Genomic DNA, 55161 nt, shown 5'->3' with positions numbered 1-55161 from the left:
GATGATCTCCGGCCGCGGCCTCGGCCATACGGGCGGCACGCTCGACAAGCTGCAGTCAATTCCCGGCTATGACGTCATGCCGGATGCCGCGACCTTCCGCAGGGTCGTCGACGAGGTCGGCTGCGCGATCATCGGCCAGACCGGCGATCTCGCACCCGCCGACAAGCGGCTCTATGCGATCCGCGACGTGACCGCGACGGTCGAGTCCATTCCGCTCATCACCGCTTCGATCCTGTCGAAGAAACTCGCTGCCGGCCTCGAAAGCCTCGTGCTCGACGTCAAGGTCGGCAACGGCGCCTTCATGGCGAAGGCCGAGAATGCCGAAGCGCTCGCCCGTTCCCTCGTTGCCGTCGCCAACGGGGCAGGGGTGCGCACCACGGCGCTCCTGACCGACATGAACCAGCCGCTCGCCGATGCTGCGGGCAATGCGCTTGAGGTGCAGAACGCCGTCGACTTCCTGGCGGGTGCCAAATCGGGCACGCGGTTGGAAGACGTCACGCTTGCGCTGGGTGCGGAGATGCTGGTGAATGCCGGCACGGTTGACGGTCTCGACAAGGCCCTCGCCATGTGCCGCAAGGTGCTCGCCTCCGGTGAGGCAGCCGACCTCTTCGGCCGCATGGTCCACACGCTCGGTGGTCCCGCCGATTTCGTCGAGTATCCCGCGCGCTACCTGCAGAAGGCGGCGGTGGAAATTCCGGTGCTCGCGACGGCCGATGGTTTTCTCGCCTCCGCCGATACCCGTGGCCTGGGACTATGCGTCGTCGCGCTCGGCGGTGGTCGCCAGCGGCCGACCGATGCGATCGATCATCGCGTCGGCCTGTCCGGCCTGCTGCCGCTCGGCACCGCCGTCTCCAAGGGCGATACCATCGCGATCGTTCATGCCAACGACCGGGACAGCGCGGAACACGCGGCGGGCCTCGTGAGGTCAAGCTATGGGATTGGCGGAGAGAAGCCGACGCTTCCGCCGGCAATCGGCAAGCGCATCTCGGCCTGACAGGCCGCGTCCAGAGCAATTCCTCGAAAAGTGTGGAGCTGTCTTCTCCGGAAGCGGTTTATCGCACCAGGCGCAGCCTGTTGCCTTCGGCCGAATAGGCATTAAGGCGCTTGAGGAAGCTCATGCCGATCAGCGTGGTCGAAAGCGCCTTGTCCTTGAGGACGAAGGCGTCGACCCCCTCGACCCTGACCGACCCGATCTCAACGCGCTGCAGTCGCACATGGGCGGCCTCGGTCTGCCCGTTGGCGGTACCGATCGGATACTTATAGTCCAGGGAGGCGACACTGATGCCAATGCGCCGCGCCGTACTCTCGTTGATCGCCACCAGGGAGGCACCGGTATCGACCATCGCTTCGGTCGGCTTGCCGTTGAGCTTGAAGGTTCCACGATAATGCCCGCTTGCATCGCCCTCCAGCACAGTCGTTCCGGTCGGCGACGCCGCAACCGGCATCGTGTTGGCAACGGATGCGTCGCCCTCTTCCTTCGCCGTCTGTTTCGAGAGCTCGACGAAATTTGGAACCTGGGTTGCGGCAACCGCAGCCACGAACACCAGGCCGATCGTGCGCATGAGCATGGACGGATTTCCCTCGATTGACGACGTTGAGGCTTCTCTAGTCCATCAGGGTTGAAATCTGTCTAAGGCGCAAACGAAAGCGGCCCGGAACAGGCATTCCGGGCCGCTCTCGTCAAAATCTGGTTAAGCTTTCACTTCGTGCCGTACATGCGGTCACCCGCATCGCCGAGGCCGGGCATGATGTAGCCCTTCTCGTTGAGGTGGCTGTCGATCGCGGCGGTGAAGACCGGCACGTCCGGATGTGCCTCGCGGAAGTTCTTGATGCCTTCGGGGGCGGCGAGCAGGCAAAGGAAGCGGATGTTCTTGGCGCCGCGCTCCTTGAGCTTGTCGACTGCCGCGATCGACGAATTGCCGGTGGCGAGCATCGGATCGACGACGATGATCAGGCGTTCGTCCAGCGCATCGGGCGCCTTGAAGTAGTATTCGACCGGCTGCAGCGTCTCGTGGTCGCGATAGACGCCGATATGCGAGACGCGGGCCGCCGGAACCAGCTCCAGCATGCCTTCAAGAAGGCCGTTGCCAGCGCGCAGGATGGATGCGAAGACCAGCTTCTTGCCCTCGAGCACAGGCGACTGCATGGTCGTCAGCGGTGTCTCGATGGTCTCCATGGTGAGCTCGAGGTCGCGCGTCACCTCATAGCAGAGGAGCGTGGAGATTTCCCGCAGCAGCCGCCGGAAACTCGAGGTCGAGGTTTCCTTTCGGCGCATGATGGTCAGCTTGTGCTGGACGAGCGGGTGATCGATGACTGTGACGCCGTTCATGGCCGGGCCCTTCTATTCTTTTTCTCTGATAGGGAATGTTTTCCACATTCCTTGAGACGCCTGCAAGGGCATAGCCGAATTTTGCCCGATCATCCCCAGTTCGCGCGGCCTAGAGCCGCGCAAGCAGGACCTGTCGGGTCGCTTCGTCGACGAAAGCTGCCTCGATCGCCGTCCGGGTCATCGTGTTGATTTCGGCATCTGAAAAGCCGAGGACACGCGACGCCGTCTCGTATTCGGCGGCAAGCGAGGTGTGGAAGAATGGCGGGTCGTCCGAATTGAGCGTCACGCGCACGCCCGCATCGACGAAACGCCTGAGCGGATGGCTGGCATAGTCCGGAAAAACCTTCAGCGCGATGTTCGAGCCCGGGCAGACCTCGAGCACGGTCCCGAGGTCGGCGAGCCGCTTGACGAGTTCGCCATCCTCGATCGCGCGGACCCCGTGGCCGATCCGGCTCGGACGGACGAGATCCAGTGCGTCGGCGACCGAAAAGGCGCCGCAGAGTTCGCCGGCGTGGATGGTGATGCCGAGCCCCGCTTCGCGAACGACGTCGAAGGCCGGTGCATAGTCGGCCACGCGGTTCATCCGCTCCTCGCCCGCCATGTTGAAACCGGTGACCAGCGGATGCTGGAACTCGGCTGCCCAGCGGGCACGCCGCAATACGTTTTCGGGCCCGAGATGGCGTTCGCCGATGATGACCATCCGGCACTCGATTCCGGTCTTTTCCCGCGCGGCGTAGATGCCGGCCGCAAGTCCGGCGACATAGTCGTCCGGCGAAAGACCCACGGCCTCGCCATGGTCGGGAGAAATGAACAGCTCGCTATAGATCGTGTTCGCGGCTGCGAGTTCCGCAAGGTAGGCCTCGGTCAGAAGGGCGTAGTCCTCCGCCGTGCGGAACACCGACGCGACAAAATCATAGCAGGCTATGAAGCTCGTGAAGTCATGCCAAACATAGGCGCCGTTCTCCACGAAACCGGTGGGGTTGAGCCCGTATTTTTCGGCCTGGGCAAGCGTCAGAGCTGGTGGCGCTGCACCCTCCACATGGCAATGCAGCTCCGCCTTCTTCAGATGTGCAGTCAAAGGAAACTCCGTCCGTGCGGCCCGGCAGGGATCCCGAGATGGGCCGCGATTGTCTCGCCGATATCGGCATAGGTGTTGCGGATGCCGACCATGCGCGACTTGATGCCGGGGCCGAAGGCCATGATCGGCACGCGTTCGCGCGTGTGGTCGGTGCCGCGCCAGGTGGGGTCGCAGCCGTGGTCGGCCGTCATCAGCACCATGTCGCCGGGTCGGAGCTTGCGATGAACCTCCGGCAGGCGCTGGTCGAAGGCTTCGAGCGCCGCGGCATAGCCCGGCACGTCGCGGCGATGGCCATAGAGCATGTCGAAATCGACGAAGTTGCTGAACACCAGGTCGCCGTCCTGGGCTTCGTCCATCACCTGGAGCGTCGCGTCCATCAGCGCCATGTTGCCGTTCGCCTTGATGACGCGCGATACGCCCTGATGAGCGAAGATGTCGCCGATCTTGCCGACGGCATGGACTGTGCGTCCGGCCTCGACAAGCCGGTCGAGAAGCGTCGGCTCCGGCGGCAGGACCGAATAGTCGCGCCTGTTGCCGGTCCGCTCGAAGGTGGCGGTCGTCTCGCCGACGAAGGGACGGGCAATCACCCGGCCGATGTTCAGCGGGTCGACGAGCCGGCGGACGATCTGGCAGAGGGACAGCAGCCGCTCGATCCCGAAATGCGTTTCGTGTGCGGCGATCTGGAAGACGGAGTCCGACGAGGTGTAGCAGATTGGTTTGCCGGTCCGGATATGCTCCTCGCCGAAGCGCGCGATGACTTCGGTTCCCGAGGCATGGCAGTTGCCGAGAATGCCGGGAAGCTCCGCCTCGCGACAGATCGCTTCGACGAGTTCCGGCGAGAACGCTTCCTCTCCGGCCGGAAAGTAGCCCCAGTCGAACATCACCGGCGTGCCGGCGATCTCCCAGTGTCCGGAGGGGGTGTCCTTGCCGTGCGAGACTTCGCTCGCCGCCCCGTGGAGTCCGAACACGCGCTGCGGGACTGGCATGCCCGCCGGCGAACGTCCCGAGGCGAGCCGCGCGATGCTGAGCAGTCCGAGTGCCGACATGTTGGGAAGGGAAAGAGGCCCCGACCGCAATCCCTTGCGGTCCCCGGCGCCGGCCGCGCAGAATTCGGCGATATGGCCAAGCGTGTTAGAGCCGTCGTCGCCATAGGCCAGCGCGTCAGGGGCGCCGCCGATGCCGAAGGAATCGAGTACGAAAAGAAATGCGCGTGCCATGGTCCACCTGCGCCGCGGGAAGGGCCGTCATGGCCTTCGTTGTTCAAGCGGTCAACGCGGCATCAATACCGCCTGACTCTTGCCTTGGCAAATTCGAGCCGACGGAGGGTAGCTCCTATCGGTTCAGCAGTCGCCGCACTTGACCTCGTCGTTGATGCGCTGGCGGAAGAAGAACTCGCGGCTGATGGTCAGGCTCTTGAGCTCCTGGCCGGACATGCTCGGTAGGAACATCAGCAGTTCGTGGGAGACGCTGAGTTCCGTGCGAATGAGGAAGATGTCCGCCGCAAGCATGTCGCTCGGTATGCTGACGGCGGTACCGACGGCATAGGGCGCCGTTCCGGAATTCGACCACGACCAGGCGACTTTTGCCGCCTTGGCGCTGTCGACCTTCACCCCCGTGATCTTGAGCGAGAGATTGTTCGGACTGTAGGGCGCGAAGATCGCGTCGGCGACGTCGACCATGTCGGTGAGATCGGCCTTCACCACCGAATCGGTGCGTGACACGATATCGGCGACCGTGCTCGCCGCCATCGTCGCCCGCTTCGATGTGTTGAAGGCAAGCGTCAGTTCGAAAGCCATCAGGTAGATGACGATGAGCATCGGCGCCAGAAGCGCGAATTCCACGCCGCCGATCCCGCTGCGGTCGTCGCGCAAACGCCGCAGCATGGCGGCCAGTCGCCGCGCATATCCGCCTGCCCGCCCGCTGTGGGGATCCTGTGCCTTGGGCGTCTTCGAAGGGCTCACGGATAGGCCTCATTCTGGAAGGCGGTCGTCGCGACGATCAGGAAGTCGGTCGGCATCGAGCCGTCGGCGGGCCGGATGGTGGTGATGTAGGGGCGCACGAGGTCGGTCATCACCTTCCAGCGATAGAGCGCCCGCACCATGTTGATCGACTTTGCCCCGCCGGGTGTGAACGCGAAGCTCGACGGATCGATGTCGGCGAATTGTGCGCTCGAGACCCGCGGAATGCTCGTCGGGATGTCGCCGAAGGTCGGGAAGGTGCGTACGTCGAGATAGAGCTGGCTTGGCGTGGCGATCTCTTCATCGGAGCAGGTGATCAGGATCGACACCTCGTCGCAGAAGGCCGTACGGAACTGCACCTTCGTCATGTCGGTGCTGCGACCGAGATTGTAGGTGATGTTGCCGGTTCTGAGCTCGCGCGCCAGGTTATTGACTGCCGTCGAAACGAGCTGCTCGGCCGTAAAGGCCACGAACGTCTCGATCGTTGCGAAGATGATAAGGAAATAGGGGATGGCAAGGATGGCGAATTCGATCGCCGCCGCTCCGTCGCGGGACTTCAGCATCCGCCGCCACAGCGGGCGCCTGCGTCGTCCTGGTTTCGCCCCTGCGGTGTCCTGTTCTTGCTGCGCGCTCATCGCCCATGTCCGATAGTCGGAATACACCCGGACATTAGGCGCCAAGTATTGATTTTCCGTTCCGTCGATATTTACAATTCGAACGACGTTCAGGCTCGGAACGGTTCTGGTTTCGAAAAGGGAACAGTTGACCTAGTTCGAACTGCTGCCGGTCGCCGCGTGTTCTTCGCAGTTCGGTGAGCATGAGAGCACGGTCCGTGACGTTGCCTTGAAGACGCGAACCGTATTGCCTTCGTCGATGGAGACCAGGATCCGTTCGTCGACGATCGCGTTGCCGTCTGCATCGAGAAGCACGATGTTGGTGGTGCCGAAGGCGCGGCCGGTCAGGACGATGGTCTGCGCATCGGCAACCGTTGCGTCGGCAACGTCGGAGTTGCCGACGATGACCTTGCTGACGGGCCGGTCGAGCTTCAGCACGCGCGCGCTGTTCATATAGACACGCAGGAGATTGTCTTCCGCGCGGGCTGAAACGGCCGATAGCGCGCTGCTCAGCGCCAGGGCGCCGGAAAGCGATATGATAGCGCTGCGAGACAACATACGTGCCAGCCCTTTGAAGACGCTCGTGACCAATGACTGGGCTGAGAGCATGGGCCTGAATGGTGAATGATCCGTTAAGCCTGTCGCCCAAACCGCCGTGTTTTCGACCCTCTGGGCATCTTCGGGTCGTGCGGTCGCTTTGAGGAGTTTTCAATTCCGTGCCGAGACTGAAGGCGAACGTGCTGACGGGGAGACGTGCTTGACTGTCAAATGCGTCTCGTGTGTTCCGGTTCGACACATTTGAGCCGGTTCCGCGGCCGTTTCCCTGCGGTCGCCAGGGGTGATCGATGGTCACGGACAGAACGCCGCGGTCGTCTGGTCCCCTGCGGCCAAGCTTAGCTCCCTGATTTGCATGAAGTATTTCCAGGCTTCCCGGGACGTGTCGGGTTATTCTCTAAAATGCACGGAATTGCTTCAGGCAATTGTTTACCACACCTCGGGCAAATCCCCCTTTACGGTCCGTTAATCCTCTTTCTTAAGCCGATGGCAATACGCTCCTGTGTAGGTTGCTGGCATCCGAGCAGCGGCAAACAGTTGCCGGAAGTGCTGAACAACTTTTGTGGAGTAGGAGAGTAACATGACCAAGATTTTCGCACGTTTCCTGAAGGATGAGTCCGGCGCAACCGCAATCGAGTACGGCCTGATCGCTGCCCTCATCTCTGTTGCCCTGATCACCGGCGCTTCGACGCTCGGCAACTCGCTCGACAACAAGTTCTCGGGCCTCGCAACGACGCTCGACAACGCCAGCAACTAATCGGATCCGGTGGCTTTCGCCACCGTTCCGGCTGCCATGGAAAATGCCGCTTCCAAGCTGGAGGCGGCTTTTCTTTTTTGTGGCGCGCGGATCGTCGGTGGACCGACCCGTCATCCGCAGTCCGGGTTTGCGATTTCGTAAGGCCTCCCGACTATCCTGCGTTGATCCTTGGAAGGGAATGTCAGTCATGCTTGAAGCCGCGATTTTCGTGATTTTCCCGATGTGCCTCGTTCTTGCGTCCTGGACGGACTTCTTCGAGATGACGATTCCCAATCGCATTCCTCTTATCCTTCTGGCCGCCTTCCTCGTTGTCGCGCCCTTTGTTGGCATGACCTGGACGACCTTTGGCCTCCATTTTGCCGCCGGCCTCGTCGTCTTCTCCGTCGGCTTTGCTCTCTTTGCCTTGAACGTCATGGGTGGTGGCGATGCCAAGCTGCTGACCGCCGCCGCCGTCTGGTACGGCCTGACGCCGGCGCTCTTCACCTTTCTTGTCTATGTCGCCTATGCCGGAGGCGCGCTGACCCTGCTGATCCTCATCCTGCGGGCACGCTCGAATTCGGTGCTTGCCATGGGGCTGCCGCTGCCCGATTCGATCATCTCGGCCAAGAAGATCCCCTATGCGATCGCCATCGGCGTCGCTGGGCTCGCCACCTACCCGCAATCGCCTCTCGTCCTGGCCGCGCTGGAGGGACTGCGCGGCTAGCCGGTCTGCGAGCCCATAAAGCGATCGTTAACCAAGATCGTAAGGCGCTTATTAACCATAATTACACCAATTCCTGATCATTCTGCCGGACACAGACCTTTGTGTCCCTCAAGGAACGATCATGAAACCCGCGCGCATCATCATTCTCGCAGTGGCTATCGTCGCAGCCGGCCTGGCCGGATTGCTGGCCATGCGCCTCGGCGGCCCGAGATCGGTTGTGCAGCAGCAGGCCGAAACCGTGGTACAGAAGGAACCGACCGTCAACGTGCTGGTTTCTGCGGCAAATCTGCCGGTGGGCTCGCGCCTTGACGACAAGTCGATGCGTTGGATGGCCTGGCCCGAGGGCAGTATCGTCGAGGGCTTCATTACCGAAACCAACCGTCCCCAGGCCCTGACCGAACTTGCCGGCACGGTCGTACGACTGCCCATGTTCGAAGGCGAGCCGGTGCGGCGCGAGAAGATCGCCGATTCGTCGTCGCGAATCATGTCGTCGCTTCTGCCGTCCGGAAAGCGCGCGGTCGCCACCGAGATTTCGGTCGTCACCGGTGCCGGCGGCTTCATCCTTCCGAACGACCGTGTCGACGTCATCATGGTTCGCCGGGGCGAGGCCGATGCCTTCCTGACTGAAACGGTTCTCTCCAATGTGCGCGTTCTCGCGATCGACCAGCAGATCCAGGAAAAGGATGACGGCTCGAAGTCGGTCGTCGGTACTACTGCGACCCTCGAGCTGACCCCGGATCAGGCAAAGGTCATCACGGTCGCCCAGCAGATGGCGGAGCGGCTCTCGCTTGCCCTGCGTTCGGTTGCCGACGCGCAGGAAGAAGACACGTCCGCCGCCGACTACCTGCTGAGCGGCGGTTCCGGCCGACCATCGATCCAGGTCATCAAGTCGGGCGAGGTGGTCAAGTCGACCACCGATGCGAAGTCCGAATGAGTGGGGATGTCATGAACAGCTTGAAACAGAAATTCCGTTCCTCGCTCGCCGGAGGCCTCGCGTTCTCGCTGGCCTTCTCCGGCATGCCGGGCAGTTTCGCGCCGCATCTCTTCGATATGCCCGTCGCCGAAGCCGCGAGCCAGAGCGTGATCCGCATCGCCGAGGCCGGTCCCGGTGCTCGCCGCACCATCAAGCTCGGCCTGAACAAGGCGCTCGTCATCGACCTGCCGCAGGATGCCCACGATATCCTCGTCGCCGATCCGGAAATGGCGGACGCGGTGACGCGCACTTCGCGCCGCATCTATCTGTTCGGCAAATCCGTCGGCCAGACCAACATCTTCATCTTCGGTGAGAACGGCGAGGAAGTTGTCAGTCTCGACATCGAGATCGAACGCGATATCGCCGGCCTCGAGACCAACCTGCGCCGTTTCATTCCCGAATCCGACATCACCGTCGAGATCGTTTCCGACAACATCGTGCTGACCGGCACGGTGCGCACGCCCCAGGATGCGTCACGCGCCGAAAGCCTGGCCAATGCCTTCCTCAAGGGCGGCGAGGCGACGACCCGCAACGAGACCGCGTCGAGCAGCAAGGACGGCGGCGACGTCGCGATTTTCGCCGAAGAACGCCAAGTCTCGCAGATCGTCAATTTGCTGACCATCGAGGGCGAGGACCAGGTTTCGCTGAAGGTGACCGTCGCCGAAGTCAGCCGCCAGGTTCTCAAGCAGCTCGGCTTCAACGGCCGCGTTTCCGACGGTTCGAGCGGCATCACCTTCCAGAACCCGGCCAACCTCGGCAATGCCGTGAGTGTCACCAATGCGCTCGGCGGATCGCTGCCGACGGCTGCCGCCACGATCGGCCGTTACACCATCGGCAGCTACATCAATGCGATGGAGCAGGCGGGCGTGATGCGCACGCTCGCCGAGCCGAGCCTGACCGCCATTTCCGGCGAGGACGCCAAGTTCTATGTCGGTGGCGAGTTCCGCATGGCAGCTGAACAGGAAATCGGTGTCGACAGCGATACCGGCCAGCCGTCGGTCAGCCGCACGACGGAATCGGTCGACTACGGTATCGAGCTGAATTTCCGCCCGGTCGTCCTGGCGCCCGGCCGCATCAGCCTGAAGATCGAGACCAATGTCTCCGAACCGACCTGGGAAGGTTCGGCAGTCACGGGCAATACGTCCACCGGCATCCCCGGCTCCACCTATATGTCGATCCGCAAGCGCGAAGCCTCGACCACCGTGGAACTCCCCTCCGGCGGCTCAATCGTGATCGCAGGTCTCGTTCAGGACAACATCCGTCAGGCCATGTCCGGAGTGCCCGGCCTCGCCAAGGTTCCGATCCTCGGTACCCTTTTCCGCAGCAAGGATTTCCAGCGCAACGAGACGGAGCTGGTGATCATCGCCACGCCGTATCTGGTGCGTCCGGTTGCCCGCAACCAGCTGCAGCGCCCGGATGACAACTTCAACCCCGAGAACGACGCCGCGACCTTCTTCCTGAACAAGGTGAACAAGGTCTACGGCCGACGCGAGGCGGATGCCTCCGGCCGCTACCACGGCGCCGTCGGGTTTATCTACAAGTGAACGGGGCCCTCGCCATGAAGACGAACGAGACCATCCCCGGCAAGAGCGAAGGCGCCCATGTCATGCCTGTGAAGAGATCGACCTACGCCGCACCGCGTTTCGCGCGCACCGCCCTCGCCGCAGCCATCCTCGGCGCGACCGCCATCCTGGCCGGATGTGCCAACCGGGACAACATGTCCACGGGCGCCATTCCGGACGACTACCGCACCCGCCACCCGATCACGCTCACCGAGGTCGAGCACACTCTCGACGTTCCGGTGGCGTCCGGAGATCGCGCGCTGACCGCCGGCATGCGCGATTCCATCGGCGGCTTTGCCTCCGAATACATGACGTCCTCCACGGGCACCATCCAGATCATGTTGCCGCAGGGTTCGCCCAACTCGGCTGCCGCGGCCAATATTCGCAAGGATATCCGTGCCGCCCTGACCAGCCGTGGCGTACCGGCGCCGCGCATCATCGAGACCACCTACCAGGCCGGCGCGACGGGTGACGTCGCTCCCGTGCGCCTGAGCTATGTCGCGACGACCGCGATCACCGACCAGTGCGGCCAGTGGCCCGAAGATCTGCAGAACAACACCATGGCCAACAAGAACTGGCACAATTTCGGTTGCGCCAGCCAGGCCAACCTCGCAGCCCAGATTGCCAACCCGATGGACCTCGTCACCCCGCGCGCCATGGCACCGATTGATGCCACGCGGCGCTCGACGGTGATCGGCCTTTATCGGGAAGGCTCCGACACCTCGACGAACTAGGATGGCCGAACCGTCTGAAGGCAGGATGAAAGCATGAGTGCGATCGACTACGAATTCGAGAAGAGGGCCGGGGACGAACTCTACCCCGAGGAACGGGTTGCCACGGGCGACCTCGAAAGCCTGCGGCCTCTGCCGCGTATCTCGATGCACGCCTTCTGCATTTCCGAGGGCGTGCAGCGGGTGATGGAGCAATGCGCCCAGGATCGGCGCATGGCCAAGGTGAGCCTCCGGATCACCAGCGGAAACATCGCCGCTGCGGCCGCGATGTTCGGCTCCACGCCGACCCCGAACCTGATCATCCTGGAAACCGATGCGACGCCGCAGGCGCTTCTCGGCGAGCTCGCGCCATTGGCCGAGGTCTGTGACCCGAGCTCGCGCGTCATCATCATCGGTCGCCACAACGACATTGCGCTCTATCGCGAGCTGATCCGCAACGGCATCTCGGAATACATCGTCGCGCCGGTCAGCATGGCCGAGATCATGGCCGCGGTGTCCGCGATCTTCGTCGATCCCGAAGCAGAGCCGCTCGGCCGCAACATCGCCTTCATCGGCGCCAAGGGCGGCGTGGGCTCCTCGACGATCGCCCACAACTGTGCCTTCGGCATTTCGAGCCTCTTTTCGACCGAAACCATTCTGGCCGACCTCGATCTCGCCTACGGCACCGCCAACATCGACTTCGACCAGGACCCGGCACAGGGCATCGCGGAGGCCGTCTTCTCTCCGGACCGGCTCGACGAGGTCTTCCTTGATCGCCTGCTGACGACCTGCTCGCAGAACCTTTCGCTGCTTGCTGCCCCTTCGCTTCTCGACCGGGCCTATGATTTCGACCGTTCGGCCTTCCAGCCGCTGCTCGAGCTCCTGCAGCGCTCGGCACCGGTCACGGTGCTCGACGTGCCGCATGCCTGGTCCGACTGGACGCGCACGGTGCTCGGCGAGGCCGACGAGGTGGTCATCACCTGCGCCCCGGATCTCGCGAACCTGCGCAATGCCAAGAACATGCTCGACGCCCTGAAGAAGCTGCGTCCCAACGACAAGCCGCCGCACCTGATCCTCAACCAGGTGGGCATGCCGAAGCGTCCCGAGATTGCGCCGCAGGACTTCTTCGAACCACTTGAGATCGAGCCGATCGCCATCATTCCCTTCGATGCGGCACTGTTCGGCAATGCCGCGAACAGCGGCCGGATGATCTCGGAAATCGATGCGAAATCGCCGACTTCGGAAACCTTCGCCCAGATCGCTCATCTGGTGACCGGGCGCGCGACGGTGAAGAAGCCGAAGAAGCCCGGGCTCGGCAAGGTGCTCGAGCTTCTGAAGCGCAAGTGATGTCTTCGACAGGAACAGGTAGTCAGTGATGTTTGGCAAGCGCGGAAGCGACGGATTTGGCAAGGGCGGAGCAGGAGCCGGAACGGTTTCGCCGGCGCCGTCGCCGGCTGCCGTGGCTCCGCAGCGCCCCGCGCCGACCCTTGAGCCGGCCGACGAGCCAATCTCCCGCCAGCAGGTGGCTCCGCCGTCGATGCAGGCTCCGGCGTCCCCGGCGGCGCGTCGGCGCCCTGCGCGCACCCAGGATTATTACGATACCAAGAGCCAGGTCTTCTCGGCGCTGATCGACACCATCGATCTGTCGCAGCTGGCCAAGCTCGACGGCGAGAGTGCGCGCGAGGAAATCCGCGACATCGTCAACGACATCATCACGATCAAGAACTTCGCGATGTCGATTTCCGAGCAGGAAGAACTGCTCGAGGACATCTGCAACGACGTCCTGGGTTTCGGTCCGCTGGAGCCGCTACTCGCCCGCGACGACATCGCCGACATCATGGTCAACGGAGCCGGCCAGACCTTCATCGAAGTGAATGGCAAGACCATCGAATCGGAGATCCGGTTCCGCGACAATTCCCAGCTGCTGTCGATCTGCCAGCGCATCGTCAGCCAGGTTGGCCGCCGCGTCGACGAAAGCTCGCCGATCTGCGACGCCCGACTTCCCGACGGCAGCCGCGTCAACGTCATCGCGCCGCCACTCGCCATCGACGGCCCGGCGCTCACCATTCGTAAGTTCAAGAAGGACAAGCTCAACCTCGACCAGCTCGTCAAGTTCGGTGCGATCACGCCGGAGGGCGCGCAGGTCCTGCAGATCATCGGCCGCGTCCGTTGCAACGTCGTCATCTCCGGCGGTACCGGCTCGGGTAAGACGACGCTCCTCAACTGCCTCACCGGCTACATTGATACCGACGAGCGCGTCATCACCTGCGAAGATACCGCCGAACTCCAGTTGCAACAGCCGCATGTGGTGCGCCTTGAAACCCGCCCGCCGAACATCGAGGGCGAGGGCGAGATCACCATGCGCGATCTCGTCAAGAACTGCCTGCGCATGCGTCCCGAACGCATTATCGTCGGCGAAGTGCGCGGATCGGAGGTCTTCGACCTCCTGCAGGCGATGAACACCGGTCACGACGGTTCGATGGGTACCATTCACGCCAACACGCCGCGCGAGTGCCTCTCCCGTATGGAATCGATGATCGCCATGGGCGGTTTCACGCTGCCCGCCAAGACCGTGCGCGAGATCATAGCCGGTTCCGTCGACGTCGTCATCCAGGCCGCCCGCCTGCGCGACGGTTCGCGCCGCATCACCCACATCACCGAGGTGATCGGCATGGAAGGCGATGTCATCGTCACCCAGGATCTGATGCGCTACGAGATCGAAGGTGAGGACCACAACGGCAAGATCGTCGGTCGCCATGTCTCGACCGGCATCGGCAAGCCGCACTTCTGGGATCGTGCCCGCTACTACAACGAGGAGCGCCGTCTGGCTGCTGCCCTCGACGCCATGGAACAGAAGACCAAGGGGGCCTGACGGAGATGTTCGGTTTTGATCCCACGGTGGTTGCCATCGTCGTGCTCGCCGCGATCGCGACGGGCGGGATCGCCTATGGCCTGCTCTATTCCCGCATTGAAGCCGACAAGAAGACCGAAAGCCGCATCAATCGCGTGAAGGCGGCCGAGACCGACCAGGTGAAGGTGAAAGCCGCCCGCGACCGCGTCCAGGAAATCTCCAAGCGACGCAAGTCGGTGCAGGATTCGCTGAAGGACCTGGAGCGCAAGCAGGAAGAGAAGAACAAGAAGATCGCCAGCGCCAGCCTCAAGTCGCGTCTTGTCCAGGCCGGTCTGCCCTTCACCCCCACGCATTTCTATGTGGCCAGCGTCGTTCTGGGCCTGGTCTTCATCATTGGCACCTTCGTACTCGGTCTGCCGTTGCTCGCCGTGCTCGGCGCGGGGTTCGTCGCCGGTCTCGGCCTGCCCCGCTGGATCCTCGGTTTCCTCATCGGCCGCCGGCAGAAGAAGTTCCTGGCGGAGCTTCCCAACTCGCTCGACGTCATGGTGCGTTCGATCCGCTCGGGCCTGCCTCTCAACGATGCCCTGCGCCTCATCGCCGCCGAGGGCCAGGAGCCGGTGAAGAGCGAGTTCCGCCGCGTGGTCGAATCGCAGCAGGTCGGCCTGAGCGTGCCCGAAGCCTGCCAGCGCATGATGCTCACCATGCCGCTCCAGGAAGTGAACTTCTTTTCGATCGTCATCGCCATCCAGTCGCAGGCTGGCGGCAACCTCTCGGAGGCCCTGTCGAACCTCGCCCGCGTCCTGCGCGAACGCAAGAAGATGCGCGCCAAGGTCAATGCACTCTCGATGGAAGCCAAGGCGTCTGCCGTCATCATCGGGGCGCTGCCGTTCATCGTGACGCTGCTCGTCTACCTGACGTCGCCCCAGTACATCATGCTGCTGTTCACGGATCCGCGTGGACATATGATTCTTGGTGCGTCGGGTATCTGGATGTCGATCGGCATCGTCGTCATGCGCAACATGATCAATTTCGATATCTAGGGGAGGACCGGGCATGTCGCAGGATCTGGCCGCCACACTGACCGACCCCGCTCTGGTCGTTGCGGCGCTTGTCGCCATCGCCGTCTTTGCCACGCTCTATACGATCGCAATTCCCTATCTGGAGCGGGGCGACCTCGGCAAGCGCATGCGCGCCGTCTCGACCGAACGCGATCAGATCCGCGCCCGCGAACGTGCCCGCATGAACGCCGAGAGCACCCATGGCAAGGCGAGCCTTCGCGCCACCAACAACCAGTCCGTCCGCCAGATCGTCGAGCGCTTCAACCTGCGCCAGGCGCTTGTCGACGACGCGACCATGGACAAGCTGAAGGCCGCCGGCTTCCGTTCGCAAAACGCTCTCAATATCTTCCTGGTCGCCCGCTTCCTGCTGCCGTTTCTGACCCTGACCTTGACGGGGCTCTGGATTTTCGCGCTCGGCAACATGGCGGAGAAACCCTTCGGCATCCGCCTTCTGGTGACCATCGTCGGCGGTTATGTCGGCTTTTACCTGCCGAACATCTATGTCTCGAACAAGATGACCAAACGCCAGCTGTCGATCCGTCGCGCCTGGCCGGACGCGCTCGATCTCATGCTGATCTGCGTCGAGTCGGGTATCTCGATCGAGGCGGCCATGCGGCGCGTGGCTGAAGAGATCGCCATTCAATCGCCGGAGCTCGCCGAGGAAATGGTCCTCACCACCGCCGAGCTTTCCTTCCTCCAGGACCGTCGCACGGCGCTGGAAAATCTCGGCACCCGTACCCAGCTCGACGGCGTGAAGGCCGTGACCCAGGCCCTGATCCAAGCCGAGCGCTACGGCACGCCGATCGCCCAGGCGCTGCGCGTGCTTGCCCAGGAAGGCCGTGACGAACGCATGAACGAGGCGGAAAAGAAGGCGGCCGCCCTGCCGCCCAAGCTCACGGTTCCGATGATCCTCTTCTTCCTGCCGGTGCTCGTCGCCGTCATTCTCGGTCCGGCCGGCATGCAGGTGGCCGATCGCTTCTAGGGCACTTCCGGCAAAGGGGTGACGCGGCTTTCCGTCCTGAAAAAGGCCCCATCCGCCGATTGCCGGTTGGACCAACTCAGCCTACACGTTTCCAATCCGTCTGTCGTTTCGGGGAACGTGCTGATGTCTTCCATCGTCATTCTGCTGAGCATTGTCGGCACCGTGCTTGTCGGTGCCGTGAGCCCGGGACCGAGTTTCGTGCTCGTCTCGCATACCGCGATCATTCGCTCCCGCCAGGCCGGCCTTGCCGCCGCGCTCGGCATGGGCATCGGCGGTGCGGTCTTCGCCCTGCTCGCGCTGGCCGGCCTCAACGCGCTTCTGATGCGGGTCGAATGGGCCTATCTGCTGTTCAAGTTGCTGGGGGGCGCCTATCTCGCTTATCTCGGCGTGCGCATCTGGCGGGGCGCCAGCCTGCCGCTTCCGCCGGAGCGCGGCGAGGGGAAAAAGCGCGGCGAGGGCGCCTGGAGGAGCTTCTTCCTCGGCGCGGCGACCCAGCTCAGCAATCCGAAGACGGCACTCGTCTATGGCAGCATCTTTGCAGCCTTCCTGCCGGCCTCGCCGGAAGCCTGGCTCTTCACCGCGCTGCCGCTTGCCGTCTTCCTGATCGAGGCGGGGTGGTATGCCGTGGTGGCTCTGGTCTTTTCCGCCGAACGCCCGCGCGCGGCCTATGGCCGGGCAAAACACGTCGTCGACCGCATCGCCGGCGCGGTGCTGGTCGGATTAGGCATCCGCCTGATCCTCGATGCCGTGCGCCTGCGGCCGGTCTGATCTTCCCACTGCACTGCCGGATCAGTTGGTGTTGTTGTCGCTCTTGTTTTCCTTGGAGGCGAGCTGTTTCCAGGAATTCTGCTGCTGGAGCATCGAGCGCAGATAGGCGACATTGGCGTCGGCCTGCTGCGGGTCGAGTTCCTGGCGGGCGATCTGCTCGGCTTCCTGGAAGCGGCCCTGCAGTCCCACCACCAGCGCCAGGTTCTGCCGGACGCGGCTGTCGGCGCCCGGCTGCTGAGAACCGCTGCGCAGATAGGTTTCGGCCGTCTTCAAGTCGCCCGAAAGCAGGTAGGACATGCCGAGATTGGAAAGGATGGTCGGCTCGTTCGGATTGATGTCGAGCGCCATCCGGTAGCGGTCGCGGGCCTCCTGCGAGCGGCCGAGCTGGTCGAGGACGGCGCCTTCCGCGGAATAGAGGCGCCAGTCGGGCCGGTCCGGGGTCTGGGCGCGGCCAATTGTGGCGAGCGCCTGTTCCAGCTGGCCAGCCGCAGCTTGCGCCTTGCCGAAAGCGGCGAGGACCTCGCGATCGGCCGGATTGGCGATCGCCACCTGCTGCATGACGGCAAGCGCCTGGGTGTTGCGCCCGGTCATCATCAGGATGTTGGCATAGGCAAGCCCGGTATTGCGGTCCTTCGGATTGCGTTCGTAGGCGCTGCCGATGCGCTCGGCGGCGCTTGCGAGTTCCGGCGCCGTCATCGATTCGACGGGCTTGGTCATCTTGGGGATCGATCCGGTGGTGAGCGTCTTGTCCTTCGTCGTCGAACACCCGGCAAGGGCCGCGGCTGCGACGAGGATGCAGACGCTGCCCATGAGACGGGCAGGGGAACCGGTGAATGCGTGCCGAAGAGCCATGTCGCTTGTCCTGGATCGGTGTGTGCGCCTCGGCGTCGTCCGGAAGGGCGAAGGCGGCGCAACCTCCGCTCAAGCAATAATCTGTTAACCCTAACGGAGCGTTAACAGCGCCAACCCGAGGTGATTCTCCGAAGAAGGCAGACCATGGTCCCCTACCAGTACATTGACCGTCCGACCCCGTTCAACACCAAGGGCGGCAAGACCCTGCCGGTCTTCGCCGTGACCCCGGCCCATATCGAGACCGGCACGATCGATCCGATCGCCCTCGACTGGGCCCGCAAGGTCGGTTTCAAGGCGGAGTCGGGTGCCCTGCTGCTGATCCCGACCGAGGACGGCCATCTCGGCGGAGCGCTTTTCGGCCTCGGCTCGAACCCCTCTGAAACACCGTTCCTCACCGGCAAGCTGGCGCGCACCCTGCCAGCCGGCGACTGGCATATCGAGACCGCGCCGCTGACGGCCAACCGACTGCTGCTCGGCTATGGCCTCGGTGCCTACAAGTTCACCCGCTACCGCACCGAAAAGCCGTCGGAACCAACCCTGCTCATCCCGCAGGACGCCGACGCGGCCGATATCAAGCGCCAGCTCGCCGGCGTCTACCTGGCGCGCGACCTGATCAACACGCCGACCAACGACATGGGTCCGGCCGATCTCGAAAAGGCGTTCCGTGCCCTTGCCGAGCACTACAAGGCCGAGGTCTCTGTGATCGTCGGCGACGGCCTGCTGGAACGCAATTTCCCGCTCGTGCACACGGTCGGCCGTGCCAGCGCCCAGGCGCCGCGTCTGCTTGAAATGCGCTGGGGCAAGAAGGGGCATCCCAAGGTCACGCTGGTTGGCAAGGGCGTCTGTTTCGACACCGGCGGCCTCGACATCAAGGGCGCCGCCAACATGCTCCTGATGAAGAAGGACATGGGCGGTGCGGCCAATGTCATGGGCCTTGCCCTGATGATCATGGATGCGAAGCTCAAGATCGACCTGCGCGTAATCGTGCCGGCCGTGGAAAATTCGATCGCCGGCAATGCCTACCGTCCGGGCGATGTCTATCGCAGCCGCAAGGGCCTGACCGTCCAGATCGACAACACCGATGCCGAGGGCCGGCTGATTCTGGCCGATGCGCTCGCCTATGCGGACGAGGAAGGACCGGATCTGCTGATCGACATGGCAACGCTGACGGGTGCCGCCCGCGTGGCGCTCGGTCCGGACTTGCCGCCCTTCTTCACCGACGACGAGGACCTTGCCCACGAACTGGTCGATGCGAGCCTCGAGACGGACGACCCGATGTGGCGTCTGCCGCTCTACCGCGGCTACGACAAGAACATCCGCGCCCAGATTGCCGACCTCACCAATTCGCCGAGCGGCGGCATGGCGGGCGCGATTACCGCGGCACTCTTCCTCAAGCGTTTCGTCGGCAAGTCGAAGAGCTGGGTTCATTTCGACATCTTCGGCTGGTCGCAGTCGGAACGCCCCCATTCGCCGGTCGGCGGAGAAGCCCAGGCGATCCGTGCGCTCTATCGTTTCCTGCGCTCTGGCGTGAAATGATGCCGATGCGCGGGGAGGGCGCTTGAGCACTCCCCGCGACGGCTGCAACAGTCCTTCGTCACACCTGACATGCTTGCATTGCGGCCGCGATTGCCGGAAAAGAAGAACGCAACCCCGTTTCCGGATCGGCCCATGAGTGTTGAACTGACCGCCAGCGAGGCCTTGGGCCTCTGGCACAAGGTGACGCTGCAGCAGGTGCAGGAAGACAAGCGCGACCTGACGCTGCGTCAGATGGCGATCCTTCTGCAGATCTATCTGGTGCCTCCGCCGCACACGGTGCGCGGGCTCGCCGCGACGCTCAACGTCACCAAGCCGGTCATTACCCGTGCCCTCGACACGATGGGCGAGATGGGACTGGTCGACCGCGTCCGCGACGAGCGCGACCGGCGCAACGTCGTCATCAAGCGTACCGTCGGAGGTGCGCTCTTCCTCGAGAAATTCGGCGACCTGGTCATCGACCAGGCCCGCAAGCTGACCTACTGAAAGAAAGCCATGCCTCTCGACCGCAGACTGAACGCCTTTCGTGACGACCTTGCCGACAAGGCGCTCGACGGACTTGTGAATGCCGCCCGCTTCGTCGAGGGCGGCCCCGCGCGGGTCGGCCTGCCGGTGGTCGGCCTTCGTGCGAAACCCGATGCCGCAGCCGGCATCGACACGGAGCTTCTGTTGGGCGAGGCCGTGACCGTCTTCGACCGCGCCGGCGGCTGGGCCTGGGTCAAGGCGGGCTCCGACGGCTATGTCGGTTACCTGCCGGAGACTGCGCTCAGCGTTGATGCGCCCGCCCCCACCCATCACGTCATCGTGCCCAGAACCTTCGTCTATCCGGGCGCCGACCTGCGCTTCCCCGTCGCCGCGACCCTTTCCATGGGAAGCCGTATCGCGGTGACCGGAGAAGCCGAGACCCGTGGCACGCGCTACTTCCTGCTCGCCGACGGCCGGGCCGTGGTGGCGAACCACTGCCTGCCGCTCGGCATCTATGCCACCGACGATTTTGTGGCGATCGCCAGCCGCTTCCTCGAAACGCCCTATCTGTGGGGCGGGCGCTCCGGTTTCGGCATCGATTGTTCCGGTCTCGTCCAGCTTGCCCTGCAGATGACCGGCCGCACGGCACCGCGGGATTCCGACATGCAGGCCGCCGGCCTGGGGGCCGAGATTGCCCGCGAGGAGCTTCGCCGCGGCGACCTCGTCTTCTGGAAGGGCCATGCCGGCATCATGGCAGACGAGCACACGCTGCTGCACGCCAACGGCCACACCATGACGGTCGCGCTCGAAGGCTTCGAAGCGGCGGTCGAACGGATCGGCTGGCTCTACCAATACCCGACCGGCTATCGCCGTCCCGTCCTTTGATCGGCGCGGCACTTGGTTCTGCCTGCGGGGCGCCCCATATGCAGACTGAACGCTGATCGGCATCCGGGAGTTTTGCACGTGGCATCAAGGACTGAACGACGGCTGCAAGGCGCCTCGAACCTCTCGCGGCTCCTCGGTTTCGCCGGTTTGCTTGGCGTGTTGCTCCTTTCCGCATCCGCGGTGCCGGCAGCCCAGAAGACGAAGTCGCCGGCGCTTCTGGTTCCACCGACCGCCGAGACCTTCCATGACCTGCCCGGCGTCAAGCCCGGAGCGAGCCCGTCCGACATGCAGTCATCCTATCGCTGCGATTCGGAGATCCGGACCCAGCGCAGCCGCGATGGCGTCCGCTTCCACGGTGACGGCATGCCGGTGCGTGTCTACCGTTGCACCCGCAATGGCGCCGTCTATGAGGGCCTCTCGCCACCGACGCCTTCCCGTGGTTGGTATCCCGGCGTCAACCCGCGCGCCATCGACTGAGGGGGCGCTTGCCTTCAAACGGATCGGCTGAATCTCAGGCAACAAAAAAGCCCGGCGAACCGGGCTTTTTGCTTTGCTTCAGGACCATCTGGGACGGTCTGAAACGGGAATTTGGTGCCCAGAAGAGGACTCGAACCTCCACACCCTTTCGGGTACCAGCACCTGAAGCTGGCGCGTCTACCAATTCCGCCATCTGGGCGACGAAGAGCCGTTTAAAGGGGCCGACTCCGGCTGTCAACCGGGTTTTTGAAGTTTTCGTGTCGAACCGTCTTCGACCCTTTGCAAACCCCGCTTTTTATCCTTGCGGAAGTCCCCGGAAGTGGGGATAGGATGAGCCAAGCGACAAGCCGGAACGCAGGCGAGGACGTCTTGGAATTGCCACGATCTCTAGGAAGATCAAGGGGATTTCGTCGTTTCGCATGATCCGTCGACCTTCGGGTCGAAGGCATCCGGGATGGCAGGTCGCGAAAACGCGGCGCAAGGGAGGATGGTCCTCCCGCTAGGCCGAATGCTCTATCTCCTGGAGGAGCGCATGAAAAAACTGGGCACATTTCTAATGAGCTCGCTGATCGGCCTTGGAAGCCTGCTCGGCGCTCAGGCAGAAGCCGCGACCGGGATCTCGCCGTCGCTTCGGCTGGCTGCGGAAACCTCCGACGTGGTGAACGTCGAGGTCTTCTGCGACCCCTATGGCTGCTACGACATCCGTCGACCGCCGCCGCCGCCGATCTATCGCCGGCCGCCGCCCCCGCCGCCGTGGGGAGCGCCTCCCGGATGGGATGACGGCTACCACCGGCCGCCGCCGCCGATCTACCGCCGGCCGCCTCCGCCGCCCCCGCCGGTCTATGGCGGGCGCAGCTGGGACCGGCATGTGCAGTGGTGCTTCAACCGCTACCGCTCGTACAATCCGGAGACCAACCGCTTCCTGTCGTCGAGCGGTTACTTCAAGATCTGCCGTTCGCCCTACTACTGAGCGACATCGGCAAAGGCTTCGGGCGGGGAGAGATCCCCGCCCTCTTCGTTTCAGTCTTCCTTTTCCGGTGCTGACGCATGCCGGTCGACATGGCCGAGATCGCGCTCCGGCTCGATCACGTCGCGCACCTTCTGCTTGAGTTCCTTGGGACCGGGAAAGCCGCCGTCGCGCTTGCGCTCCCAGATCAGTGCGCCATCCACACGGATCTCGAAATTGCCACCCGTTCCGGGCAGGAGCGCCACTTCGCCGAGGCTGTCGCCGAAGGTCTGCAGGAGCTCCTGGGCCATCCAGCCGGCCCTCAGAAGCCAGTTGCACTGGGTGCAGTAGAGAATGGTGATGCGTGGCTTGTCGTTCATGCCTCAGTTCCGTTCGTCTCAATCATCACGAAAAAGTCAACTGAATTTATCAGGTTATTATTGCCCGACGCTTGAGCCGTCGCGGTGACAAGGCGATGACGGGCGAGAAGCAAACAAGGAGTGATAGCATGTCCACCCCCGTCGACCGCAACCGTCTGATCGTTCCCGAGGTCGCACCGCTCTATTCCGCCGGCCACCAAAGCGTCGAGACGATCCTGAGGGTGGTTGCCGGCCTGCTCCTCGTCACTCACGGCTACGGAAAGATCATGAACCCGTTCGGTGCGGTCGGCATGGTCGAAAGCCTCGGCTTCTATCCCGGCGTTTTCTGGTCGCCGCTGCTTGCCGCGACGGAATTCTTCGGCGGCATCCTGGTGGCGATCGGCCTATTCACCCGCCCGGCCTCGCTTGCGGCGGCGATCGTTCTCCTCGTGACCGTCTATTCCCATAGTATCGTCAAGGCGGAAGGACTGGGTGGTGCCGAGAAGTCGATCCTCTGGACGACGATCTTCATCTTTTTCGCCATCCGTGGCGGAAACAGTCACTCGGTCGATGCGCGGTTGAAGAAGGTATTCTGAGGCCGGAGCGCAAAAGCATGCCGGTGGCGCCACAAGCGACGCCGCCGGCCCTTGAAGAGGATTTCCCGTCGTGGTCATCTCGTCGCCGAGCGAGTCGGCAAGGGACGGACAATGCGCGTAGCCATCATCGAAAACACCCGTTATTCGGACCCCGGTCAGGTGGGCGTGGCGCTCGCCGAGGCGGGGGCACGCATCGACACGATCCGCGCCTATGCCGGCGAACCGCTGCCGAATTCGGTCGAGGATTATGATGCGCTGGTCGTGCTCGGGGGCGAGCAGAATGCCCGCGACGACGAGAAGCATCCCTATCTTCCCGTGCTGGCCGAGCGCATGCGGGCCTTCGGCGAAGCCGACAAGGCGGTGCTCGGCATATGCCTTGGAAGCCAGATGCTCGCCCGCGCCTTCGGCGGCGACAACCTGATCGGCGCGGCCCCCGAATTCGGCTGGCAGGCGATCCGCCCGACGCAAGCCGGTCGAGCCGACCCCGTGCTTTCGGCGATCGCCGACGACAGCTTCCTGTCCTTCCAGTGGCATGACGACACCTTCACGCTGCCGCCGGAGGCCGTGCATCTCGCCGCCAATGACGCCGTTCACCACCAGGCCTTCCGTGTTGGTCGTGCAGCCTATGGCATGCAATTCCATTTCGAAGCGAACCGCGGCGTCGTCGAGGAATGGAACCGCATGTTCCCCGAACTGGTCGAGCGCAAGCATCCAGGATGGCTTTCCCGCCACCCCGAATACGCCGCTTCCCAAGGGCAGAAAGCCGATGCGGCGGGGCTTGCCATCGCCCGGGCCTGGGTGTCGCTGATCTGAGCCGGGCGCCGTCTCCGCTGCGCCGGCAACATTGTTTGGAAGGAGCCGGACATGGCGCCGAGCGAACGCGAGAAGATGGCGGCAGGCGAGTGGTACAGCTGCCTCGATGACGAACTCGACCGCCTGCGCGTCCTGGCGCGCGAAGCGGTGCACAGCCACAACACGCTCGCGCCGGCAGAGCGCGGTCAGGCCGCCCCGGCGCTGATCCGGTTGTTTGCCGGTTTCGGCGAAGGAGCCTTCATCGAAGCGCCGTTCCATTGCGGCTATGGCTTCAACATCACGCTCGCAGACCGCGTCTACCTGAATGCCGGCTGCGTCATTCTCGACAGTGCGCCGGTTATAATCGGCGCCGGCTCGATGCTCGGACCCGCGGTGCAGATCTATTGCGCCGAACACCACAAGGACCGGGCCAGCCGCGCGGCGGGGCTTGAAGTGGCCCGCCCCGTGACGATCGGCCGGGATGTGTGGATCGGCGGCGCGGCGGTGATCCTGGCCGGTGTTTCGATCGGCGACGGAGCGATCGTCGGGGCGGGGGCCGTGGTCACGCGCGACATTCCGGCGGGCGCGACGGTGGTCGGCAATCCGGCGCGTCCGGCAACACGGAAATGAAGCCTGCAGCCGGCCGAATTGACCGGGATCAAGTCGCTAGCGCCGGGCGAATGTATGGTGCAGGCGAACGGACCGCGGAGACATGACGTGAACCTTGCCGCCTTTGCCATCGCGCTTGCGCTTCTGCTTCTGACGCCGGGGCCGACCAATACGCTGCTGGCCGTGGCGGGGGCGTCGCAGGGCTTCCGTCGCGCCTGGCCGCTGATGGGCGTCGAACTCGCCGGCTACCTGACGACCATCGTTCCCCTCGTCACCTTTGCCGGCCCCTTCCTCGAAGGTCAGCCGGTGGTTTCGGATCTCGTCAAGCTGTGTTCCGCCGCCTGGGTCCTGGTCCTGGCGATCAGGCTCTGGACCGCTCCGGCACCAACGGCGGCCGACACCTGTATCAAGGGACGCTGCGTCTACTGGACGACGGTCATGAACCCGAAGGCGCTGATCATCGGGCTGGCGCTCATCCCGTCGGCGGGCATCGCAGAAACACTGCCCTATCTAGCCGTGCTCTGCATGACGATCGGCGTGGTGGCGAGCCTTTGGCTGGCGCTGGGATCGGCCGTCATCCGCGCCGTCAGCCATCGCCACCCCGCGCTCGTCGGCCGCGTCGCGGCCTGCTTCCTCGTCTTCTTCGCCATCAGCCTCGCCGGCAGGGCCGTCGGTCTCGTGTGACACGGCCGAGCAGGGCAGGGCGCGGTGCCTAAAATCCCTGGCTGAACGAAGGCCGATACTGTCCCGCAACCCCGCGCCGGCTCCGCCTCGCCGTGCCTCGCACTGCCTGGTGTATCCGAGGGCGGAACGGGGACGGGTATGCGCGGCGGAAATGGGCGGGGAAGAACGGGCGGGGGCGGTGTCGATTTTGTTGGAGGAACTGGCGGGGCTTCCCCGTGGTGGGGGATGGGAGAAGGGTGTCGGAGGAGAGTGCTTGCGGGCTTGTGCGTGGATCCTCGGGTCGAGGCCGAGGATGACGGAGTTTGTGGGAGGCACGGCGGCAAAGGACATGTAGGTGCTGGCTGCACGGGAAGCGATGTGGCATCGCCCCAAATTGTAGGTCGTCATCCTCGGGCCTGACCCGAGGATCTACGCACATGATCCACTTTCAGAGCTGAACCCTTGGTCCTGCCATCCGTCCACGGGCCAAGAACCGCCGGGCCCCATCCGCCCTCTTTTCACGGCCTCACGCCCACCCTAGACTGGCGCGACGGATCTCGTTGCAAAGGAAGACCCATGGATCGTGCCCATGACCCAAGCCAGCTCGAAATGGTCGTGCTGATGACGCCGGACATGGCGAATTTCTCCGGCAAGGTGCATGGCGGCGCGCTGCTCAACATTCTCGACCGGGTCGCCTATTCCTGTGCCTCACGCTTTTCCCAGCATTATGCGGTGACGCTTTCGGTTGATCAGGTGGTTTTTCGCCAGCCGATCCATGTGGGCGAACTGGTGACCTTCTCGGCTTCGGTCAACTTCGCCGGCCGCACCTCAATGGAAATCGGCATCCGCGTCGAGGCCGAGGATCTGCGAACCGGCGAGCGGCGGCACACCAATTCCTGTTATTTCACCATGGTGGCGGTCGACGCGGAGGGCAAGCCGACGCCGGTTCCTGAACTTGCGCTTGAAACAGACGTAAAACGCCGGCGCGCGCGCCAAGCCGATGTGCGCCGTACTCTGCGACGCGAATTCGAGGCCCGCTTCCGCGAGCTCAAGGAAGGCAATGACTGAGGGCCGGGACTGATCGGCGGAATGTCTCCGCACGGCTCAGGCGGTCGGTCTCGTGACCGGCCCGAAAGCCCATGCAGCGATCCGTTGAATAGGCTCAGGCGATGTCCGTCTCGTCTTCGACCGGAGCCTCGGGAGCATTCTTCTTGATGGATTCGGCGCAGTTTTTTGCGCTGGACTTCGACGAGTAGGTCTCGGACCGGACCATGATCTCGCCGTTCGATGCCCGGAAGCGGATGAAGGTTTCGCCGTTCTTCGCCTCATCGATTTCGAAGCGATAACCGCTGCCGGTTTCTTCCTTCGTCAGGTCGACAATGGCCGCGTCGGGGGCGTTCTTCTTGATCGAGTCGATGCAATTCTTGGCGCTTGCCTTGGAAGCGTAGTTTTCAGACCAGACCATGACTTCCGAATTGTAGACGAACTGGATGCGGAAAGCGCCCTTTTCATTCTTCAAGATCTTGAACTTGTGCATGTTTCCTCCTGATGCCGACGTCGGGGCTGATTTCGCCCGACAACTGTCAAGAATACTTAGAATGCAACTTGAGGAAGCGCAAGATGCATGGCTACGCGTCGATCGGTCGAATGCGATCCGTACGGTTAGGAGGCTGGAAAGCCTGTAACCACGCTTTCCCCTCTTCGTTAAGGCCTCGCTCAGTTTTGCCGGCCAGTGTCGCGCCGGAAACTGAAGAGGAAGATCATGCGGGCAATGATGAAGCAGGACGCAGCGAACACAAATTCCATCTGGGGAGTGCTGACGGGAATGGCGGGCGCGCTGGCGCTTCTTGCCGCCACGCCCGCCTTTGCCTGGACCCAGGCGGAAATCGATGCCGCGATCGCCACAATCGACACGCCGGAAGCCCGGCTTTGCCCCGAATCGAACGGCTCGAAGCTCGAGCTTCCCTACGAGATCAAGGACATCAACGGCGATGCCATCGACGAGCTCATCGTCCATCAGCAGGCGAGCGGCGCTGCCAGCTGTTTCGGGCATGCCGGCTCTGAAATCAGCCTGCTGATTTCCGACGGCAAGGGCGGCTGGACCGACGCCTTCGGTTTCCCGGGTTCCGATCTCGCCTTCCATCCGCGCACTGACAGCGACTGGCCGGATGTCGAGATCCTCGGCCCTGGTTTCTGCTTTCCCGTCTGGCGTTACCATGAGGGCAGCTACGGCATCTGGCGCACCTGCGAGGACGGAAAGCTCGTCTATGCCGAGGGACTGCGCGACAAAGCCGTGCCGAGTGGTGGTGGGAAGGCGAAGCCGTCAAGCCATTCGGGCGGAAACGGCATCGGCACGCTCTCTCCGGTCGAGGTGATCGACGTCGCCTCCCTCGATGGCATTCCCTATGACCACAACGGCTCCATCATGATCGTCGATGGCGCGAAGGGCGTCATCGTCTATGATCGACCCAAGAACTCGATCGCCGGCACCGTGAAGCGCGGCACAGTGCTCTTCCGCGGCAAGCCCTGGGACATGAACAATCCCGACGGCGCCCTGATCGACGGCGTCGCCCATACCTTCAAGAAGGGATGCGACGCGACCGAATATCCCGTGCGCGGCCGCTACCACGTCATGTACGGCATGTCTCAGTTCACGCTGGAAGGAGCGGCCCCGATCCGCTCCAAGATCAATTGCGACATCACCAGCCACTCCATGGCCAGCGGCAATGCCAGACTGAAGTTCGATATCGCCTGGGATTGAGGGACGTTGCGCGCGAACGGCGGGTGTTGAACGACGCCCGTCAGAAGCCCTGAAAGAGGAAATTTGTGGTGGCGGTGATGTCATCGGCCTTGTCGGATAGATCGGCGACCTGTTCGCCGATTTCGCTTGGGGGGCCGCTGCCATCCGTTGTGTCGCCATGACATGAAGCTGACCGTCGACGACAAATCGGGGCGTGAGCCGGGATATCGACCAGGACATGTCACTCACAGCGACCAGCGGCGCGATGACCCTGGAGGGGAGATCATCGAGAAGGTTTGATTGAAGATCGACGACCAGCATGTTCCCGGCCTTGAGCCGGTAGACATGGAAGCGTTCCATCAGAACTGCCAATAATTCGCCAGCGGCAGGCCATGTTTCTCGATGTATTCTTTCTCCGCTCGGATCGCGTGGGCATTCTCGATCCGCCAGCGCCGTTCCTTTTCAGCCTCTATCGCCTGCGCGATACCGTCTTCGGCGGCATGCGACACGTCGATCGAAAAATCGCAGGCTTCCGCGATCAGTGACTGATCAAGTATAACTGCGACAGTCTTTCTCGGCTGGGAAGCGATGGCCATCTCCGGTGCAACAGGGCCAAGAATAAGCCCTGCTGGTCCGGACGGAAAGCCCTCACTCGTCGCTCATCTTGAGCGCGGCAATGAACGCTTCCTGCGGGATCTCGACCTTGCCGAACTGGCGCATGCGCTTCTTGCCGGCCTTCTGCTTGTCCAAGAGCTTGCGCTTGCGGGATGCGTCGCCGCCGTAGCACTTGGCGGTCACGTCCTTGCGGAGTGCCGAGATGGTTTCGCGGGCGATCACGTTGCCGCCGATTGCGGCCTGGATCGGGATCTTGAACATGTGCTTCGGGATCAGCTCCTTGAGCTTTTCGCACATGTCGCGGCCGCGCTTTTCCGCCGCCGAGCGGTGGACCAGCATGGAGAGCGCATCGACAGGCTCGCCATTGACCAGGATCGACATCTTGACGAGATTGCCTTCCTGATAGCCGTTCAGGTGGTAATCGAACGAGGCATAGCCCTTGGAGATCGACTTCAGGCGGTCATAGAAATCGAACACCACTTCGTTGAGCGGCAACTCGTAGGTCAGCATGGCGCGCTTGCCGACATAGGTGAGTTCGGTCTGGATGCCGCGGCGGTCCTGGCAGAGCTTCAGGATGCCGCCGAGATAGTCGTCCGGGGTGAGGATCGTCGCCTTGATCCAAGGCTCGCGGATTTCCGCGATCTTGACGACGTCCGGCATGTCGGCCGGATTGTGCAGCTCGCGCTCCGTGCCGTCGGTCATGGTCAGCTGATAGACGACCGAGGGGGCCGTGGCGATCAGGTCGAGGTCGAATTCGCGCTCGAGACGTTCCTGGATGATCTCGAGGTGCAGCAGGCCGAGGAAGCCGCAGCGGAAGCCGAAGCCGAGGGCCGCCGACGATTCCATTTCGAACGAGAAGGAGGCGTCGTTGAGGCGCAGCTTGCCCATGGCGGCGCGCAGGTCCTCGAAATCGGCCGCATCGACCGGGAAGAGGCCGCAGAACACCACCGGCTGCGCCGGCTTGAAGCCGGGAAGGGCTTCTGCGGTCGGGCGCTTGTCCTCGGTGATCGTGTCGCCGACGCGGGTGTCGGCCACTTCCTTGATCGAGCCGGTGAAGAAGCCGATCTCGCCCGGGCCGAGGCTGTCGACGGCCACCATCTTCGGCGTCAGGATGCCGACACGTTCGACCTGGTACTTGGCGTCGGTGCCCATCATGCGGATGGTCTGCCCCTTGGAGAGCACGCCGTCGATGACGCGCACCAGAACCATGACGCCGAGATAGGTATCGTACCAGCTGTCGACGAGCAGCGCCTTCAAGGGGGCCTTCTCGCCGCCCGGGCTTTTCGGCGGGGGCAGCTTGTGGACGATCGCTTCGAGCACGTCGGGAATGCCCAGGCCCGTCTTGGCCGAGATCAGCACGGCTTCTGAAGCGTCGATGCCGATCACTTCCTCGATCTGTTCCTTGATGCGATCGGGTTCCGCCGCCGGCAGGTCGATCTTGTTGAGGACGGTGACGATCTCGTGGTTGTTGTCGATCGCCTGGTAGACGTTGGCGAGCGTCTGCGCCTCGACGCCCTGGGATGCGTCGACGACGAGCAGCGAGCCCTCGCAGGCAGACAGCGATCGCGACACCTCATAGGCGAAGTCGACGTGGCCGGGGGTGTCGATCAGGTTCAGCACATAGGTGTCGCCGTCATTGGCCTTGTAGTGCAGGCGCACCGTCTGGGCCTTGATGGTGATGCCGCGTTCCCGCTCGATGTCCATCGAGTCGAGCACCTGTTCCGACATCTCGCGTTCGGCAAGGCCGCCGGTCGTCTGGATCAGGCGGTCGGCGAGCGTCGACTTTCCGTGGTCGATATGCGCGACGATCGAGAAGTTGCGGATATGGTCGAGGGGGGTGCGGTTCTCTGTGCTCATGGCTTGCGCATATAGCAGCGGCGGTTGAGCCCGCAAAGCGGAAAGAAAGGGTTTTGTTCACCCTGACCGCCGGAAACTGTGGCTTTCGGGCCGCTCTAGAGGGTCGTGTCCGCCCGCTCGTTGTCCGGATCGGTGATCACGGTCGCGTTGGGAAGCTGGGCGCTCAGCATTTCGAAGCCCTCCCGCTCTGCGGGCGGAACCGCTTCGCGCCCCTTGAGCCGCAGCAGCACGAAGCCGCCATAGGCGACCGCGAGGCCCATGGCCGCAAAGATGAACGTCTGCGGGCCGAAGACCGGGGTGATGAGCGTGACGCCGAGCGGCATCAGCGTCGCGGATGTCGACCAGGCGACGAGAAGCGTGGAGGACAACGGCACGAAGTCCTGCGGCGCCGTGCGGTCGTTGGCATGGGCATTGGCGATCGAATAGACGGATTCGACGGCGCCGGCCCAGATCGCATAGACGACCATCAGCAGCAGCAAATTCGAGAACGAGACGAAGAGTGCGGCCACCGCCATCACGCCGATCAGCCCGCAGGCGATGATCAGCACCAGCCGGCGGTCGATCCGGTCCGACAGCGTGCCGAGCGGATACTGGATGAACAGCATGCCGAGCTGCATGACGAACATCAGCATCGCAATGTCCGACTGCGACACGGCGTTTTCCGCCGCGTATATCGGCGTGAAGCCCTGGACCATCATCGAGAAGCCGCCGGCCGCCAGCACGCCGACGAAGCCGACCGGAGAGTTGCGCCAGGCCATCCTGATATCGACGCTGACGCTTGCCGGGGCGGGTGGTGTGGGGAGGCGTGTGAGGCTGATCGGCAGGATGGCGATGGCGGTGAAGAAGATGGTGACGAGCGGCGCAAGATTGCCCTCCGCCGGCATCTGCCCGAAGCCCCAGGCGCCGGCGCCGAGACCGATGACGAAGGCCATGTAGAAGAACGACATCGCCTTGCCGCGCCAGGCATTCGAGGCGGCGTGGTTGATCCAGCTCTGGGCGATGATGAAATTCGTGTTGCCGGCCGCACCGTAGAGCGTGCGGCCGACGATCCACAGGATAGGGTTGACGCCGAGGGCGATCAGGAAGGCGCCGAGGATGACGAGCGCCATCGACGCCGCGAAGAGCCGCGCATGGCCGACGCGGCGGATGAGCGGGCCGGCGACGACGCAGCCGACGAGCCCGCCGAAGGCTACCGCCGTGATCGCACCGCCGGCCGCCCAGGAGGGGCTGTCGGAGCGCGACAGGACGAAGGGGATATAGGCCGACATCACCCCGTTTCCGAGCGCGACCGCAGTCATGGACAGGACGATGCTGGCGACGGAGAGTGGCGAATTGGTCGTCGTCACGGTCTGCGTCGTCATCGAGTGATCCTGGAAAAGGCTACCGCGCCGAAAGAGCCGCGCTGGTGGTTGAGATTGTCTGCCCTTCCTGGCGGGCCGGTCGAAGCGACTTTTCTAGCCGAACGGCAACGGCTGCGATAGCGTGCACGCGACGTCATTCCGCAGTTTCCGGCGGGGCGCAAGACAGGTTTCCGATCAAGCAACGGGCATGGACTCGGCTGCCTGGACGCAACTGCCATCGGTCTTGACTCCATTATACGATTACGCAATTCTACAATAATGGAATTTGACGACGAAAACCTTGCTCACCGCATTGGTGCCCGCCTCGGCACGTTGCGCGCCGAGCGCAGCCTGACGCTGGACGGGCTCGCCGAGCTGTCGGGCGTCAGCCGGGCGATGATCTCGAGGGTGGAGCGCGGCGAGGCGAGCCCGACGGCGGCGCTTCTGGCGCGGCTCTGCTCGGCGCTCGGTGTCTCGCTTTCTGTGTTCTTCGCGGCCGGCGGGGCGGAGGTGTCGCCGCTGGCGAGGCGGGCCGACCAGCCGGTCTGGCGCGATCCGGAAAGCGGCTACCTGCGCCGGGTGGTTGCGCCGGGCGGAACGGGCAGCCGCGTCGATGTCGTCGAAGTGGAGTTCCCGGCCGGTGCCGAGGTGCGCTTTCCCGGCCAGCAGGCGAGCCGCAGCCAGTGGCAGCATGTCTGGCTGTTCGAAGGTGAGATGGACCTGACCGTCGGCGAGACGGTGCACCGGCTTCTGCCGGGCGACTGCCTCTTCATGAATGTCGGCGACGTCCACGGGTTTCGCAATCCGACGGACAAGCCGGCCCGCTATGCGGTGATCATCGATCTCGGCCACCGCTGAACCCGTCTGCCCTGGAGCTTCCATGACCGCCATCCGCATGCTGAACGAACAACAGACCCTCGCCGTCTTGCCCGACCTCTGCGACGTGCTCGCGGACTGCGTCGAGGGCGGAGCCTCAGTTGGCTTCATGTCTCCCTTCACGCCGGCGGATGCCGTGCCCTTCTGGCAGGGCGTGGCCGCCGCCGTCGGGCGCGGCGAGGTGCTGCTCTTTGTCGCCGAGACCGAAGGCCGGATCGACGGAACCGTGCAGATCGGCTTCGCCCTGAAGCCCAACCAGCCGCATCGCGCCGATCTGATGAAGCTGCTCGTCCACCGCCGGGCGCGGGGCCGTGGTCTTTCCCGGCCGCTGATGGAAACGGCCGAAGCCGAAGCCGCCCGCCGGGGCCGCAGCCTGCTGGTGCTCGACACCGCGACCGGCGAGCCGGCCGAGCGGATCTACGAAAAGCTCGGCTGGAGCCGCAGCGGCGTCATTCCGGATTACGCGCTCTTCCCCGACGGCCGCTACTGCGACACCACGGTCTTCTACAAGCGGATCCGCTGAGGTCGGGCGACGCAGTTCTCCCGGAAAAGGTTCACGCCGGTGCGCATCCGCCCCCCTTGTCGTCCGGTCGCCCCATGCTAGGCTGTCGGTGGTTCGCGCCTGCGGACCGCTGACAACCGGGGGTTCATTCATGTCGTCTTTCCTTGCTGCGTCGCGCCGCGCCGCCGTCCTTGCTCTTGTTGCTGGAACCGTTGCCGGTGCCGCAATGCCGGCCCTTGCCGCTGATGTGACCTTCATCATGCGCAACAGCCATCCGAATGCCGTCGAGGTCGAACTCTACAGCCAGGACCGCGAGCATGTCTGGCCGGGCGGCAACGAGGTCTTCTATCTCGACGACGGCGAGACCAAGGAGATCCCGCTGTCGTGCAACGAGGGCGAGCAGATCTGCTATGGCGCCTGGGTTTCTGGCGACAAGGGCAGCTACTGGGGCACCGGCCCGGACAATGGCGAAACCTGCACGGACTGCTGCTACACCTGCGAGGGCGGCCAGACCGAGGAAATCAATCTCGTCGAATGACGGAAGGCGGTGCCGCGACTGGCACTTCATGCCCGAAGATATTTGGTCGTTTGACCTAAAACAGGCCCGCTCCGTCTTGCGGAGCGGCCGGCGATGACGCTAGGTTTTCCCGACAAGAACACAGGGGACGTAACCGACATGCGTGTCATCTATTCCGAAGACCACAAGCTGAGAGATGCCAAGACCGAGCTGCATGGCGGCCTGCTGGTCAAGCCTTTCGAGGGGCCGTTCCGGGCCGAGTGGATCCTGGCGGCCGTCAAGGAAGCAGGCTTCTCCGACGTCGTGGCGCCCCGCGATCACGGGCTTGCCACCGCATTGAAGGTGCATGGCGCCGACTATCTCGAATTCCTGCGCACCTGCTGGGACCGCTGGACCGCGATGGGCTTCAAGGGCGAGGCCATCCCGACCGCCTTTGCCTATCGCCGAAGCCGCAACCGTGTCCCGAACAATATCGACGGGGCCGTGGGCTATTACGCCAACTCGGTCGAGACGGCGATTTCCAAGGGCACCTACGAGGCGGCGCTCGCCTCGATGAATGTCGCGACCTCCGGCGCCGACTGGCTGCACGAGGGCAACCGCTTCGCCTTCTCGCTCTGCCGCCCGCCGGGCCATCACGCCGGCATCGATCTGTTCGGCGGCTATTGCTTCATCAACAACGCGGCGGTCGCGGCCCAGCGTCTGCTTGACCACGGCGCGAAGAAGGTCGCGATCCTCGATGTCGACTTCCATCACGGCAACGGGACGCAGGACATCACCTACAATCGCGGCGACATCTTCTTCGCCTCGCTGCATGGCGATCCGGTCGATGCCTTCCCCTATTTCCTCGGTTATGCCGACGAGACGGGTGAAGGCGAGGGCGAGTGGCTGAACGCCAACTACCCGATGCCGGCCGGCACGCCCTGGGAGGTGTGGTCCGCCGCACTGCAAGACTCGCTCAAACGGATCGCGGCCTTCGGCGCCGAGGCGATCGTTTTGTCGCTCGGAGTCGATACCTTCGAGCAGGACCCGATCAGCTTCTTCAAGCTCAAGTCGCCGGACTATATCCGCATGGGCGAGATGATCGCCGCGAGCGGCCTGCCGATCCTGACCGTCATGGAAGGTGGTTACGGTGTCCCCGAAATCGGCCTCAATGTCGCGAACGTCTTGAAGGGCCTCGAGGCCTGAGCCTCGGGGACATCGTGCGCGTCCGATCCAAGCTCCTGATGTCGGGCCGGTTTTCCGCCCTCGACAGTTGACTTCAATCAATCGTCTCCGGCCGAGAAGGCGCATAGTGACTTCGGATTGTCGGGGAGACTTGCCGGAATGTCGTTCCCTGTCCGCTGATCGCGGACGGCGCATGTTCCGGACTGAAGGGGACATGATGGATTGGCAACGTATCTTCTGGCTCGCGGCCTTTCTGGGAGCGTCGCTTACGGCGGCGCCGGTGAATGCCGATTATGTCGGCGGGCTCAATCCGGCCGGCGATAATTTCCTGGCCTTGCGTACCGGCCCCGGTTCGCGCTTTCCGATGATCCTGCCGATGGGGCCGGGGACTTTCCTGACCGTGGTCGGCCGCGATGGCCGCTGGCTGAATGTCGAGCTGGAGGATGGCACCCGCGGCTGGGCCTATGACGCTTATGTCGTCGGCGGCGCCGCACCCGACGACGGCTCTGCAGACGAACCGTTGGACAGGGTAGCCGCCGAGCCGCCGCCACCTGCCAGGGTGTTGCCGGATGAGCCGGCGGCTGACATCGGTGGGGAGGCGCCGTCCTCGTCTGCTGATGCGAGGCCAGGGTATACGAAGACGTCCGCCACCGTGTCCGCCGGAACGACGGCAGCCCCCGCAGCGAGCAACTGGATCACTTACCGCAACGACCGCTTCGGAACCCGCATCGACTATTCCGCCCCCTTTTTCGAGATGCTGCCGCCGCCGGAGAACGACGACGGGCGGAGCTTCGAGGCGCGTGACGGCTCGGCCCGCTTCATGGTTTTCGCCTCTCACAACGTGTTCGACAGCTCGCTCGACGAACTGATTGAGGAAAATCTCGCAGGCCTCGGCGAGGGGGAGAAGGTCACGCAGAAGCGTCGGGGCGAGGACTGGTATCTGCATTCCGGCTTCCGCGGCGATGATTTCTTCCTCCGCAAGGTCTTGCTGAGCGATGCCGGGGCGGTGATCCACACGTTCGAGATCAGCTATGCCAAAAGCCTGAAGGCGAAGCTCGACCCGGTGGCCGCCCGCATGGCGCAGTCGCTGCGGGCCGGGGACGAGCCTGTGGAAAGCAAAAGCGAGAAACCGACGACGAATGCCTCCGGGTTGCAGGGTGCCCCTTCCCCCGGGGCGACGGACGACGATGGCAAGGCGCCTTCGGTGACGGTGGGCCAGGGTTGGAAATCGCATGATTTCGACGGGTTCGCCCTGAAGGCTCCAGGAGACTGGAAGGCGTCGGTCGACGGCGACACGCTCGTGCTCAAGGCTCCCGACGGCAAGCGAAGCCTGATGGTCTGGTGGTGGTTCCCCGACGAACCGCTGCTCGGCTATTCCGACATCGTCTCCAACCACAAGATCAAGGTGGCCGGTGAGCCGGCCTTGTGGATACATTCAAAATTCGAGGGCGTCGAAACGCTGAGTGTGACCCTCGACGAGGGGCGAGCCGACAAGAAGCGGCTGCATTTTCTTTTCGAGGCGACCGGCGGTCTCCGCCTCGGCGGCGGAGAACCCGACTTCGACCGCATCCTCCAGAGCGTGACGATCGATGGGCAGGAAGGTAAGGCCGGAGCGGAAGACAGCGGAGAGCCGCTGATCGTCCCTCGATCGGACGGCGAGGAGCCCGTAACCCCGAATGCCACGACCGAGGATGTCTCGACGGTCGATGAAGACGCGGCCGACGAGGGGGGCATTGAGGACGAGGAGCGTCGGGCTTGGGTTGGTCGTATCTCGGTTACGGTGCCGAGCGGCTGGAAGGTTACACCGGACGAGAACATCGCCGGCGGCATCGTCATGACCCGGCCGGACGAAGGCGCACAGATCGCCTTGTCCCTCTGGCCGGAAGACAGGCCGATGCCGAGCGCTGAGGTGACGTCGCTCGACTATACCGTCATGCTGGGGCGGCCGGCGACCGTTCTGGAACTGAGCGAGGGGCGCATGCGCGCCCGGCAGATCTTCTTCGATGAACCGCGCGGTGGCGGTGCACGCTTGGCGCTCGCCTACCGGGCCTTCGGTGAAGAACTGGGCGACGGCCTTCCTTTGTTCGAAATGGTGCTGGCGAGCCTGGACGAGACTTTCGCTCCGCCCGAGGACGTCGAGTCTCCCGTTGTCGCACCGGCAGCTGGCAGCGATCCTTTCGCCGATATCGATCTGAGCGACCTGGAGGTGAACCCGAGATGAGACCGCTGCGACCCTTCGATTTTCGGGCCATGATCCTCGCCGGTACCTTCGCGCTCTCATCTGTGGCGGCTGCCATTGCTCAGGCGCCGACTACATGGCAGGAGGATGCCAAGAAGGCCGCACTCGACTATGCCGACCAGCAAGCCAAGGACGTGGTGAAATCGCAGTCGCAGGCGGCGATTGTTGCGCTCTATAAGAAGCTCTACAAGTCGGGTGCAAACAAGACCCTCGTGCGACAGCTCGGCACGGTGGCGCTTTCGGCCAACGAAATCAACAAATTCGCCGAGAACGCTGCAGACGCCCTGACCAGCGGCGACCCGGAAAAGGCCAAGGCCGCCTCCAACGAGGTCGCGGTCGCGCTCGGCAAGACGCTGGCCAACGGGATCAAGGATCCGGCACTGCGCCAGCAGATGGCCGGAGCGCTCGGCAATATCGACAAGGTCAACGAAGCGGCTGACGTGCTCGGCAAGGCAGCCGGCGGCGACCCGCAGGCGGCCTATGAGTATCTCGGCCGTGCCTTCATCGCCGCGACACCCGCCGCCGCCGCCTTCACTGCAGTCGAGACGGCGGCTGGCGTGGTCTCCTATGCCAAGGGCAAGTTTGTCGACAGCACCATCGAAGAACTTTACCAGGAATACGCCAAGGGCGACGAACATACCCGCGAGGTGATCCGCGAACGGTTGGAAACCCTGCCGATCTACGCCTCGGTCATTCGCGACCGTAAGATCGAACTCGCCGACCAGCGGGCGGACGATATCGCCCAGGCGACGGCCGAGCCCAGCGACGCGGTTCGCGAGCGGTTGACGGAGACCAGCGACGGTGAAGTCATCGACGACATCTTCCAGACCTTCGCCGCGCGCACCAAGAAGGAGCAGTCTGCCGCCGTCGCGGAAAAGGCTCGCGCCGATGCACAGGCCGAAGCCGGCCTGATGATGGAGGCGCTGGATTCCGCGGCCTATGGCAAATACGGGCGGGATTGGTGGACCAAGCACCCCTACAATCTCGAACGCTTCACCCAGCTGATCCGCGACAAGCTGAAGAAGGACGGTGTGCTCGATCCGCACAATGCAGTTCACATCAAAGCCATGGCGAATCTGCTGTCGACCGGGCTGGTTCATGGCACGAACTCGAAGGAGTACCAGGACCAGCTGGCCAAGTTCGAGGAGTACCGCACCAACGTTGCGGGCCATAGTGGCCTGACCGTTGAGCCGCAGGCGGCCACCGCGGATCTTGCCGGCCAGTATAGCGGCCGCATTTCAGGTCAGGCATCCGGATCGATGAGCCTCGTCGTATCCGGCGCATCGGTTTCCGGCTCCATTTCCGGTGCCTTTGAAGGCGACGCCTTTACCGCGCGGTTTTCCGGTTCTCTCAACGGTGACGGTTCGTTCACTGCACCGACCACGGGGGTCTTGCAAGGCAAGCTGTACAAAGAGGTCAAACCTTATCCTTTCAACGGCACGGTGAGCGGCAGGGTCGACGGGCGTTCGGGTGCAGGCCAGTGGTCGGGCAGGAACAAGTGGGGCGGCGGCAGTGGCAGCTGGCAGGTGACCAAATAGGGCGCAGGGCGTGGCCGCGCTTTACCCGGTGACGAGGAGTTGAACTGTCGCAGGCGTGATCGTCAGGCGGGAAGCGGTTCCCTTGCTCCCTCGGCCATGTCGATGAGGTCGGACGATGTCTGCGGCTTTCCGAACAGGTAGCCTTGTCCCTGTTCGCAGCCAATGTCCTTGAGGAATACGACCTGCTCCTCGGTTTCGACCCCTTCGCAGATCATCGCGATTCCGAGACCCTTGCACAGCGCCTTGACCGAGTGGACGATCGCCCGGCTCGCCGGGTTTTCCATCAGGCTGCGGACGAACATCTGGTCGACCTTGATCTTGTCGAGCGGGAACCGGGCGAGATAGCCGAAGGAGGAATAGCCCGTCCCGAAATCGTCGAGCGCAAGCGAAATGCCGAGCGCCTTGAGGTCGGCCATCTTGGCGAACACATCCGGCGACGGATTGAGGAACGCGGATTCGGTGATCTCGAGGTGAAGGCGCTTCGGGGAGAGGCCACTCTGTGAAAGCGCGTCACGCACCGCACCGACGATGTCGCCGCGCTGGAACTGCAGCGGGGCCACGTTGACCGCGACCGTCAGTTCGCCGGGCCAGGAAAGCGCATCCCTGCAGGCGCGCGTCAGCACCCAGCAACCAAGCTGCTCGATGAAGCCGTTGGCTTCCGCGATCGTCACGAAGTCTTGCGGGGAGACGAAGCCGAGCTTTGGATGGATCCAGCGGATCAGCGCCTCGGCGCCGATCAGTTTGCGATCCGAAAGGCGGACCTGAGGCTGGTAGAGAACATGGATTTCACCCTTGTCCAGCGCATGCCAGAGCTCCGCCTCGATGCGGCGCGCGTCCGCATGCCGCAGTCCGGTCTCCGGATCGAACCGCGTGACGCCGTTGCCGCTGGTCTGGCGTGCGAGGTCGAGGGAAAGTTCAGCCTCCGCGACCAGCACGGCGCCGCCTCTGAGCGGCGGACCGCTCTGGAAGGTCATGCCGATGCGTGCCCCGAGCCGGGCTTTCGAGCCCAGCACGTCGAAGGGGATACCGATCGACCGGACGATTTCTTCGGCGATCGCGTTCGCCTCCGTCTCGCTCACGGGCGAGGTTGTGAAGGCGGCGAACGTGTCGCCGCCGAGCCGGGCGATCTCGGACAGGCGCGGCTCGACACCCTCGAGGCGAGCGACCACGGCCTTGAGCAAGGCGTCTCCCTTGGATCGGCCGAGCGTCGCGTTGATGGTCTTGAAGCGATGCAGGTTGATGGCGAACACTGCGTGCCCCTTGTCCGCCGGGGGCGGGGCTTCAAGAGCCTCATCGATCATGGCGATGAAGGGGGACGAGCGGAGTGCATCGGTCAACACGTCATGCTCGGACAGGAAGGTGATGCGATCTTCCTGGCGTCTGCGGGCCGTGACATCGCGGGCCGTGATGCAGGCGACGAAGTCGTGCGCGACGAGGCGCCTGCTGCGGCCGGAGGCGCGCGTCAGCTTTGACGGAGTGATCGTGTATTCGATGACACGGTCGCCGTCTTCAGGTCCGAGCACCAGCACGTTCAACGCCGACTGGGGCGCGTGGCCGTCACGCAGGGCCGAGATCGCCTGCCGGATGCCGGTCACCCATTCCGGGGGAAGCCTGTCGGCGACGAGATCGCCTTTCCGTGACGCCTGAAGGCCGGGCAGGATTTCTGCCAGCCGCGCGCTTTGCTCGAGCAGCAGACCATTCTCGTCGACGACGAGAATGGCGTCGGCACTGTCGTTGATAACCCTGCCGAGGAGGTTGCGGGTGTTGTCGGCATCGGCCGAGGCAAGACGCAGCAGCCAGCTGCGCAGGTCGAGTTCCTCGACGAAGCGGGTGGCGATCGTCAGCAGCAGCAGGACCTGCGTCGCCGCCGTGGGCAGAAGCACGCCCTGGCTCGTCTGCAGGAAGAGAGCCATCCCTTCGGTCACGAGCATGCCCGCGCCCACTATGCCCAGCTGACGGCGTAGCGCCCGGTAGGGCGAGAGCGCGAAAAACGAGATGATCGCCCCGAACGCGAGCGACGGCCAGGGAAAAAGGGGCTTCAGCGCGCGATCCTGGAGGAGGGTCTCGGTGGCAAGGATCTGCACCATCGGACCGGACAGGAGCCCGTGCACGGGAACAAGGAAATTGTCCTTGAGTTCGATGGCGCTGGCGCCGGTAACGACAATCTTGTCTTCAAAGACCGAGGGATCGATCCGGCCCTCCAGCACGTCGATCACCGAGTACCGGGATACGCCGCCGGGATCGATGGAGAAGTCGATGATAAGGGGGGCGGCGGTTTTGTCGGCGATACCGGCAAGTGTTGCCGGCACCGACATGACGAACTCACTGTCCTGCATTTCGCCGTACGGGAAACGGCGTACCTGACCGTCCGCGTCGGCGCTCAGGCTGACGCTTGCGGACCAGGAATGCTCGGCGAACATCGGGTCCGGTCGATTAACCCCGGTCGCGTCGGACCTCGCGTCGGACGACAGCTGCTGGGTGAAGGACGGCAGTATCACGCCGCCGCCCGCGGCCTCGAGCGCGGCCGCGAATGCGGCATCACTGGCCGGGTTCGATCGGGCGCTGAAGTCGATATCGAAGAAGATATCGCGTGCCCCGCCAGCCGCATAGATGTCGATGAGGCGGGCATAGATGGTTCTGTCCCATGGCCAGGTCCCGACCTTGTCGAGGCTCTGCTTGTCGATGGCGACAAACACCACCTGGCCGGTTGGCACCCGGCTGACGATGCCCATGCGCTTGGCGACAAGTGCGGCATCGAGGCGGGTAAACGCGCCGATCGCGGAAAGACCGCCAACCACAACAAGCAGCAGACCCAGCGCGAAAAGCCTGCGACGGGGAAGGTGAGCCTTCGGCATTCCTGTTCTCTCGGTCTGGATCGTTTGGGAAACGGTTCAGGTGATGACGGCGTCAGTCATCGTCGTCGCCGCCGTCGTCCTTGCTCTTGCCTTTCCCCTTATCCTTATCCTTGTCCTTGCCGTGGCCTCCGGCATTGCTGTTTGCATTGGCACTGCCGTTGCCGTCGGTGGCAGAGCTCGAATTTCCATTGGCGTTGCCATTGCCCTTGGCGTTCGAATTGTCGTTCGCGCTGTTGCCATTGCTTCCAGCAGTGTCAGACTTGTCGTTGCCGGTTGTGCCGTCGCGGGTGGCGGACGTGTCGTCGTCGGCCGTGTTCGCCGTAGCTCCGATGCCCGGAACGGTGGGTGCGCTCGCCGACACGCTGACGACCGGCGACTTCGGGCCGGGACCGACAACCTTGAGGGAACCGGCGCTGGCAGGCGACACGGCGACCGACTGGCCAGGCCTCACATCGACGCGTTCACCGCGCCGGGGATCGGTGACCCCGACCAGCCCTCGCTGAACGCCGAGCTGGGCCGCCTTGCCGTCGACGCTGACGGTGAAGCGCGTGCCCTTGACCACGGCGGCAAGAAATGGGGTCTGGACGGAAAGATTGCGGCCGGGACGCTTCTCGAAGTCGACGACGATCTCGCCGATCTGCTGAACGATCTCGAACTTGTCGCCGGCATGATCCTTGGCGACCACCGAAACCATCGAGCCGGGCTGGATAGCGACCATGTCTTCCTCGTGGGTCAGGACGGCGCGCCCGCGCGGACCGCTGCTGATCCAGGCGCCACCAGGCACCGGCATGCCGGCTTCAAGACGCGTCCAGTTGACCTTGTCGACGGTGAAGTTGACGGGCTGCTTGACCTTGGAGGCGATCCAATCCGCGGCTGAGGCCAGCCCGGGGTTGAGGATGAACAGCACGATCGAGACGAGAAAGACGCAGGGACGCACGACAAAACTCCGGCATTTCGGTTCTGTCGAGCATAGAATATTCAATATAAAAAAAGCCTAACATAGGCGGAGCGACGAAACCGCGTCCTCCCTGCGAGACCCTTCCGGGCAGAAAAAATGCCCCGGGCTGACTGAGCTGCCCGGGGCGTTTTGGAAGCCGATCCCGAGAGCGATCAGAGCTTACCCTGGCGCTGCTGGATCATCATGTAGGTGTCGAAGCCGTATTCGGCGACCTGGGCCCAGAGGTAGGCGTCCTTCTTGAACGCCAGCTGGCTCTCGTAGAGCTTCTTGAAGTTGTCGTTCTTGGCGCTGAGGTCCGCATAGGTTTCGAGCGCGGCCGCATGGCAGACATCGAGAATGTCGGAACCGAAGGCGCGCAATTCCGTGCCCTGGGCGACCAGCTGGCGAAGGGCAGCAGCATTGGATGCGTCGTAGCGGGCCAGCATGCGGGCATTTGCCGCCGCGCAGGCGTCCGTCAGGATGCGCTGATAGTTCTTCGGCAGTTCGTTGAACTTGTCCGAATTGAAGAAGGCATGGACGGCCGGGCCACCTTCCCACCAGGCCGGGTAGTAGTAGTACTTGGCCACCTTGTAGAAGCCGAGCTTGAAGTCGTCATAAGGGCCGACGAATTCTGTGGCGTCGATCGTGCCCTTCTCCAGGGAGGCGTAGACATCGGAGCCTGCGATCTGTTGTGGCGTGACACCGACCTTGCTCATCACTTCGCCGGCGAGGCCCGCAATGCGCATCTTGAGACCCTTGAGGTCGTCGATCGTCTTGATTTCCTTACGGTACCAGCCGCCCATCTGGGCACCGGTATTACCGGCCGGCAGGGCATACAGCTTGTGGCCGGCGAGGAATTCGTTGAGCAGTTCGTTGCCGCCGCCGGCGGTGAACCAGGCATTGGTCATGCGGGCGTTGAGGCCGAACGGGATCGCCGTGCCGAGGGCAAACGCCGGATCCTTGCCGATATAGTAGTAGCAGCAGGTATGCGCCATTTCGACCGTGCCGGCAGCAACCGCGTCGGCGGCCTGCAGCGGCGGGATGATCTCGCCGGCGGCGAAGGGCGTGATGGTGAAGTTGCCGCCGGTCGCTTCCGAAACGCTGGTGGCGATGTCGGTGGCCGCGCCGAAGATGATGTCGAGGCTCTTCGGGAAGGAGGAGGTGAGGCGCCAGTTGAGCTTGGGGTTTTCCTGGGCGATCGCGGGCGCGGCAAGCGACATGGAGGCAGCTGCACCCAAACCGGCGGCGCCGGCCTGCTGGAAGAATTTACGGCGGTTCATGATTCTTGGCCTTGGTTGTTTCTTATGGATTATCCTCCCCCTCCGGGCGCGGTCTTATCATCGCAGGCCGCTCATGCAAGCCCGAAAGTCGCGAGAATTGCGCGCAAGGTGCGCCGGAGATACGCAAAATTTCGCAGCCGAAGCCCATTCGGTGAGAAAGATGCGCGGTCGTGTATCAACTGGTGCGGCGAGCCGGATCGTCGAGCGCCGGATTGTAGAACAGCGCGAGCACCAGGCTGCGTGCGATGCGCTCGGCGGTCGCCATGAACCAGGCCTCGGCTTCCGCATTGGCGCCGAGATCGGACAGCGTCTGGCGGAAGAGGGCCAGCCACTCGATGAAGAGCCTCTCCTGCATGCCTTCGACGCCTTGATGGGCCTGCACGGGCTTGCCGCCATAGGCGCCGTTCTTGAAGGCGACGGAGCCCCAGAAGGCCTTCATCTTGGCAAGATGCTCCGGCCAGCGCCCGGAAAGCCGGGCCTCGAACACCGGGCCGAGCCGCTCGTGGGAATGGATCCGGCCGTAGAAGGTCTCGACCAGCCTGTCGATGAAGGCCTGATCGACGCCCAACGCAGCCATCTGCGCTTCGGCCCGCGCCGTGATGTCGGCGCGGTGGGCGGCACGCGCCACGAGATCGTCTTGCATCGCTGTCTCCTGCTTCGATTGGGAGCTTGGCCCTGCTTTTCGCCGATTGAACCGGCCACGTCAAACCTGAAGCCCGAGACCCAAGGTCGCATTCGGGCGTCGCGAATTCGCTCCGTGAGGCGAAGGGTCGCGCTTGTCTTGACGGGTCTCTCGCGGCAGAATAAGTTTAGAATTATTATAAAGAACGAAAGCCAAGTCATGCTCGCCCGCCTGTTTTCCTCCTCCAAACGTTCCTTCTCGAGCCTCAGCGACCAGGAGGTCCTGGCGCTTGCCATTTCCTCCGAAGAGGATGACGCGCGGATCTACCTTGCCTATGCTGACCAGCTTCGCGGTCAGTATCCGCAGTCGGCAAAGGTCTTCGAGGACATGGCGGAAGTGGAGCATACACACCGCAACCAGCTGATCGAACTGCATCGCCAGCGCTTCGGCGAACGGATCCCGCTGATCCGGCGCGAACATGTGCGCGGCTTCTACGACCGCAAGCCGGACTGGCTCAGGGCCAGCCAGAGCCTCGACCAGATCCGCGCCGAGGCCGAGGCCATGGAACAGGGCGCCTATCGCTTCTACACCGAGGCCGCAAGCCGCACCTCCGACGCCTCGACCCGCAAGCTGCTGGGCGATCTCGCGCTGGCGGAGCAGGGGCACGAGGAAATCGCCTCGATGCTCGGCGAGCGTCACACGCCGGAAGATGTGAAGGTCGAAGAAAACGAGACCGCCCGCCGCCAGTTCGTCCTGACCTATGTGCAGCCGGGGCTTGCCGGCCTGATGGACGGATCGGTCTCGACGCTCGCGCCGATCTTCGCGGCCGCCTTTGCGACGGGCGACACCTGGCAGACCTTCCTGGTCGGCCTCTCCGCCTCCGTCGGTGCTGGTATCTCGATGGGTTTCACCGAGGCCGCCCACGACGACGGAAAACTGTCCGGGCGCGGTTCGCCGATCAAGCGCGGCCTCGCTTCCGGCATCATGACGGCGCTCGGCGGCCTGGGTCATGCACTGCCCTATCTCATTCCGCATTTCTGGACGGCCACGGCGACCGCCAGCGTGATCGTCTTCGTCGAGCTCTGGGCCATCGCCTTCATCCAGAACAAGTACATGGAGACGCCGTTCCTCAGGGCGGCCATGCAGGTCGTGCTCGGCGGTTCGCTCGTGCTCGCAGCCGGCATCCTGATCGGCAACGGTTGAGGATTGTCACATCGGTGCAATGCGAATAGCGTAGCGCCTCGTCATGCAAATCTCCCCGGCCACGCTCGGCATGGGCGTGTCGATGACCGTCGGTTACGGCACGCTCTACTACTCCTTTTCGATCCTTGCACCCGAGATCGCCCGCGATTTCGGCTGGTCGCAGAGCTTTGTCTTCGCGGTCTTCTCGATCGGTCTGCTCGGCGGCGCGGTCTCTGCACCCATCATCGGGCGACTGATCGACCGGTTCGGCGCGCGACCGGTCCTCGTCAGCGGTTCGCTTCTGGCGGCCCTTGCCCTTGCCGCGCTGTCGATGGTCCAGAACGGCTGGCAGTTCGCAGTCGTGACGCTTGCCGCGGAATTCGTGTCGATCGCCGTCCAGTATGACGCCGGCTTCGCAGCGCTTGCGCAGCGCCACGGCCAGGAGGCGCGCAGCCATATCACCCTCGTCACGCTGGTGGCGGGCTTCGCCTCGACGGTGTTCTGGCCGCTCATCCAATGGCTTCTGACCCTCATGACCTGGCGGGAGGTCTATCTCGTGCTCGCCGGGCTCAACCTGCTTCTGGCACTGCCCGTGCATTTGCTGTGGCCGTCGCGGCGCCAACCGGTCGGCGAAGCGTCAAGGGATACCGACGGCGCGGCCGCTCGACAGCCCGTGAGCCGGCGGCCCCAGCTGGTGTTGATGGCAGTCAGCCTCTCTGCCGGTGGCTTCGTGCTCTCGGCCATGGGCGCCTCGCTGCTGGTCCTGCTCGGCAATGCCGGGTTCACGGCGGCCGTCGCGACGCTCACCGGAAGCCTCATCGGTCCGTCCCAGGTGGCCGCACGTCTCATCGAATATGCCCGTCGCGGCGTGCTTTCTCCGCCGGTCACGGGCCTGATCGCCACCGGCGCGCTGTTTGTGGCGCTGGCTCTGCTGTTTGCTGCTGCTCTCTATCCGGCGGTTGCCGTTGCACTCGTCTTCGCCGTCTTCTTCGGCATCGGCCAGGGCCTCACCTCGATCATCCGCGGCGTTCTGCCCCTGCATTATTTCGGTACGGCAGGTTATGGCCGCACGATGGGCACGCTGTCGGGAATTCGCATGGTGCTGTCGGCGGCCGCGCCCGTCACGATCGTCTTCCTCAACGAACAGGTGGGGGTGGCGGCGGCCGTCGGCTGCCTGCTGGCGATGGGGGCGGTCGGACTTGTCGCCATGCTGGGCCTTGCCCGCATGCCCTCGCTTCGCCCGGAAGGCGAACGCTAATCGGTCGATAGCCGGCTTACTTGAGAGCGCCGACCATGACGTCGGTGGTGCCGTTCTCGATGGTGACCCAGCGGCCGGTGTCGAAGCTCGCCTGGCGCTTGAGATAGGTATAGGGCGTGTCGGTCCACAGCTTCACGTCGTCGACCAGGTTGTCGAGCACGAAATCACCCTGCGCGCTGCGCAGCGTCAGAACAGCATGACCCTCGCCATCGGGCTTGCGCACCACGGTGATCAGCAGGTCGGCAGCGGAAAAGCCGGCCTTGATGAGCTTCTGGCGCTTCAGGAGGACGAAGTCCTCGCAATCGCCGACATCAACCGGATAGCTCCAGACTTCTTCGCGACCGAAGGCCTCGGCATCGGTCATCGGGGTGATCGAGGCGTTCACGTCTCTGTTGACGTCTCGCACGATGTCCCAGCCGTGAGGCGTAAGCCGTGGCAGGGCGGCCGACTTTGTCCTGATCGCGCATTCGGCATGATGCTGCTTGCAGAATTCGTAATGGCCGATCGGTTGCGACGTCACGCTGCCGGTCTGCATGGAAAACTGCGGCTTCGGTGCCGTCATGGCCGTGTTCATGGGCGCTGAAACACCCAACATAACCAGCGCGACGGCAAGTGCGCGCGAACTGTTCGTCATGAACTCGTCCCCTAGATCATTAACAAAACGTTAATGTCCAAGGGGCTTTCGAGTCAATTGCGACGGCGCCTGCGCGTTAGTGATTTGTCAACTATGGTTAAATTGCTACAGGCCGGTTCCGACCATCGAAAGGATCGCCGCCTTCATGCGGTCGATGTCTTCCGGCCGGGACAGGCGATGGTCGCCGTCGCGCACGAGGGTGAGCACCACATCGTCGACGGGTAGGAACTCGACGAGCTTCAGCGCGTGGGCGAAGGGAACGTCCGGATCTTCCATTCCCTGCAGGATGTGAACGGGGCAGCCCGTCTCGATGATCCCGGTCAGCACCCGGTTCTGTCGACCGTCCTCGATGAGCGCGCGGGTGAAGATGTTGGGCTCGGGGCTGTATTCGGAGAGTTCCTCGAAGTAACCTCGTTCGGCGAGCGAGGCGCGTTCGGCCTCGCTGAGATTGGGCTCGATGAGGTCCGCCGTGAAATCGGGTGCCGGTGCGATCAGCACCATGCCGGCGACCCGCGGGCCGGTGCCGCGGCGGGCAAGTTCCTGGGAGAGCCTGAGCGCAATCCATCCGCCCATCGAGGAACCGATCAGCACCACGCTCTTCGGCGCAAAATGGTCGATCACCGCAAGCGCTTCCTCGAGCCAGCGGGAAATCGTGCCGTCACGGAATTCGCCGCCGGATGCGCCGTGGCCCGAATAGTCGAGGCGGATTGCCTGGAGACCCTTTTCGGCAGCGAGCGCATCCATTTCGACGGCCTTGGTGCCGGTCATGTCCGAGCGATAGCCGCCCAGCCATACGAGGGCGGGAGCGTCGGCCGGCGTCGCCTCGGCGGCAGGACGAACCAGCGTCGCAATGACGCGCTCCGCGTCCCCGTCTCCGACGGTTATGGTTGCGGCATGCGGGGCAGGCAGGATCGACGACATGTGAACGGTTCCCTGGGGCTCGATCCGCCCTGTTAAACAGATTCGCGAAGTGACGGACAGCAGGTGATTTTCTATCTGAAGCGTGTTATTGACTTGCAACGCCGCAATCGCCAAATATCCGCGACGCGCCAAACCAGCGCCGGAAAGCGTTGCGGCAATGCGCAATAGTTCAGGAGAATACGACCATTCGCAGACCTTTCAAAGCCGACGCCCCCGTCAAGGATGGGCCGCGCTCCAACCGGGAAATCCGGATTCCCCGGGTTCAGCTTATCAATGAGGAAGGCCAGAACCTCGGTATCGTGCCGACGGACCAGGCGCTGAAAATGGCGGAAGAGGCCGGTCTCGATCTCGTCGAGATTTCGCCCAACGCCGAGCCGCCGGTCTGCAAGATCCTCGACCTTGGCAAGCTGAAATACGCCAACCAGAAGAAGGCGGCCGAAGCGCGCAAGAAGCAGAAGATCGTTGAGGTCAAGGAAATCAAGATGCGCCCCAACATCGACACCCATGACTATGAGGTGAAGATGAAGGCGATGAACCGCTTCTTCGAAGAGGGCGACAAGGTCAAGGTGACGCTCAAGTTCCGCGGCCGCGAAATGGCCCACCAGGAGCTTGGCATGAAGCTGCTGCTGCAGGTCAAGGAAGACACGCTCGCCATTGCGAAGGTCGAAGCCGAGCCGAAGCTCGAAGGCCGCCAGATGATGATGGTGCTGGCTCCGAAGTGAGCCACCGCCGGTCTCATCAAACGAGCCGCCCTTGTGGCGGCTTTTTTGTGCCTTTCCTGACAATCCGCTGACAGCTTCACACGGCGACCTGTCAGGGCCATGCATGCATAGTCTTCCCATAGAGTTCATCGAAGCATCTATCGGAGGATAAAATGTTCGTCATCTTGCGCAGGCACCTGCTCGTCTCCACGGCCGCCATCTTCTCGCTGACCATCGCACCGGCACTGGTAGCGGCCCTTTCCGCGCCGCTCGGCGCATCCGTCGTGTCATCGGCTTTGGCCGACAGCGACGGTGGCGGCGACGACCATGGCGGCGGTTCCGACGACAGCGGCTCGGACGACAGCGGCTCGGACGACAGCGGCTCGGACGACCACGGATCCGGTGGCCACGGTTCGGATGACGATGGGTCCGACGACCACGGTTCGGACGACGATTCCGACGATGATTCATCCGACGACTCGTCCGATGACGCCTCCGATGACTTGAGCGACGACGGTCACGGCCAGAAGGGTCGCAACAACGACACCCGTCTCGTGGTGAGCGACGACCAGTTGGCAGGCTTGCAGAACGGCACGATGGTCGCCGTCGACCAGAACGGCCGCCGGCTGAAGGTCGAGATCGAGCAGGAGCACAATCAGACCGAAGTGAAGATCAAGGCGCCGCGTGGTTCGGTTACCGCGGTGTCGATCGTTCCGGCAACCTGAGAGGTCCCCGAAACGGCCGCGGCCCAGCCGCCAGGATCGCTCGCCGTTTCAACCCCGCCCGCACCCCCGGGCGGGGTTTTCTTGCCGTGGTGGCGTCCCGACCAGACAATCGCTAGTCTGGGGTCGTGTCCGTGTCCGGGAGGGACCTGAGAAAAGCGTGACGACAATGGATAGACGCAATTTCCTGCTGTTGCTGATCGCGGCCCTTGTCGGCGGCGCGGAGGTTCTGCGCGCGGATGTGGCGCGTGCCGACAGCGGCAAGGGTGACTCGGGCGACAGCGACTCGGATGACGGCGGATCCGACGACGGTGGTTCGGATGACGGCGGCGACGATGGCGATTCCGGCAACAGCGGGTCCGGCGGCGACGACGGCAAAGACGATGCCGGTGACGATGATAGCAAGGATGACGACAGCAGCGGCAAGGGAAAGGACGGCACCGGAGCCGAAGACGGCGACCACGTGAAGGCGCGAGACGCCGTTCGCGAGGGCAAGATCCTGCCCTTGCGCGAAATCCTGAAAAAGGTCGAGGCCATGGACACGGGCCGGGTTATCTCGGTCGAGCTTTCGCTTCAGGGCAGGTCGCCTTTCTATACGCTGAAGGTCCAGAGCGATGCGGGCAGGGTGAAGACATTGCGCGTGAACGCGGTGACCGGCCGCAAGCTGTCCACGTTCGGATGGTGGTGACGCATGCGCCTCCTGCTTGCCGAAGACGACCGTGACATCGCCGAACACACGAGGAAGAAGCTGGAGGCCGAGGGTTATCTCGTCGAGCACCTGGCGACCGGTCCGGAGATCTGGGCCGAAGGAGAGACGGGCGAATATGCCGCGATCATCCTGGATCTCGGCCTGCCGGGAATGGACGGCCTGTCGATCCTCAAGCGCTGGCGGGCGGCCGGCGTCGATACCCCGATCCTCGTCCTCACGGCGCGCGGCTCCTGGATGGAGCGGGTCGATGGCTTCGAGGCAGGCGCCGACGACTATCTTCCGAAGCCCTTCCGCAGCGAGGAACTGCTCGCGCGTCTCAAGGCGCTCCTGCGCCGCGCCGGTGGTCGAGCCTCGTCCGTCAAGTCCGTCGGCCGTTTCGTCGTCAACGACGAGGCGCGCCGGGTGACCTATGACGGACGGCCGCTCGAACTGACCGCGCTCGAATACCGGCTGGTGCAATTGCTGGCGAGCGCCCCGGGCAGGGTCTTCGATCCGATCGAGATTGCGAGGCATGTCCAGGGGCGTGACGATGACGCGGCGAAGAATTCGGTGGAGGCGATGATTGCGCGGCTGAGGCGAAAGACCGAGCCCGGCGCGATCGAGACACGCCGTGGCTTCGGCTATGTGCTGCCCGACGAGGGCGCATGATCAGGTCGCTGAGGATCAGGCTCGCCGTCGGAGCCTTCGTCGCCATCGTCTTCGTCCTTGTGCTGGTCGGCTTCGGCCTCAGCCGTGTCTTCACCAGCTATGTCTCGGAACGGTACCAGATCGAGATGTCGACGGTGATCGACCAGCTTGCGGCCGATCTCGAGTTGCGCGACGGCAGGGTGGTGCTTGACAAGCAGCCGACCGATCCGCGCTTCGAACTGCCCGGCAGCGGACGCTACTGGCAGGTCCAGGCGGAGACCGGGGAGGTGCTGCGCTCCCGCTCGCTCTGGGATGTCGACCTACCCGCAGATGTTCGCCCGACCGTCGCGTTCGGCTTCTTCAGCGCTGAAGGCCCCGACGGAGCGGGCCTTCTCGTCCAGCGCCGCAACATCACGATTGAACAGCCCCAAGGCGCCAGAAGCTTCCTGCTGCAGGCAGCCTTCGACCGCGGCGAACTGGAAACGGCCATTTCGGAGTTCCATGGAGTGATGGCGTTGATGCTGGCGCTTAGCGCGAGCGTGCTCGTGGCTGCCGCCATTTTCCAGGTGGCGGTCGGGCTGTCGCCGGTGGTGCGTCTCGAGCATCAGGTGGGCGCGGTCCGGTCCGGGCAGGCAAGCGCGGTCGACGACGTCGGCGTGTCGGAACTGAAGCCGCTGGTCGCCGAGCTCAACCTGCTTCTCGACGAGCGGTCCACGGCGGTGGAGCGGGCCCGGGCCCGCGCCAGCGACCTCGCCCACGGGCTGAAGACGCCGCTGACCGTGCTCCTGCAACTCGCCGACCGTCTGCCGCCGGAGGAGAAGGAGCTCGCCCGGCAGCAGGTGGACCTCATCCGCCAGCGCGCCGACCGCCAGCTCCAGTCGGCGCGGCTCGGCGTCGAGCAGATGGGGCTGACGGAGCTCGCCCCCCTCGTAGGCAAGCTGGTCATGGTGCTGAAGCCCATCACTGCGCCGCAGGGCATCGAGTGGTCGGTCCGCATCCCCGATGCGCTTGCCGTCGACATGGACGCCGCCGATTTCGCCGAGGCGCTCGGAAACGTGCTCGACAATGCCACCCGTTTCGCGAAGGGCACGATCTCCATCGCCGCGATCCAGACGGGCGCCTCGGTCGAAGTGACCGTCGAGGACGACGGCCCCGGCGTTTCCGACGCCGACCTGGCGGCACTTCCGTCGCGGGGGCTTCACCTCGGCGAAGACGACGGCGGTTCCGGCCTCGGGCTGTCGATCACACGCGAGATCGTCGCGGCCTATGGTGGCCAGCTGAACCTGGCCCGTTCGCAACTCGGCGGGCTGTTCGTGCGTCTCTCGGTTCCGCTGCGGCACTAGCGGGTAGCGCAGCGGCCGCTTCTGATGGAGATTCCCGCGCCGACCCGTTGCGCTTTTCCGCGTCTGCGGTTATAAGCCCCCGTCCGAACGGTCCGGCAGGGCATGCCGTGGCCGTTCTTTATGCTTGAAAACAGGCCTCGTCTGCCAGTTTTCGATACAAGAACAATGGAGTAGCAAAATGCCCAAGATGAAGACGAAATCCTCCGCCAAGAAGCGGTTCAAGATCACGGGTACCGGCAAGGTCCTCGCAGCTGCCGCCGGCAAGCGCCACGGCATGATCAAGCGGTCCAACAAGTTCATCCGCGATGCACGCGGCACGATGGTTCTCGCCGAAGCAGACGGCAAGAAGGTTATCAAGAACTACCTGCCGAACGGTCTCTGAGACCCTTTCGCTTTTTGGATCATTAAGGAGATCATGACATGGCACGCGTAAAACGTGGCGTAACTTCCCGCGCCAAGCACAACAAGGTATTCAAGGCAGCCAAGGGCTTCTACGGCCGCCGCAAGAACACGATCCGCGCAGCAAAGGCTGCCGTCGATCGTTCGAAGCAGTTCGCTTACCGCGACCGCAAGGTCAACAAGCGCAACTTCCGCGCCCTGTGGATCCAGCGTATCAACGCTGCCGTCCGCGAACACGGCCTGACCTACGGCCGCTTCATCGACGGCCTGAACAAGGCTGGCATCGAAGTCGACCGCAAGGTTCTGTCCGACATGGCGATCCATGAACCGGCAGCCTTCGGCTCGCTGGTCGCCGCTGCCAAGAAGGCACTGGCCTACCTCAAGGAAGCCGGTACGGCAAACGAGTTTGAAAGCGCGGTCAAGTAAGCCAGCGCTTCCCAAGCTTTTGTAAAAAGAAATTGTTGGGAAACCCGCGCTGGCAGGGCTGGCGCGGGTTTTTCATTTTGTCGTCATGCCGGTGCGTTACGGGCCGGCGATGGATTTAGGGGCAGGAAACGGACATGTCCGATCTCGACAGTTTGAAGGCGGCGCTTCTCGCCGATATCGCCGCGGCGGACAACGAAGCCGACATCGAGGCGGTGCGCGTCTCGGCGCTGGGCAAGAAGGGGGCGGTTTCCGAACTCTTGAAGACGCTGGGCGCCATGACGCCGGAAGAGCGCCAGACGCGCGGTGCCGCGATCAACGCGCTGAAGAACGAAATCACCGACAGGATCGGCGCTCGCAAGGCCGAGCTGAAGGACGCTGCCATTACCGCGCGGCTGAAGGCCGAGACGGTTGATGTCTCGCTGCCGGTCCGCTCCTCGCCCGCCGAGCGCGGCCGCATCCATCCGATCAGCCAGATCGTCGACGAGATCACCGCGATCTTCGCTGACATGGGCTTCTCGATCGCCGAAGGTCCGGACATCGAGACGGACTATTACAACTTCACCGCACTGAACTTCCCTGAGGGCCATCCGGCCCGCGAGATGCACGACACCTTTTTCCTCGAACCCGACGACAACGGCGAGCGCAAGGTGCTGCGCACCCATACCTCGCCGGTCCAGGTGCGCACGATGGAAGCGCAGAAGCCGCCGATCCGGATCGTCATCCCGGGCAAGACCTATCGCCAGGACTCGGACGCCACCCATTCGCCGATGTTCCATCAGGTCGAGGGTCTCGTCATCGACAAGACCGCCAATGTCGGCCATCTGCGCTGGATCCTCGAAGAGTTCTGCAAGGCCTTCTTCGAGGTCGACAATGTTGTGATGCGCTTCCGCCCGTCCTTCTTCCCGTTCACCGAGCCGTCCTTCGAGGTCGACATTCAGTGCGACCGCTCGTCTGGCCCGATCGTCAAGTTCGGCGAAGGCACGGACTGGATGGAAATCCTCGGCTGCGGCATGGTCCATCCGAACGTGCTGCGCGCCGGCGGCCTCGATCCGGACGAATACCAGGGCTTCGCCTGGGGCATGGGCCTCGACCGTATCGCCATGCTGAAATACGGCATGCCGGACCTGCGCGACTTCTTCAACGCCGACGTGCGCTGGATGAGCCATTACGGTTTCCGCCCGCTCGACGTGCCGACCCTGTTCGGCGGCCTGAGCGCGTAAGGAGGAAAGAACGATGAAATTCACACTCTCCTGGCTGAAGGATCACCTCGAAACCGACGCCACGCTCGACGAGATCTGCGAGCGTCTGACGGCGATCGGCCTCGAGGTCGAGGATGTCGATGACAAGGCCGCCTACAAGCCCTTCGTCATCGCCAGGGTCCTGACGGCCGAGAAGCATCCCGAGGCCGACCGGCTGAAGGTTCTCTCCGTCGATGCCGGCGACGGCAAGCCGGTGCAGATCGTCTGCGGCGCGCCGAATGCCCGCGCCGGTCTCGTCGGCGCTCTGGCCCGCCCCGGCGTCTATGTGCCCGGCATCGACGTGACGCTTGCCGTCGGCAAGATCCGCGGCGTCGAAAGCCATGGCATGATGTGCTCCGAAAAAGAGCTCAACATGTCGGACAATCACGACGGCATCATCGACCTTCCGGAAGATGCGCCGGTCGGCACCTCGTTCGCATCCTATGCCGGTCTCGACGATCCGGTCATCGAGATCAACCTGACGCCGAACCGTCCCGACTGCACCTCCGTCTACGGCATCGCCCGCGATCTCGCGGCCTCCGGCCTCGGCACGCTCAAGGCGCCGAAGGCGCCCGAGTTCACGACCGAGGGCGAAACGCCGATCGAGGTGAAGATCGTTCTTGACGACGAGCGGCTCTGCCCCGGCTTCGCCTACCGTCTGGTGCGCGGCGTCAAGAACGGCCCGAGCCCGAAATGGATGCAGCAGCGGCTTCTGGCCATCGGCCTTCGTCCGATTTCCGCGCTGGTCGACGTCACCAACTACATGACCTTCGATCAGGGCCGTCCGATGCACGTCTTCGACGCCGACAAGGTCAAGGGCGCGCTCGTCGTGCGCCGGGCGCGG

At 63.8% G+C, this 55161-nt stretch carries 57 protein-coding genes, 1 tRNA gene and 3 pseudogenes (2 of these 61 only partly in view); 40 read left to right on the top strand and 21 right to left on the bottom strand.

The features are described 5' to 3' along the window. Nucleotides 1-994, top strand: the 3' portion of a protein-coding gene (deoA, locus tag HHL25_RS14080; protein WP_169592045.1) for a thymidine phosphorylase. The gene continues 320 nt to the left of window position 1, outside the view; only the last 994 of its 1314 coding nucleotides appear in the window; its start codon lies off the left edge, out of view; its stop codon occupies nucleotides 992-994. Between the two features lie 58 nt (nucleotides 995-1052). On the opposite strand, the gene HHL25_RS14075 is transcribed toward deoA, so the two are convergent. The 7 genes from HHL25_RS14075 to HHL25_RS14045 all read right to left on the bottom strand — a co-directional run bounded on the left by HHL25_RS14075 (nucleotide 1053) and on the right by HHL25_RS14045 (nucleotide 6537). Next, a complete protein-coding gene (locus HHL25_RS14075; RefSeq protein WP_169592041.1) occupies nucleotides 1053-1568 on the bottom strand; it encodes a TIGR02281 family clan AA aspartic protease in 516 nt (171 codons plus the stop codon). A 131-nt stretch (nucleotides 1569-1699) separates the two neighbouring features. Then, the gene (upp, locus tag HHL25_RS14070; RefSeq protein ID WP_169592038.1) at nucleotides 1700-2329 is read right to left on the bottom strand and encodes a uracil phosphoribosyltransferase; all 630 of its coding nucleotides are present in this window, start codon (nucleotides 2327-2329) and stop codon (nucleotides 1700-1702) included. Nucleotides 2330-2438: 109 nt separating this feature from the next. After that, on the bottom strand, nucleotides 2439-3407 hold the full coding sequence (locus HHL25_RS14065; RefSeq protein ID WP_169592034.1) for an adenosine deaminase: 969 nt from the start codon (nucleotides 3405-3407) through the stop codon (nucleotides 2439-2441). Further along, nucleotides 3404-4624 (bottom strand): phosphopentomutase, encoded by a 1221-nt coding sequence (locus tag HHL25_RS14060; RefSeq protein ID WP_169592029.1) that lies wholly within the window; start codon nucleotides 4622-4624, stop codon nucleotides 3404-3406. Before HHL25_RS14060 ends, HHL25_RS14065 begins: the two co-directional genes overlap by 4 nt. Before the next feature lie 123 nt (nucleotides 4625-4747). Beyond that, the gene (locus HHL25_RS14055) at nucleotides 4748-5368 is read right to left on the bottom strand and encodes a TadE/TadG family type IV pilus assembly protein (protein ID WP_315853077.1); all 621 of its coding nucleotides are present in this window, start codon (nucleotides 5366-5368) and stop codon (nucleotides 4748-4750) included. After that, nucleotides 5365-6000 (bottom strand): TadE/TadG family type IV pilus assembly protein, encoded by a 636-nt coding sequence (locus HHL25_RS14050; RefSeq protein WP_169592025.1) that lies wholly within the window; start codon nucleotides 5998-6000, stop codon nucleotides 5365-5367. The genes HHL25_RS14055 and HHL25_RS14050 overlap by 4 nt, the downstream gene beginning before the upstream one ends. A gap of 132 nt (nucleotides 6001-6132) precedes the next feature. Next, nucleotides 6133-6537, bottom strand: a complete 405-nt coding sequence (locus tag HHL25_RS14045) for a pilus assembly protein N-terminal domain-containing protein (protein ID WP_169592022.1) — start codon at nucleotides 6535-6537, stop codon at nucleotides 6133-6135. A 577-nt stretch (nucleotides 6538-7114) separates the two neighbouring features. Between HHL25_RS14045 and HHL25_RS14040 the strand changes: the two genes are divergently transcribed. From HHL25_RS14040 to HHL25_RS13995, 10 genes are all read left to right on the top strand, one after another. Then, entirely contained in the window at nucleotides 7115-7291 is a 177-nt protein-coding gene (locus HHL25_RS14040) for a Flp family type IVb pilin (RefSeq protein ID WP_169592019.1), read from the top strand. A gap of 178 nt (nucleotides 7292-7469) precedes the next feature. Continuing rightward, nucleotides 7470-7994 carry an A24 family peptidase gene (locus tag HHL25_RS14035; RefSeq protein ID WP_315853076.1) on the top strand — a complete coding sequence of 175 codons (525 nt, stop codon included), beginning with the start codon at nucleotides 7470-7472 and terminating at the stop codon, nucleotides 7992-7994. A gap of 121 nt (nucleotides 7995-8115) precedes the next feature. Further along, nucleotides 8116-8928: a Flp pilus assembly protein CpaB gene (cpaB, locus tag HHL25_RS14030; RefSeq protein ID WP_169592016.1), complete on the top strand. Its 813-nt coding sequence runs from the start codon at nucleotides 8116-8118 to the stop codon at nucleotides 8926-8928. Nucleotides 8929-8939: 11 nt separating this feature from the next. Then, a complete protein-coding gene (locus tag HHL25_RS14025; protein WP_205927830.1) occupies nucleotides 8940-10511 on the top strand; it encodes a type II and III secretion system protein family protein in 1572 nt (523 codons plus the stop codon). 62 nt (nucleotides 10512-10573) lie between these two features. After that, complete coding sequence (locus tag HHL25_RS14020; protein ID WP_169592915.1) at nucleotides 10574-11263, top strand: CpaD family pilus assembly protein; 690 nt, start codon at nucleotides 10574-10576, stop codon at nucleotides 11261-11263. Nucleotides 11264-11296: 33 nt separating this feature from the next. Next, nucleotides 11297-12586 carry an AAA family ATPase gene (locus HHL25_RS14015; protein WP_169592010.1) on the top strand — a complete coding sequence of 430 codons (1290 nt, stop codon included), beginning with the start codon at nucleotides 11297-11299 and terminating at the stop codon, nucleotides 12584-12586. A gap of 28 nt (nucleotides 12587-12614) precedes the next feature. Further along, complete coding sequence (locus tag HHL25_RS14010) at nucleotides 12615-14111, top strand: CpaF family protein (protein ID WP_169592007.1); 1497 nt, start codon at nucleotides 12615-12617, stop codon at nucleotides 14109-14111. Between the two features lie 5 nt (nucleotides 14112-14116). Continuing rightward, nucleotides 14117-15130 (top strand): type II secretion system F family protein, encoded by a 1014-nt coding sequence (locus HHL25_RS14005; protein ID WP_169592004.1) that lies wholly within the window; start codon nucleotides 14117-14119, stop codon nucleotides 15128-15130. Nucleotides 15131-15143: 13 nt separating this feature from the next. Then, nucleotides 15144-16130 carry a type II secretion system F family protein gene (locus HHL25_RS14000; RefSeq protein WP_169592003.1) on the top strand — a complete coding sequence of 329 codons (987 nt, stop codon included), beginning with the start codon at nucleotides 15144-15146 and terminating at the stop codon, nucleotides 16128-16130. A gap of 123 nt (nucleotides 16131-16253) precedes the next feature. After that, a complete protein-coding gene (locus HHL25_RS13995; protein ID WP_169592000.1) occupies nucleotides 16254-16898 on the top strand; it encodes a LysE family translocator in 645 nt (214 codons plus the stop codon). Nucleotides 16899-16919: 21 nt separating this feature from the next. Here the strand turns inward: HHL25_RS13995 and HHL25_RS13990 are convergent, their stop codons facing one another. Next, the gene (locus tag HHL25_RS13990; protein WP_169591997.1) at nucleotides 16920-17750 is read right to left on the bottom strand and encodes a tetratricopeptide repeat protein; all 831 of its coding nucleotides are present in this window, start codon (nucleotides 17748-17750) and stop codon (nucleotides 16920-16922) included. 144 nt (nucleotides 17751-17894) lie between these two features. Here HHL25_RS13990 and HHL25_RS13985 point away from each other — a divergent pair, with 144 nt between their 5' ends. The 4 genes from HHL25_RS13985 to HHL25_RS13970 all read left to right on the top strand — a co-directional run bounded on the left by HHL25_RS13985 (nucleotide 17895) and on the right by HHL25_RS13970 (nucleotide 21110). Further along, nucleotides 17895-19286 carry a leucyl aminopeptidase family protein gene (locus HHL25_RS13985; RefSeq protein ID WP_169591994.1) on the top strand — a complete coding sequence of 464 codons (1392 nt, stop codon included), beginning with the start codon at nucleotides 17895-17897 and terminating at the stop codon, nucleotides 19284-19286. Nucleotides 19287-19418: 132 nt separating this feature from the next. Then, nucleotides 19419-19769, top strand: coding sequence for a MarR family transcriptional regulator (locus tag HHL25_RS13980; protein WP_169591992.1), 351 nt, complete (start codon nucleotides 19419-19421; stop codon nucleotides 19767-19769). Between the two features lie 9 nt (nucleotides 19770-19778). Continuing rightward, entirely contained in the window at nucleotides 19779-20633 is an 855-nt protein-coding gene (locus HHL25_RS13975) for a C40 family peptidase (protein ID WP_169591989.1), read from the top strand. A gap of 78 nt (nucleotides 20634-20711) precedes the next feature. Continuing rightward, the gene (locus HHL25_RS13970; protein ID WP_169591986.1) at nucleotides 20712-21110 is read left to right on the top strand and encodes a hypothetical protein; all 399 of its coding nucleotides are present in this window, start codon (nucleotides 20712-20714) and stop codon (nucleotides 21108-21110) included. Between the two features lie 112 nt (nucleotides 21111-21222). On the opposite strand, the gene HHL25_RS13965 is transcribed toward HHL25_RS13970, so the two are convergent. After that, a tRNA-Leu gene (locus tag HHL25_RS13965) sits at nucleotides 21223-21309 on the bottom strand. A gap of 333 nt (nucleotides 21310-21642) precedes the next feature. On the opposite strand from HHL25_RS13965, the gene HHL25_RS23635 reads away from it, so the two are divergent. Then, entirely contained in the window at nucleotides 21643-22080 is a 438-nt protein-coding gene (locus tag HHL25_RS23635; RefSeq protein ID WP_169591983.1) for a BA14K family protein, read from the top strand. Between the two features lie 50 nt (nucleotides 22081-22130). On the opposite strand, the gene HHL25_RS13955 is transcribed toward HHL25_RS23635, so the two are convergent. Then, nucleotides 22131-22436 (bottom strand): SelT/SelW/SelH family protein, encoded by a 306-nt coding sequence (locus tag HHL25_RS13955; protein WP_169591980.1) that lies wholly within the window; start codon nucleotides 22434-22436, stop codon nucleotides 22131-22133. Nucleotides 22437-22564: 128 nt separating this feature from the next. On the opposite strand from HHL25_RS13955, the gene HHL25_RS13950 reads away from it, so the two are divergent. From HHL25_RS13950 to HHL25_RS13930, 6 genes and pseudogenes are all read left to right on the top strand, one after another. Further along, the gene (locus HHL25_RS13950; protein WP_169591977.1) at nucleotides 22565-23011 is read left to right on the top strand and encodes a DoxX family protein; all 447 of its coding nucleotides are present in this window, start codon (nucleotides 22565-22567) and stop codon (nucleotides 23009-23011) included. 111 nt (nucleotides 23012-23122) lie between these two features. Beyond that, a complete protein-coding gene (locus tag HHL25_RS13945; RefSeq protein ID WP_169591973.1) occupies nucleotides 23123-23824 on the top strand; it encodes a type 1 glutamine amidotransferase in 702 nt (233 codons plus the stop codon). 51 nt (nucleotides 23825-23875) lie between these two features. Next, a pseudogene (locus tag HHL25_RS23765) lies at nucleotides 23876-24034 on the top strand (maltose acetyltransferase domain-containing protein); the annotation flags it as partial. Nucleotides 24035-24265: 231 nt separating this feature from the next. Then, a pseudogene (locus HHL25_RS23760) lies at nucleotides 24266-24415 on the top strand (DapH/DapD/GlmU-related protein); the annotation flags it as partial. A gap of 105 nt (nucleotides 24416-24520) precedes the next feature. Then, the gene (locus HHL25_RS13935; RefSeq protein ID WP_169591966.1) at nucleotides 24521-25096 is read left to right on the top strand and encodes a LysE family translocator; all 576 of its coding nucleotides are present in this window, start codon (nucleotides 24521-24523) and stop codon (nucleotides 25094-25096) included. A gap of 555 nt (nucleotides 25097-25651) precedes the next feature. Next, entirely contained in the window at nucleotides 25652-26143 is a 492-nt protein-coding gene (locus HHL25_RS13930; RefSeq protein WP_169591963.1) for an acyl-CoA thioesterase, read from the top strand. Nucleotides 26144-26237: 94 nt separating this feature from the next. On the opposite strand, the gene HHL25_RS23755 is transcribed toward HHL25_RS13930, so the two are convergent. Next, the gene (locus HHL25_RS23755; RefSeq protein ID WP_169591959.1) at nucleotides 26238-26612 is read right to left on the bottom strand and encodes a YegP family protein; all 375 of its coding nucleotides are present in this window, start codon (nucleotides 26610-26612) and stop codon (nucleotides 26238-26240) included. A gap of 225 nt (nucleotides 26613-26837) precedes the next feature. Between HHL25_RS23755 and HHL25_RS13920 the strand changes: the two genes are divergently transcribed. After that, on the top strand, nucleotides 26838-27836 hold the full coding sequence (locus tag HHL25_RS13920; RefSeq protein ID WP_169591955.1) for a hypothetical protein: 999 nt from the start codon (nucleotides 26838-26840) through the stop codon (nucleotides 27834-27836). 183 nt (nucleotides 27837-28019) lie between these two features. On the opposite strand, the pseudogene HHL25_RS23705 reads toward HHL25_RS13920, so the two are convergent. From HHL25_RS23705 to HHL25_RS13900, 4 genes and pseudogenes are all read right to left on the bottom strand, one after another. Further along, a pseudogene (locus HHL25_RS23705) lies at nucleotides 28020-28136 on the bottom strand (CcdB family protein); the annotation flags it as partial. A 38-nt stretch (nucleotides 28137-28174) separates the two neighbouring features. After that, entirely contained in the window at nucleotides 28175-28405 is a 231-nt protein-coding gene (locus HHL25_RS13910) for a type II toxin-antitoxin system CcdA family antitoxin (RefSeq protein WP_390624516.1), read from the bottom strand. A 58-nt stretch (nucleotides 28406-28463) separates the two neighbouring features. Next, complete coding sequence (gene lepA, locus HHL25_RS13905; RefSeq protein WP_169591947.1) at nucleotides 28464-30287, bottom strand: translation elongation factor 4; 1824 nt, start codon at nucleotides 30285-30287, stop codon at nucleotides 28464-28466. A gap of 95 nt (nucleotides 30288-30382) precedes the next feature. After that, nucleotides 30383-31648: an MFS transporter gene (locus HHL25_RS13900; RefSeq protein ID WP_169591943.1), complete on the bottom strand. Its 1266-nt coding sequence runs from the start codon at nucleotides 31646-31648 to the stop codon at nucleotides 30383-30385. Nucleotides 31649-31906: 258 nt separating this feature from the next. Here HHL25_RS13900 and HHL25_RS13895 point away from each other — a divergent pair, with 258 nt between their 5' ends. The 6 genes from HHL25_RS13895 (at nucleotide 31907) to HHL25_RS13870 (ending at nucleotide 38463) form a co-directional block, all read left to right on the top strand. Then, nucleotides 31907-32485 (top strand): helix-turn-helix domain-containing protein, encoded by a 579-nt coding sequence (locus tag HHL25_RS13895; RefSeq protein ID WP_169591939.1) that lies wholly within the window; start codon nucleotides 31907-31909, stop codon nucleotides 32483-32485. 22 nt (nucleotides 32486-32507) lie between these two features. After that, nucleotides 32508-33026, top strand: a complete 519-nt coding sequence (locus tag HHL25_RS13890; protein ID WP_169591936.1) for a GNAT family N-acetyltransferase — start codon at nucleotides 32508-32510, stop codon at nucleotides 33024-33026. Nucleotides 33027-33156: 130 nt separating this feature from the next. Continuing rightward, nucleotides 33157-33543 carry a hypothetical protein gene (locus HHL25_RS13885; RefSeq protein ID WP_169591933.1) on the top strand — a complete coding sequence of 129 codons (387 nt, stop codon included), beginning with the start codon at nucleotides 33157-33159 and terminating at the stop codon, nucleotides 33541-33543. A gap of 138 nt (nucleotides 33544-33681) precedes the next feature. Beyond that, nucleotides 33682-34707, top strand: coding sequence for a histone deacetylase family protein (locus tag HHL25_RS13880; RefSeq protein ID WP_169592911.1), 1026 nt, complete (start codon nucleotides 33682-33684; stop codon nucleotides 34705-34707). Between the two features lie 196 nt (nucleotides 34708-34903). After that, complete coding sequence (locus HHL25_RS13875; protein WP_169591929.1) at nucleotides 34904-36907, top strand: SH3 domain-containing protein; 2004 nt, start codon at nucleotides 34904-34906, stop codon at nucleotides 36905-36907. Continuing rightward, nucleotides 36904-38463 (top strand): hypothetical protein, encoded by a 1560-nt coding sequence (locus HHL25_RS13870; RefSeq protein WP_169591926.1) that lies wholly within the window; start codon nucleotides 36904-36906, stop codon nucleotides 38461-38463. Before HHL25_RS13875 ends, HHL25_RS13870 begins: the two co-directional genes overlap by 4 nt. 62 nt (nucleotides 38464-38525) lie before the next feature. On the opposite strand, the gene HHL25_RS13865 is transcribed toward HHL25_RS13870, so the two are convergent. The 4 genes from HHL25_RS13865 to HHL25_RS13850 all read right to left on the bottom strand — a co-directional run bounded on the left by HHL25_RS13865 (nucleotide 38526) and on the right by HHL25_RS13850 (nucleotide 44178). Beyond that, nucleotides 38526-41318, bottom strand: coding sequence for an EAL domain-containing protein (locus tag HHL25_RS13865; protein ID WP_169591922.1), 2793 nt, complete (start codon nucleotides 41316-41318; stop codon nucleotides 38526-38528). 52 nt (nucleotides 41319-41370) lie between these two features. After that, the gene (locus HHL25_RS13860) at nucleotides 41371-42255 is read right to left on the bottom strand and encodes a FecR domain-containing protein (RefSeq protein ID WP_169591918.1); all 885 of its coding nucleotides are present in this window, start codon (nucleotides 42253-42255) and stop codon (nucleotides 41371-41373) included. Between the two features lie 173 nt (nucleotides 42256-42428). Further along, nucleotides 42429-43535 (bottom strand): TRAP transporter substrate-binding protein, encoded by a 1107-nt coding sequence (locus HHL25_RS13855; RefSeq protein WP_169591914.1) that lies wholly within the window; start codon nucleotides 43533-43535, stop codon nucleotides 42429-42431. A 175-nt stretch (nucleotides 43536-43710) separates the two neighbouring features. After that, nucleotides 43711-44178: a group III truncated hemoglobin gene (locus tag HHL25_RS13850; RefSeq protein ID WP_169591911.1), complete on the bottom strand. Its 468-nt coding sequence runs from the start codon at nucleotides 44176-44178 to the stop codon at nucleotides 43711-43713. Nucleotides 44179-44376: 198 nt separating this feature from the next. Between HHL25_RS13850 and mbfA the strand changes: the two genes are divergently transcribed. Together mbfA and HHL25_RS13840 are read left to right on the top strand one after the other, a co-directional pair. After that, complete coding sequence (gene mbfA, locus HHL25_RS13845) at nucleotides 44377-45360, top strand: iron exporter MbfA (RefSeq protein ID WP_169591907.1); 984 nt, start codon at nucleotides 44377-44379, stop codon at nucleotides 45358-45360. A gap of 43 nt (nucleotides 45361-45403) precedes the next feature. Continuing rightward, nucleotides 45404-46597 carry an MFS transporter gene (locus HHL25_RS13840; RefSeq protein ID WP_169591903.1) on the top strand — a complete coding sequence of 398 codons (1194 nt, stop codon included), beginning with the start codon at nucleotides 45404-45406 and terminating at the stop codon, nucleotides 46595-46597. A gap of 16 nt (nucleotides 46598-46613) precedes the next feature. Here HHL25_RS13840 and HHL25_RS13835 read toward each other — a convergent pair whose 3' ends face one another. Next, nucleotides 46614-47231, bottom strand: a complete 618-nt coding sequence (locus tag HHL25_RS13835) for a transglutaminase-like cysteine peptidase (RefSeq protein ID WP_169591899.1) — start codon at nucleotides 47229-47231, stop codon at nucleotides 46614-46616. Between the two features lie 105 nt (nucleotides 47232-47336). Next, complete coding sequence (locus tag HHL25_RS13830) at nucleotides 47337-48152, bottom strand: alpha/beta hydrolase (protein ID WP_169591894.1); 816 nt, start codon at nucleotides 48150-48152, stop codon at nucleotides 47337-47339. A 185-nt stretch (nucleotides 48153-48337) separates the two neighbouring features. Between HHL25_RS13830 and infC the strand changes: the two genes are divergently transcribed. The 9 genes from infC to pheT all read left to right on the top strand — a co-directional run. Beyond that, nucleotides 48338-48874: a translation initiation factor IF-3 gene (gene infC, locus HHL25_RS13825; protein WP_169592907.1), complete on the top strand. Its 537-nt coding sequence runs from the start codon at nucleotides 48338-48340 to the stop codon at nucleotides 48872-48874. A gap of 152 nt (nucleotides 48875-49026) precedes the next feature. Beyond that, nucleotides 49027-49578, top strand: coding sequence for a hypothetical protein (locus HHL25_RS13820; RefSeq protein WP_169591890.1), 552 nt, complete (start codon nucleotides 49027-49029; stop codon nucleotides 49576-49578). Nucleotides 49579-49744: 166 nt separating this feature from the next. After that, nucleotides 49745-50263, top strand: a complete 519-nt coding sequence (locus HHL25_RS13815; RefSeq protein ID WP_169591885.1) for a PepSY domain-containing protein — start codon at nucleotides 49745-49747, stop codon at nucleotides 50261-50263. Nucleotides 50264-50266: 3 nt separating this feature from the next. Beyond that, entirely contained in the window at nucleotides 50267-50932 is a 666-nt protein-coding gene (locus tag HHL25_RS13810) for a response regulator transcription factor (protein WP_169591882.1), read from the top strand. After that, nucleotides 50929-52254, top strand: a complete 1326-nt coding sequence (locus HHL25_RS13805; protein ID WP_169591878.1) for a sensor histidine kinase — start codon at nucleotides 50929-50931, stop codon at nucleotides 52252-52254. Before HHL25_RS13810 ends, HHL25_RS13805 begins: the two co-directional genes overlap by 4 nt. A gap of 178 nt (nucleotides 52255-52432) precedes the next feature. Then, the gene (gene rpmI, locus HHL25_RS13800) at nucleotides 52433-52636 is read left to right on the top strand and encodes a 50S ribosomal protein L35 (protein WP_169591873.1); all 204 of its coding nucleotides are present in this window, start codon (nucleotides 52433-52435) and stop codon (nucleotides 52634-52636) included. A 38-nt stretch (nucleotides 52637-52674) separates the two neighbouring features. Next, nucleotides 52675-53079 (top strand): 50S ribosomal protein L20, encoded by a 405-nt coding sequence (gene rplT, locus HHL25_RS13795; RefSeq protein ID WP_169591870.1) that lies wholly within the window; start codon nucleotides 52675-52677, stop codon nucleotides 53077-53079. A 134-nt stretch (nucleotides 53080-53213) separates the two neighbouring features. Next, entirely contained in the window at nucleotides 53214-54299 is a 1086-nt protein-coding gene (gene pheS, locus HHL25_RS13790) for a phenylalanine--tRNA ligase subunit alpha (protein WP_169591867.1), read from the top strand. Nucleotides 54300-54312: 13 nt separating this feature from the next. Then, on the top strand, nucleotides 54313-55161 hold the 5' end (the start) of the coding sequence (gene pheT / locus HHL25_RS13785) for a phenylalanine--tRNA ligase subunit beta (protein WP_169591864.1). Its footprint extends 1575 nt past the window's final position; the window shows 849 of its 2424 coding nt (coding positions 1-849); its start codon is at nucleotides 54313-54315; its stop codon lies off the right edge, out of view.

The organism is Rhizobium terricola, from assembly GCF_012927355.1.
In the GTDB taxonomy this organism is placed as follows: domain Bacteria; phylum Pseudomonadota; class Alphaproteobacteria; order Rhizobiales; family Rhizobiaceae; genus Allorhizobium; species Allorhizobium terricola.
This window is presented reverse-complemented; position numbering and strand designations above follow the sequence as displayed.

Bases quoted from the DNA above. Each gene is read 5' to 3' on its own strand.
- HHL25_RS13930 (WP_169591963.1), top strand. From the start codon at position 25,652: ATGGATCGTGCCCATGACCCAAGCCAGCTCGAAATGGTCGTGCTGATG.
- HHL25_RS13850 (WP_169591911.1), bottom strand. From the start codon at position 44,178: ATGCAAGACGATCTCGTGGCGCGTGCCGCCCACCGCGCCGACATCACG.
- HHL25_RS14045 (WP_169592022.1), bottom strand. From the start codon at position 6,537: ATGTTGTCTCGCAGCGCTATCATATCGCTTTCCGGCGCCCTGGCGCTG.
- HHL25_RS13820 (WP_169591890.1), top strand. From the start codon at position 49,027: ATGTTCGTCATCTTGCGCAGGCACCTGCTCGTCTCCACGGCCGCCATC.
- HHL25_RS14050 (WP_169592025.1), bottom strand. From the start codon at position 6,000: ATGAGCGCGCAGCAAGAACAGGACACCGCAGGGGCGAAACCAGGACGA.
- HHL25_RS13830 (WP_169591894.1), bottom strand. From the start codon at position 48,152: ATGTCGTCGATCCTGCCTGCCCCGCATGCCGCAACCATAACCGTCGGA.
- HHL25_RS14005 (WP_169592004.1), top strand. From the start codon at position 14,117: ATGTTCGGTTTTGATCCCACGGTGGTTGCCATCGTCGTGCTCGCCGCG.
- HHL25_RS13990 (WP_169591997.1), bottom strand. From the start codon at position 17,750: ATGGCTCTTCGGCACGCATTCACCGGTTCCCCTGCCCGTCTCATGGGC.
- HHL25_RS13840 (WP_169591903.1), top strand. From the start codon at position 45,404: ATGCAAATCTCCCCGGCCACGCTCGGCATGGGCGTGTCGATGACCGTC.
- HHL25_RS13900 (WP_169591943.1), bottom strand. From the start codon at position 31,648: ATGACGACGCAGACCGTGACGACGACCAATTCGCCACTCTCCGTCGCC.
- HHL25_RS14020 (WP_169592915.1), top strand. From the start codon at position 10,574: ATGCCTGTGAAGAGATCGACCTACGCCGCACCGCGTTTCGCGCGCACC.
- HHL25_RS23755 (WP_169591959.1), bottom strand. From the start codon at position 26,612: ATGCACAAGTTCAAGATCTTGAAGAATGAAAAGGGCGCTTTCCGCATC.
- HHL25_RS14060 (WP_169592029.1), bottom strand. From the start codon at position 4,624: ATGGCACGCGCATTTCTTTTCGTACTCGATTCCTTCGGCATCGGCGGC.
- HHL25_RS13995 (WP_169592000.1), top strand. From the start codon at position 16,254: ATGTCTTCCATCGTCATTCTGCTGAGCATTGTCGGCACCGTGCTTGTC.
- upp (WP_169592038.1), bottom strand. From the start codon at position 2,329: ATGAACGGCGTCACAGTCATCGATCACCCGCTCGTCCAGCACAAGCTG.
- HHL25_RS13945 (WP_169591973.1), top strand. From the start codon at position 23,123: ATGCGCGTAGCCATCATCGAAAACACCCGTTATTCGGACCCCGGTCAG.
- HHL25_RS13975 (WP_169591989.1), top strand. From the start codon at position 19,779: ATGCCTCTCGACCGCAGACTGAACGCCTTTCGTGACGACCTTGCCGAC.
- HHL25_RS13805 (WP_169591878.1), top strand. From the start codon at position 50,929: ATGATCAGGTCGCTGAGGATCAGGCTCGCCGTCGGAGCCTTCGTCGCC.
- HHL25_RS13810 (WP_169591882.1), top strand. From the start codon at position 50,267: ATGCGCCTCCTGCTTGCCGAAGACGACCGTGACATCGCCGAACACACG.
- HHL25_RS14010 (WP_169592007.1), top strand. From the start codon at position 12,615: ATGTTTGGCAAGCGCGGAAGCGACGGATTTGGCAAGGGCGGAGCAGGA.
- HHL25_RS14000 (WP_169592003.1), top strand. From the start codon at position 15,144: ATGTCGCAGGATCTGGCCGCCACACTGACCGACCCCGCTCTGGTCGTT.
- mbfA (WP_169591907.1), top strand. From the start codon at position 44,377: ATGCTCGCCCGCCTGTTTTCCTCCTCCAAACGTTCCTTCTCGAGCCTC.
- HHL25_RS14035 (WP_315853076.1), top strand. From the start codon at position 7,470: ATGTCAGTCATGCTTGAAGCCGCGATTTTCGTGATTTTCCCGATGTGC.
- rpmI (WP_169591873.1), top strand. From the start codon at position 52,433: ATGCCCAAGATGAAGACGAAATCCTCCGCCAAGAAGCGGTTCAAGATC.
- HHL25_RS13855 (WP_169591914.1), bottom strand. From the start codon at position 43,535: ATGAACCGCCGTAAATTCTTCCAGCAGGCCGGCGCCGCCGGTTTGGGT.
- HHL25_RS14075 (WP_169592041.1), bottom strand. From the start codon at position 1,568: ATGCTCATGCGCACGATCGGCCTGGTGTTCGTGGCTGCGGTTGCCGCA.
- HHL25_RS14015 (WP_169592010.1), top strand. From the start codon at position 11,297: ATGAGTGCGATCGACTACGAATTCGAGAAGAGGGCCGGGGACGAACTC.
- HHL25_RS14040 (WP_169592019.1), top strand. From the start codon at position 7,115: ATGACCAAGATTTTCGCACGTTTCCTGAAGGATGAGTCCGGCGCAACC.
- rplT (WP_169591870.1), top strand. From the start codon at position 52,675: ATGGCACGCGTAAAACGTGGCGTAACTTCCCGCGCCAAGCACAACAAG.
- HHL25_RS13955 (WP_169591980.1), bottom strand. From the start codon at position 22,436: ATGAACGACAAGCCACGCATCACCATTCTCTACTGCACCCAGTGCAAC.
- lepA (WP_169591947.1), bottom strand. From the start codon at position 30,287: ATGAGCACAGAGAACCGCACCCCCCTCGACCATATCCGCAACTTCTCG.
- HHL25_RS13880 (WP_169592911.1), top strand. From the start codon at position 33,682: ATGCGTGTCATCTATTCCGAAGACCACAAGCTGAGAGATGCCAAGACC.
- HHL25_RS13870 (WP_169591926.1), top strand. From the start codon at position 36,904: ATGAGACCGCTGCGACCCTTCGATTTTCGGGCCATGATCCTCGCCGGT.
- HHL25_RS13890 (WP_169591936.1), top strand. From the start codon at position 32,508: ATGACCGCCATCCGCATGCTGAACGAACAACAGACCCTCGCCGTCTTG.
- HHL25_RS13895 (WP_169591939.1), top strand. From the start codon at position 31,907: ATGGAATTTGACGACGAAAACCTTGCTCACCGCATTGGTGCCCGCCTC.
- HHL25_RS14025 (WP_205927830.1), top strand. From the start codon at position 8,940: ATGAACAGCTTGAAACAGAAATTCCGTTCCTCGCTCGCCGGAGGCCTC.
- HHL25_RS13950 (WP_169591977.1), top strand. From the start codon at position 22,565: ATGTCCACCCCCGTCGACCGCAACCGTCTGATCGTTCCCGAGGTCGCA.
- HHL25_RS13865 (WP_169591922.1), bottom strand. From the start codon at position 41,318: ATGCCGAAGGCTCACCTTCCCCGTCGCAGGCTTTTCGCGCTGGGTCTG.
- HHL25_RS13815 (WP_169591885.1), top strand. From the start codon at position 49,745: ATGGATAGACGCAATTTCCTGCTGTTGCTGATCGCGGCCCTTGTCGGC.
- HHL25_RS13980 (WP_169591992.1), top strand. From the start codon at position 19,419: ATGAGTGTTGAACTGACCGCCAGCGAGGCCTTGGGCCTCTGGCACAAG.
- cpaB (WP_169592016.1), top strand. From the start codon at position 8,116: ATGAAACCCGCGCGCATCATCATTCTCGCAGTGGCTATCGTCGCAGCC.
- HHL25_RS13835 (WP_169591899.1), bottom strand. From the start codon at position 47,231: ATGACGAACAGTTCGCGCGCACTTGCCGTCGCGCTGGTTATGTTGGGT.
- pheS (WP_169591867.1), top strand. From the start codon at position 53,214: ATGTCCGATCTCGACAGTTTGAAGGCGGCGCTTCTCGCCGATATCGCC.
- HHL25_RS13875 (WP_169591929.1), top strand. From the start codon at position 34,904: ATGGATTGGCAACGTATCTTCTGGCTCGCGGCCTTTCTGGGAGCGTCG.
- HHL25_RS13920 (WP_169591955.1), top strand. From the start codon at position 26,838: ATGCGGGCAATGATGAAGCAGGACGCAGCGAACACAAATTCCATCTGG.
- HHL25_RS13885 (WP_169591933.1), top strand. From the start codon at position 33,157: ATGTCGTCTTTCCTTGCTGCGTCGCGCCGCGCCGCCGTCCTTGCTCTT.
- HHL25_RS13985 (WP_169591994.1), top strand. From the start codon at position 17,895: ATGGTCCCCTACCAGTACATTGACCGTCCGACCCCGTTCAACACCAAG.
- HHL25_RS23635 (WP_169591983.1), top strand. From the start codon at position 21,643: ATGAAAAAACTGGGCACATTTCTAATGAGCTCGCTGATCGGCCTTGGA.